This window comes from Billgrantia kenyensis (assembly GCF_013697085.1).
Taxonomy (GTDB): domain Bacteria; phylum Pseudomonadota; class Gammaproteobacteria; order Pseudomonadales; family Halomonadaceae; genus Halomonas; species Halomonas kenyensis.
Genome location: NZ_JACEFT010000012.1, coordinates 1 through 57,671, shown reverse-complemented (window position 1 = coordinate 57,671; position 57,671 = coordinate 1). Strand labels below are relative to the sequence as shown.

Genomic DNA, 57,671 nt, shown 5'->3' with positions numbered 1-57,671 from the left:
CCCTGAGCTGGCCTTCAACGCCGCCTGGGACTTCACCTTGGGTTACCTGGTGATGGGCGCCCTTTTCCTCTACTTTGCCTGGCAGCAGGAGAAGCTGGCTGCCCCCCATTCGGCTGCATCGCGCGCTCCCGCCAGGCAGCGCAGCCGCCCGGAGCCGACTGAAGCGCCGCGTCCCCCGGCTCGTCGAGCCGGGGCGGAGCACTGATGATGGCCAGCCCCGGGCGTGGAAAAAAAAGAAGACGGGGGAGCTGCCTTCCCCGTCTTCTCACATCACCAGGCATGAGCTTGCGCCCTCAAGCGGCTCATGCAGCACGACCCAGCCTTCTTACCCTTTCGCGTGCCAGGGCCAGGCTTCTGCTGGGCTTACCAGCGATATGGCAGCCCCCCGTAGAACTGTGGCTATTGCAGCATGATTGTCCTGCTACCCAAGGGAGGCCAGGGCTTCCTTCAACGAGGCCTCTTGCCTGCGCTCATAGAGGGCCAGCTCGTCAGTGACCGCGACACCCAGCGCTTCTTCAAACTGTGCCTGGTTGGAATGGCTGGCGTACTCGTCTCTCACCCCATCACCCAGGTTGGACTGGAAAATCCCGGCTGCACTGACCGGCAGGAAGTCCTCGTAAGTTATCGGGCTGGCAACGAGGGCACCAGCTTCGATGAGCGCTTCCACACTCCCATCGGCAGCAGCGGATCGACGGCCAGGTACTGCCCGGTAATGATAGAAGGCCAGCCCTTCGCGTCGCAGCAGATCGTGACTGTCAGGAAAGTCGCGAAAAAACTGCGCCAGCTGGGCCTGGTGGGCGTCATTGTCCGCGGCGCCACCGCGCTTACGCGAGGCGTTGAGCAGGCTGTCATAAAGTGCTCTTCCTCGACGGGTCAGAGCCACGCCGCGCTGCTCGATCTCACCGAAGCGCGCCGTGTGACTTCCCTCCTCGTTACCCGCAAAGGTGATCGACTCTTCCAGTGCCTTGAAACTGGTCTGGCGTAACAGGATGGGGCAATCACGACGTGGTGGTCCCTCGACAATGGCCTTGGGGTCGATGCCCGCCCGGGGCATGCGCCGCTGGACTTCGTCAATGTCCAAAGTCCGCGGCGTGAGATGATTGATATGAGGGCCACGGAAGCAGACCACGTCAGCAATCAAGCGGTGCTCGTTGCTCAACGCCTGATAGGTCGCCAGGTCCACGGTTGCCTGCCGATGCCAACGGAAGGTCTCCAAGGCTTCATCGACAAAGTGCCTGGCCTGTTCTTCGTCCAGCCCGCCCTGAGCCTCGGCGGTCTCGATCAACTGCCGTGCGTCCGGCGTAAAGATGTCACGACCTGCCAGGACCTCTGCAGCTCGCTCGCGCAGCTCAGGCTGCTCGATCAACTCCAGGCGAAGCAATGAGGTGAAGACTCGGAACGGATTGCGTTTCAGGGCCTCATCGTCAACCGGTCGAAACGCCGTGGAATGCACCGGGACGCCCGCCACCGAGAGGTCGTAGTATCCCACTGGGTACATGCCCATCACGGCAAACAGCCGGCGCAGCATGGCCAACTCCTCAGGAGTACCTACGCGGATGGCGCCATGTCGCTCAACATCGAGCCGAGCCAACTCGCCGTTGGCCTCAAGCTCAGCTGCCAGTGCAGGGTCCGCATCAAGTACTTCACGATTCACCGTCTCGACCAGTTCAACCAGAGTGCCGTACTGTGGCACCTCCTGACGATACATCTCCGACATGGCGCGGGAAAACAGGTCGCGAATCTGATCCTGGGGGAGCCATGGGCTCATCATTTTCTTCTCCTATCAGGAATTAGGCCGTCAGGGTCTCGAGCGCCTGCTCAAGCAACGACAGGCCCTCTTCCAGCACTTCGGGTTCGATGGTAAGCGGCATCAGTAGCCGGAGGACGTTCTTGCGACGGCCGCTAGGCATCAGCAGCAAACCTCGCTCACGGGCCGACCTCAGCAGCTTTGCCAGGTGCAGCCCACCGCTGGCATAGTCAGTATCCTCAAGTACCAGGCCGCGCATGGCGCCAACGCCAGTCAGAGCACCAAGCATCGGAAAGCGTCCGCTGGCCTGCCATTTCTGATGTGCCGCCTCAATGCGACCCGCAAGGCGTTCCCCCCAGGCCGCAAGGCGCTCGTGGGTCATCTCTTGCATAACCACCTTCGCCGCAGCACAGGCGACAGCATTGCCTGAGTACGTACCACCTAGGCCGCCCTTGGGGAGGGAGTTCATGATCTCGGCGCGACCAGCCACCGCGGCCATCGGCAGACCGCCGGCCATACTCTTGCCCATCAACAGCAGATCAGGCTCGATGCCGAGGAAGCTGAAAGCGAAGGGGCGTCCGGTGCGACCGAAGCCGGATTGAATCTCGTCGATGATCAGCACTATTCCGTGGACGTTACAGATATCTCTCAGCCGCAGAGCAAAATCCCGATTCATCAGCCGGAAGCCCCCCTCTCCCTGTACGGGTTCGAGGATCACCGCTGCCACCTCGTCTGGCGGTAGCTCAACTTCAAATAGGCGTTCAAGCGCCACCAATGCTTCGTCGGTGTCTACGCCACCATCGCGGCTGGGAAAAGGCAGGTGGTATACAGGTCCCGGCAGGCTGCCCACCTGCTGTTTATAGGGGGCGACCTTGCCGTTGAGATTGAGCGCTGCCAGCGTCCTGCCATGAAAACCGTCGTCGAAGGCAATGACTGCCTGACGACGCGTATGACCACGAGCTACTTTCAGTGCATTCTCGGTGGCTTCAGCCCCACTATTGGTAAGCATAACGGTAAGCGGATAACTCACTGGCACGAAGGTCTGGAGCTTTTCCAGGACATCGAGATAGCCCCGGTGCGGTAGCGCGTTAAACGCGGAATGGGTCAATCTTTCAAGCTGCGCACTGGCTGCTTCCACGATGCCGGGATGGCAGTGCCCCAGATTGAGCACACCAATGCCGCCAACGAAATCAATGTAGCGACGCCCCTCTTCATCCCAGACCTCGGCGTTTCGTCCGCGCTCCAGGCATATGGGGTGGACTACGCCCATCGATTCGCTGACGTAGGGAAGATCCATAGCCTCGCCTCTCCTTGATTGAGGGTCCATGCAGACCCGACGGTGGGTCATGGGAGCATGTGGGCTTGCTTCCCCTCAAACGAAAAAAAGCGCGCTATGTATTCCATTATTTCAGCTGCGACTGAGTACCACGGGAAAGTAAAGAATTCACACCCTAAACCCATGACTTTTTGGAATAGGTAGGCAACTAATTTTCTTTTGCCTGATATAGCGGGACTTGCCGAGAATAGGCGGTCACGCTGGCAGCGCGGCCGCCCGGCTGCACGGACTGCCATGCCGACCTACAACAAGGAATGGAGTCGACATGAAACGCGCACTTCCCCTGTTTGCCCTGGGTGCAGCTATTCTGGTTGCCGGTTGCGGAAACGACGGCGGCAATACCCCCAATATCGCCATCGGCCCACCCGCCAGTACGACTCAAGGGGTCTCACAGCTGATTTTCGATGCCTACGGCATCGGCTCAGATAGCTACAACACTTATCAGGAAGGCTTTGGTGCCGCACTCGACGGGGTGCAGGATGGCAACATTGACGTCTCCATCGGCATTCTGGGTCTGCCCTCCGGCAGCATCGAGAACCTGCAGGCCGCCAGCGGCGACGTCCGTATGCTCAGCCTATCCGATGAGGCTATTGAGTATCTCGAGGCTAACAGCGACTACAGCCGATTCATCATTCCGAGCGACAGCTACGAATTCCTCAACGAGGACGTACAAACCATCACGGCATATGCAGTACTGGTGGGCAACACCAACACCATCAGCGAGGAGCTGGGCTACGAACTGGCCAGGCTCATGGTCGAGCACGCAGAGGAGAACACGCACTCCCAGTCTGCCTTCATGACCCTGGAAAACGCCCTGAACGGCGCCGACCACATGCCCATCCACCCGGGTGCCAAGCGCTACTACGAGGAGCAGGGCCTGACCGTCGACAACCCGGTAGCGGAACTGGGTGAGATCGAGGAAAAGCGCGAATTCATCCTTGGTACCGGCAGCCAGGGCGGCACCTACTATCCGTTGGGCGGCGAGATGGCGACCATCTGGAACCGCTACCTGGACAATGCCAACTTCACCAACATCGAGACCGGAGCCTCCATCGAAAACCTGGTGAGCATCCGCGACAACAACATGGACCTGGGCATGACGGTGCATGCACCCGCCCGAGATGCCGTGGAAGGCCGCGGCGAGTTTGATGGCGGCTCCGTCGGTAATGTCGCCTTCATCGGGCACATCTACCCGGAGGTCATCCAGATCGTTACCCGGGAAGCCTCTGGCATCGACTCGCTCGAAGACATCGGCCAGTGACCTGAACCACCCCGCCGCCGGGAGATCGCTCCGGCGGCGGGCTTTATAGAGGGACTTTTCGTGGTTAAAAAAAAACTCCTGACAGCGCCGAAGCGGTAGAAGTTTACGACCGCGAATCCTACACCCGCGACAACATTGGCAAGTGGGCGTGGCTAGTGACGCTGATGGGCGTCTCCCTCACCTGCTTTCACCTCTATACCGGCTACTTCGGCACGCTCCCTTCCCAGCAGCAAGGCGCCGTGCACCTGGGCCTGGCCTTGGGCATGATCTTCATCCTGTTCCCTGCGACTCGCGGCGGCAATCGGAAGGGAGTGCCTTGGTACGACGTCCTACTGGCCTTCGCGGCCACATTTACTGCGTACTACAAGATCCTGTTTTACGATGAGGTGCTTCGGGCGCGAATTACCGGTTACTCGACCCTGGACCTTACCGTGGCGGCTCTTGGCGTGCTCTTCGTGCTGGAGGCGACACGGCGCACAGTAGGCTTACCCATCGTTATCATGGCCAGCTGTGCCATTTTATATGCCCTGTTCGGCAACCACATCCCGAGCCAAATTCTGTCTCACCCAGGCTTCTCTTTCAGCCAGGTCTCGCCCTTCCTGTGGTTCCGCGAAAGTGGTGTTTTCGGCACCCCGCTGCAAATCTCGGCGCGATTCATCTTCCTGTTTCTGTTCTTTGGCGTTGTGCTGATGCACACCGGCGTAGGCCGCTTCTTCAATGACCTGGCATTTGCCCTTACCGGCCGCTTCACCGGTGGCGCCGGCAAGGCCGCGGTCATGGCCAGCTCCTTTCAGGGAATGATTTCAGGCAGTTCCATCGGGAACACCGTGGCCTCTGGCTCATTCACCATCCCCATGATGAAGAATGCTCGTTTCAAGCCAGAGGTAGCGGGCGCTGCCGAGGCCTCAGCCTCAACCGGCGGGCAGATCATGCCGCCTCTGATGGGAGCAGCTGCCTTCATCATGGTCGAGTACGTGGGAGTATCCTACCGCGAGATCATGTTTTCAGCGCTGATCCCGGCGCTACTCTACTTCGCCGGCATTTTCATTGGCGTGCACTTTGAAGCAAAACGCCACCGTATTCTCGGCCTTCCCAAGGAAGAACTGCCCAGCAAGACCAAGCTGATGCTGGAAAAAGGCTACATGTTGCTCCCGCTGCTGGTCATCGTGGGCACCATTACGGCCGGCTTCACCGCCCAACGGGCAGCCCTGATGGGCATCGCCTGCGCCCTGCTCGTCAGCCTGTTTCGCAAGGATACCCGCCCCTCGCTGAAAGGCCTGGTGACGATCTTCGAACAGGGTGCACGCGTGGCGCTGCCAGTAATAGCCGCGGTCGCTAGCGCCGGCATTATTGCCGGCGTGGTGGGCATGACCGGGCTGGGCTCGAAGTTCGCTGCTGGCATCATCAACCTGGCAGACGGGGTATTGATTCTAGCCTTACTCTTCACGATGGTGGCTTGCATCGTGCTCGGTATGGGTCTGCCCACCACGGCCAACTACGTGGTCACTGCCACTATCGCCGCCCCTGCCCTGATCAACGAATTCGGGCTGCCACCCATGGCGGTGCACCTGTTCGTATTCTACTTCGGGATAATCGCCGACATCACTCCACCAGTCTGCCTGGCGGCATTCGCCGGGGCCGGGATCGCCCGGGCCAATCCCATGAAGACAGGCTTTACCGCGGTCAAGCTGGCGATTGGTGCCTTTATCATCCCCTACGCCTTCATCTACAACCCGATGTTGGTCATGGTCGATGTCAATCCACTGGAGCTAATCATCGCCCTGCTGTTCTCACTACTAGGCATCATGGGAGTAAGCAGCGCACTGATCGGTCACTTCGTGCGAGATTCCCTGCCTTGGGAGCGTCTGGTAATGTTGGCGGCCGGCCTGGCCATGGTGGTGCCAGAGGTGACTACTAGTGGGGCAGGCCTGATGGGCATGGCCCTCATTGGTTGGCTGCAGCGCCGCCGGCCCAACCCGCCGGGACTCGCTCAGGCCACATGAGTCATGCAAGCCAACTGTCAGCGCGCCGGCAGAAAAGCGCCGGTGCGCGGTACGTTCAGAATGGAGTCGCGGCCCCATTGTTGTCTTCTCGCCACCTTCCTACCACCACAGCCATGCAATGCTTCGAGGCAGCAGCACGCCATCGCAGCTTCACGCGTGCCGCTGAAGAGCTGAGTCTGACACAGAGCGCCGTCAGCAAGCAGGTCGGTCAGCTGGAAGCCCACCTCCAGCACAAGCTGTTCCGTCGAGTACGACGTAGCCTGGTGCTGACGCCTGAAGGCGCCATCTATCTCAGCGACGTACGCAAGGTGCTGACCCAGATAGCCATGTCGACTCAAGCGATCATGACCTACAGCGGTAACAGCGAAGTGCTGAAAGTGGCTACTCTGCCAAGCTTCGGTGCAAGTTGGCTTGCCCATCGCCTGCCGTCCTTCATGCAGGCCCATCCAGACATCAGTCTGGAATTCACCAACCGTGTCGAAGACTTCAGCCTGGTAGAACAGGGCATAGACGTCGCGTTCTTCTACGGGCATGGAAGCTGGCCCGAGCTGGAATGCCACAAGCTGATGGACGAAGAGGTGGTAGCAGTTGCCGCTCCATCACTGCTGGCCCAGCATCCAGTGGGATGTGCCGGCGACATTGCCGAGCTGCCGCTTTTACACCTTTCAACCCGCCCCGACGCCTGGCACCTTTGGTTTGCAGCGCAAGGCCTGCAGACGGACCGCAGCTACCACGGTAGCCGTTTCGAGACCTTTTCAATGCTGCTCCACACTGCCATGGCCGGCGGGGGAGTTGCGGTGGTGCCTCGTTTTATAGCTCAACAGGCCCTGGATCGCGGTCAGGTAGTCCTCGCCTGGCCTTACGCGCTGAAAAGCGCCAGCGCCTACTACCTGGTCCATCCTGAACAACTCGGCGAACTGTCCAAGGTACGTCATTTCGTGCAACACATCTTACGCTCATAATGTACTGCCCCCTGGTTTCGGCTTACTCTACGCCGCTAATGACGGGTATGCTCGGATGCCATACAACCCAATAACTGTTGTGGCCGCTCTTCATTTTAAGTACCGGACTCAGCGGGTGATCATCGCTCCTGCCTGGCCCAGCGATACGAACCAATGCTGCCGAATCCATGGCCCTAAAAATGCTATCGTTTTGACAAGAATGGTCGACTACCTGAATGAAAAGGCAACTTGCCAGGATTACCCAACAAGATGCCTTAACTTTTTCGCCTCTTCTTCAATCGTTCTGTGGCTCAGCGACCCAATGCAGAGGCAGGGGCAGGATTCTCATCCGGCTGATGAGCCGAAACAGCAGCCTCAGCAGCAGCTCCCAAATCATCGCGTGTGGCAATGGGTTCTTGTTGTTCTTGCCATAACCGCTGTTCGGCCTCGCTGGCCTTGGGTGAAAAGAGGCCAAACTGGGCATATAAGACACCGATCAGGGGTGAAGTCCAACAGGCAAAGGCCAGCGGAATATACAACAGGTTTTCGACATTGCCCTCGGTAATACCCAGCCCAAGCACGCTGATAACGAAGGCCCCGCCGGCATTCCACGGCACCAGCGGCGACATCATTGTCCCACCCTCCTCAATGGCACGAGATAGGTTTAGCGTCGAATAGCCCATTCCTCGGTAAGTCGGCGCATACATGCGACCCGGCAAGGCAATTGAAAGGTAGGGATCGCCGGCGACCAGGTTGGTAGAGAGGGACGTAAGCATGGCTGAGTTCTGTACGCCTCTAAAGCTGCGCACCTTGGACATGATCGCCCGAATGATCGCCTCCAGGCAGCCGGTTTTCTCCAGCGCACCGCCAAAGCCCAGTGCAATCAAAACTAGCGAAACGGTCCACATCATCGACTGGATACCACCGCTGCTAAGTAGGCTGTCCATCGCCTCGACACCGGTCTCGATGGTGTACCCGTAGTTGGCATAGGTCACTACTTCATGCAAGCCGACTCCCTGTACCATCATGGCGGTCACCGCACCGGCAACAACACCAGCAAACAGCGAGGGAATTGGGGGCATGCGCTTGACTGCCAGTACGATGACAAGCAATGCCGGTAACAACAACCAGGGGGAGATTGTAAAATTTTCATCCAAGGATGAGGTGATCGCGTTGATTCGTGCGAATGATGCCGCCTGGTCGCCAATCAGCATAAAGCCCGCGACAAGGTAGATGACCAAAGCGATAAGCATCGCCGGAGTCGTAGTCGGCATCAAATTCTTGATGTGAGAAAAAACATCCGTACCTGTCACTGCCGGTGCCAAATTGGTCGTGTCGGAAAGCGGCGAGACCTTGTCACCAAAGAAGGCTCCCGAGACGACCGCGCCCGCAGTCCAGTACATTGGAATGTCAAAGCCTGCGCCGATGCCCATCAGCGCAAGGCCCACCGTGCCGACGGTACCCCAGGAGGTACCCAGCGACAGAGATACAACCGAGCACAGCAACATGGAGGCGGCAAGAAAGTAGGCTGGTGACAGCAAGGTCAAGCCGTAGTAGATAAGGCTTGGCACGGTGCCACTGGCAATCCACACGCCAATGATCATGCCAACACAGATCAGAACGGAAACCGAAGGCAGCGATACGTGTATGACACGAAAGATGCCTTCTTCGATGCGTTTCCAGCGATAGCCGAGCCTGAGTCCTACAAGTGAAGTAATGGCCAGGCCAAAAGCAAGGGGTATATGTGGTGTGAAATCACCAAAGTAGAAAATCTGCACCGCGATGGCAAAAAGCGTCAATACCACGGGCGTCAAGGCCAGCAGAAGGCTTGGCTTGGGATATGGCTTAGATACGGCCGGGTCGGTCATGATGTCGTCCTCAGCGTTGTTTTAAGTTATCGCTGTTATTGGCTAGTGAATTGTCGTATTGCTTCCACCCTGCCCCTTCAGATCAGTACCCTGAGGCATTGGCCGGTGTGATAGAGAGTGAACCCTCCTTCGTAGGATGAGCTCCACAAGGGTTTTGCCTGGATGGGTTTGGGGGTCCGGATCGGCAAGGGAAGCAAGGTGTCGTCGCCATGAGTCAAGTACCGAGCAAATCCTTTTCCCACAACTGTGCCGGTGGTGATGCCGCGTCCGTTGTAGCCGGTAGCAGCCAGGATGCCGGGCGCCGGTTCGAAAAGGCGCAGCGTGTGGTCGGGCGTGAAGGCAATCCGTCCGGTCCAGGTGCGCTCCCAGTCGATGCGGCCAAGCTGGGGAAAGTAATGCCCCTGGATGCGATCCGCCCAGCAGCGGACATAGGCCCTGGGTCGCCCATCGCCACGCCCAAGGGTTCCCAGGATCAAGCGACCATCTGCATCACGCCGAATACTGCTCAGCACCTTCCGCGTATCCCAGGCCCCTTGCCGTTCGGGCAAAATGTCACCAGCGAGCTCGTCCGATAGCGGGGCGGACGCAACCTGGAAGAAGTGGCCTGGGAAATAGTGTTGCCGGACTTGGTTCCAATCATCTTCGGTGTAAGCATTAGTGGCAAGCACCAGACGTGCCGCCGTCACTCTGCCCCTTGGGGTCGTGACCCTCCAGCTGTCCCCCACGCGAGCCACACCCAAGGCCGGACTGCGGGCATAGAGGAGCGCCCCGGCAGCTATTGCGGCCCGAGCCAGGCCTCGGGTATAAGCGACGGGATTGATGGTGCCAGCTCGGCGATCCAGTAGCGCACGCTGTATCCGCCGGGTGCCGATCTTACTCCAGCACACGTCATCTTCGATCAGCTCCACCGGCGCACCACGCTTCTGAAACTGTTCGGCCCGCCGCGCAAGCTCCCGTTCACCCTTGGTATTGTGAGCAAGGTGCAGCGTACCACTGCGGGTCGCCTGACATTGGATGCCGTGGAGCTCGATGAGTGCAAAGACCTCGGCAGGTGCGCCGCCGAGGATGGCATTGACCCGCTCCCCATCCTGCTCGCCCAAGGCATTACAGATATCATCAGGTGGGATCCACAACCCGGCATTCACCAGACCGACATTGCGACCCGAGCCGCCGCTGGGAATCTCACCCGCCTCCACCAACGTGACCGCTGTTCCCGCCTCGGCGAGATGAAGCGCTGTGCTCAGCCCAGTGATCCCCCCACCGATAACCGCTACCTCAGAAGTCTGGGGGCCTTCGAGAGCAGTCAGTTCCGGCAATGGCTCGGGTGACGTATCTTGCCAGAGGCACGCCTCTTTCATGCCACACCTCCATTTCTGCTGTCCAAGCAACAGGCGTCCTTGCCTACAACAATATCGCTATAAGTCAAACGTCAGCGAGGCCAGTTACCTCCGCTCTGGCGGAACTGACGCCTTATTGCGTGCTTGCGCGCTTAGTCGAACTGGATACCTTGTGCTAGTGGCAGTTCGCGCGAGTAATTCACGGTGTTGGTCTGACGCCGCATGTAACTCTTCCAGACGTCTGAGCCCGACTCACGGCCGCCACCAGTCTCCTTTTCGCCGCCGAAGGCACCACCGATTTCTGCACCACTCGGGCCGATATTGACATTGGCGATACCACAATCGCTGCCGATATCTGAGACAAAGGTTTCAGCTTCGCGTACATCGGTGGTAAAGATGCAAGAAGAGAGCCCTTGCGGTACGTCATTCTGCAGGGCCAAGGCTTCCTCGAAGTCGCGATAAGTCAAGACGTAGAGGATAGGCGCGAATGTCTCGCTCTTGACCAGCTCGTTTTGTTTCTCGACCTCGACAATGGCGGGCGCCACGTAGTAGCCATTGGGATAATCGTCGGCCAACTGACGTTCGCCACCGTAGATCTTGGCCCCCTGCTCACGTGCTTTGCCAAGTACCGACTGCATCTGGTCGAAAGCTTGAGCATCTATCAGCGGGCCAACCAAACTACCCGACATCGGATCACCGATGCTGATGTTGGCGTATGCTTTCTTAACCCTCTCAAGCACCTCGTCGCGTACGGATTCATGCACGATGAGCCGGCGCAGCGTGGTGCAGCGTTGCCCGGCGGTACCCACGGCTGAGAACAGGATCGCGCGCACCGCCATGTCCAAATCGGCACTGGGGGTAAGAATCATGGCATTGTTGCCACCCAGCTCAAGGATACTGCGCCCGAAGCGAGCGGCGACACGGGGGGCTACCTCACGACCCATGCGCGTACTGCCGGTAGCGCTGATCAGCGGGACACGCGGGTCATCGGTGAGCACTTCACCGGCCTCGCGCTCGCCGATGATGACTTGACTGAGATATTGAGGCGCATCATCGCCAAACTCCTCCATGGCACGCTCAAGCAACGCCTGACAGGCCAGTGCGCAGAGCGGTGTCTTCTCTGAGGGTTTCCACAACAGGCTGTTGCCACATACCAGTGCCAGGGCGGCGTTCCATGCCCATGGTGCCACCGGGAAGTTGAAAGCGGTGATCAGGCCGATCGGGCCAAGTGGATGCCAGCTCTCACGCATGTGGTGCCCGGGCCGCTCGGAGGCAATCGTCAACCCATAGAGTTGGCGGGACTGGCCGACGGCGAGATCGCAGATATCGATCATCTCCTGGACTTCACCCAGGCCTTCCTGATAGATCTTACCGCACTCCAGGGTCACCAGTTTGCCGAGATCTTCCTTGTGACGACGTAGTTGCTCGCCGAACAGGCGTACTAGTTCTCCGCGGCGCGGTGCCGGAACCTGGCGCCAGGCTTCGAAAGCCACTTGAGCACGATGAATGCGCGACTTGACCTCTTCACCACCCTCCAGGCGAACTCGACCGATCTCGCTGCCATCGGTGGGCGAGACTACGGAGTAGTCTCCATCTCGGTAAAGAGATTCCGCCACACCCATTCGCTGCATGATGGTATCGATCATTCTCCCTCCTACTGCTGAAATTCCTGAGTTGGAAACACAAGCAGTATTGCCGGTGCACTTGACCCGCCTCAAACGACGTTTTATACAAAGATCATTCCTTTTTTTCTTGGTTAAGTCGAAATGAGTCGCCGTCACCTACCTAGCCTGACCGCTATGCAATGCTTCGAAGCTTCAGCACGGCATCTCAGCTTCACGCGTGCGGCCAATGAACTGAACCTGACTCAGAGCGCCGTCAGCAAGCAGGTGGCCCAGCTCGAATCGGTGCTAGAGCACCCACTGTTCCGGCGGGTGCGCAAACGTCTCCAGGTCACTCCGGAGGGGTCGCTGTACTTGACGGAGGTGCGCAAGATCCTCGCCCAAGTGGAAATGTCCACTCGCTACATGCAGTCCTATGGGGGGCAGAGCGAAGTACTCAATGTCACCACCCTGCCTACCTTCGGCGCCCGCTGGCTAATCCCTCGCCTCAAGGGCTTTCGCTTCCGTCACCCGGATATCTATCTGAACATCAGCAACCGTGTGGAACCCTTCGACCTTGATGAGCAACATGTTGACGTGGCCTTTTTTTTCGGTCACGGCGCCTGGCCGAAGGCCGATTGCATCAAACTTCTCGGAGAAGAAGTCGTAGCGGTCTGTTCGCCATCGGTGTTGCCGGTCGGCGGTATCAATGACCCCTTGGCACTGACTCAGCTCGTTCTGCTGCAGAGTGCCACTAGGCCGGAGGCTTGGCACGACTGGTTTGCGGCCCAAGGCCTCTATACAGAGCACAGCTATCACGGCCCGCGCTTCGACACCTACTCGATGACACTCCGTGCCGCCAGGGCAGGCTGTGGTGTGGCACTGGTGCCGCGCTTCCTGGCCGAGGAGGAGCTGGCGGCAGGTCAACTGGTGACTCCCTGGTCTTTTTCTCTCACTAGTCGTGATGCCTACTATCTGGCTTTTCCCGAGTACAAGGCCGAACTAGCCAAGGTAAAAGGGTTCGTCCAATGGATACTCGAGCATCTCGAGCACCCCCTCCTTGAAAACGTGGCCGAACCTAATGGCGTTGGCCATTCTCGCTATTGACGAGTTCATGATCATGAGGCATGGATGGAAGGAGTTGTAGAGCTCACTATGCCGAAAACTCGAATTTTCTAATGTCACCTATGCCTCAGCAGCATAAGCGACAAATAGCAGGACGCTACGAGATCTCCGACAACGGCTGGGCCTTCATCGAGGACATCATCTCGCCTCCGCAGCGGACAGGGCGCCCAAACCGCGATGATCGACAGGTGTCGAACGGCATCTTCTGGGTCAAGTGCTCGCGTTGGGTTGGCGTCTGCGTAGTGGAAAGGTAAGGATGATCAGTGACCCAGGGGGAGTTGGATCAAACGGCCCCCAGTGCAAAATCAACTGCTGGGACCGGCTGGGGGACTGCTATTTTTCAGACAAAGAAAAAGCCGCTGATATCAGCGGCTTTTTCGATATCCTGTGGCGGAGGGGGAGGGATTCGAACCCTCGAAGCCTTTCGACTTACACACTTTCCAGGCGTGCTCCTTCGACCACTCGGACACCCCTCCACATTGTGGTCCTCACGCCCTTTGGCTGCGCCTTGTGCGTTAGAACGGCGCAAAGTCTAACGGCTTAAGTGCGCGTTTGCAAGCCGGTTTTTCGCCCCGAGCCGGTTCACTCAGCCGGCAGGACGGCGTAGTCGCCCCGGGCTTCCAGGCAAAGAGCGTCGTCGCACCAGAGCCGCTGCGCCAGGGAAATTCTTCCACGCCCCCGGGTCTCGAGGCGTTCCGCAAGGCCTTTGGGTCCCTGCGGCTGATCCGGCGCACAGGCGATACGGTAGTCACCGGTAACGGGTGCCAGGAAGCGCTGGCTGGCCTCGGCCACGACAACGTCGCGGGCATAGCCGCGCTGGCGCAGCCATAGGGTGGTCCAGCACCAGCCCAGCAGGGTGGTCTGGGCGGTGAGCGCGCCGCCGAAACCGGTGCCCTTGTCGTTGAGATTGGGGGCGAGTGCGAGCTCCCACACCAGGCTCTCACCTTCCCAGCGCATCTCGCGAATGCCGAGCTGCTCGACCATGGGGATGGCCTCGGCCAGCCAGTCGAGAAACGCCTGCGGTTCGTCGCGCCGGCCGGGTTCGGGCAGCGGCAGCCGTGGGTGGGGTATGCCGATCTCACGCATGAGTCAGGTCCAGCGCTCGACGAAGTCGCCGATATTGTGCTCGGCAATGGGCTTGTGGCGCCCGCCGAGCTGGCCAAGATAAAGGAAGGCGATCAACTCATCCTCCTCTTCAAGGCCGAGCCCCTTGCGCACGGTGGGATCGAACGCATACTTGCCGCTGCGCCACATGGCGCCGAGCCCCTGCGCATGGGCCGCGAGCAGGATGCCGTGGGCGGCGCAGCCGGCGGAGATCACCTGCTCGAGCTTGGGCACCTTGGGCACGTCGGGAGTGACCTTGGCGATCACCGCAATGACCATCGGCGCGCGCAGCGGTTTCTTGCGCACGGCGTCCAGGGCGGAATCTTCGATGGCCGGATCCTCGCGATACTCTGCCTCGGCAAAGAGCTCACCCAGCCGCACAAGGCCCTCACCGGTGAATTCGATGAAGCGCCACGGCCGAAGCTCCTTGTGGTCAGGCGCCCTGAGCGCGGCACGATAGATCGCTTCCATCTGCTCGGGGCCGGGAGCCGGCCCCATCAGCTTGCCCATCGAACTGCGCTGGTGCAGCAGGGTCATCGCATCCATGTTGCTCTCCTCTCGAGTCTTTCTCGGCACTCTACCCAAGGCGCTACTGGCGCGCCAGGCTAAGGCAATTGCAGCTGGGCATGACGAGGGGCGCCGGGGATAGGTCGAAGAGGAGGTCTTTTGCCATGGATGGCAAAAGTAGCGCCCAGGGACGGGTTCACAGCGCCTCCTCGCAGACCTGTCGACGGATCAGCCCCGAGTGAAATCACTAACTGCAATAGCCCTGCGCGCCAGGCCTACTGCCTCGCCAGACGCAGGGGCTCGGGCGGGCGCTCGCCGGGGGTGGCGCGCCACGGGCTGATGTCGAGCCCGCCGCGGCGCACGTAGCGCGCCAGCACCAGCAGTCGCTCCGGTTTCGCCTTGGCCATCAGGTCGGTGAAGATATGCTCCACGCAGTGCTCGTGGAAATCCTGATGCTGACGATAGCCGATCAGGTAGCGCAACAGGCTCTCGCGGTCGAGCCGGGAGCCGCGATAGCGAATCAGTACGCTGCCCCAGTCAGGCTGGCCGGTGACCGGACAGTTGGACTTGAGCAGGTGCGAGTAGAGCGTCTCCTCGACGATCTCCTCTCCCACCTTCAAGTGCTCGGCGCTGGGAGAGTAGTCGTCGATCTCGATGTCGAGTTCGTCCAGACACTCACCGGGCAACCGACACACCGCCAGCGCCGCGTCGTCGACATCGAACAGCTCGACCGAGACAGTCGCCCCGGCGGCCTGGGCCAGGTCACGCTCGAGGGTTTCGATCACCCGCTCGCGGCTGTCGAAGCGGGTCTGGTTGAAGCCATTGAGGTAGAGCTTCCACGATTTCGACTCGATAAGGCGGGGCGAATCGGCCGGCAGGCGAAAGCGCGCCACGGCCACCAGCGGCTTGCCGCGGGCGTTGAGCCAGCTCACCTCGAAGGCATGCCATTCGTCCTCGCCGACGAAGGGCAGCTTGCCCTCTTCGATGCCCAGCGGCGCGCGATTGGCCGCGCGGGGAATGGGATAGAGCAACCCGGCATCGTAGTGCTCGGGATAGGCGGACTCTCGCCCAAGCGGGGCATGTTCGAGGGTGTCGGGACGTTGACTCATGATCTGATACCTTTACCCCTCTCCAGCATCCACAGCGCGATGCTGAAGAGCACGATGATGAAAGCGAAGATGGCCGTCAGCGCCCAGCCTACCGGAATGTCGGAGATACCGAGAAAACCGTGGCGGAAGACGTTGACCATGTAGAGGATCGGGTTGAGCAGTGACACGTTCTGCCAGAACGCAGGCAGCAGTGAGATCGAGTAGAACACCCCACCCAGGTAGGTCAGCGGCGTGAGCACGAAGGTCGGCACGATGGAAACGTCGTCGAACTTGTCGGCCAGCAGCGCATTGATGAAGCCACCAATGGAGAACAACGCCGCCGTCAGCACCACTACGCCGATAGTCAGCAGCGGGTGAGCCACGCTGATCCGGGTGAAGAACAGCGAGACGACGGTGACGATCACTCCCACGCCCAGCCCCCGAGCCATACCGCCGAGTACGAAGCCGGTGAGGATGACCCAGTTGGGCATGGGCGAGACCATCATCTCCTCCACGCTGCGCTGGAACTTGTTGGAGAAGAACGACGAGGCCACGTTGGAGTAGCTGTTGGTGATCACCGCCATCATGATCAGCCCCGGGACGATGAAATCCATGTAGCTGAAGCCGTCCATCTCGCCGATGCGCGGACCGATCAGGCTGCCGAAGATGATGAAGTACATGGCCATGGTGATCGAAGGCGGCAGCAGCGTCTGCGGCCAGATCCGCGTGAAACGCTTGACCTCCTTGACTACCAGGGTCCAGAGGGCGATGGCGATCTGAGCGGTACTCACTTGCTCACCCCCATACTATCGAGTTCACGCTGTACGCCATTGCCCTGCTCTACCATCGACACGAACATCTCTTCCAGCCGGTTGGCGCGGTTGCGCATGGAGACCACCTCGATGCCCTGTTCGCCCAGAGCGGCGAAAACGTCGTTCAGCCGCTGGCCGCGATGTACTACCACGGCAAGCTGGGCACCCTCCACCTTGTGCACCTCGAAACCCTCGACGTGCGGCGCCTGTTCCACAGGGCGGGCCAGGTCGAGCAGGAAGGTTTCGGTGTCGAGCTCGGCGAGCAGCTCACGCACGCTGGTATTACGCACGATCTCGCCATGGTTGATGATCGCCACGTTGCGGCAGAGACTCTCCGCTTCCTCGAGATAGTGGGTGGTAAGGATGATGGTGGTGCCCTCTTCGCGGTTGATGCGGCGCATGTAGTCCCACATGCTGCGGCGCAGTTCGATGTCGACCCCGGCGGTGGGCTCGTCGAGAATCAGCAGCTTGGGGCGATGCATTAGGGCGCGGGCGATCATCAGGCGGCGCTTCATGCCGCCGGAGAGCATGCGGGCGCTGCCGCTGCGCTTGTCCCACAGCCCGAGGTCCTTGAGCAACTGCTCGGCACGGGGCAGCGCCTCGTGACGCGGCATGCCGTAGTACCCTGCCTGGGCCAGCACGATGTCCAGCACCTTCTCGAACTGGTTGAAGTTGAACTCCTGGGGCACCACGCCCAGGTGGTACTTGGCCCTGGCAAAGTCGCGATCTATATCAATGCCGAAGATCGACACCTGCCCGGCGGTTTTCTGCACCAGCGAACACACCACGCCCAGGGTGGTCGACTTTCCGGCTCCGTTGGGGCCCAGCAGGGCGAAGAAATCTCCCTGCTCTACGTCGAGATCGATACCCTTCAGGGCATGAAAGCCGTTGCCGTAGACCTTGGTCAGGCCACGGATCGACAGCGCCGGTTCGGCCATGGGACATCCTTGCGTTGGGATGAATGACGAGTCCAAGAGATTAGGGCGCGAAGGATTTTTTCAAGTCGCCGCCTGGAAAACGCCGAAACCCTCGCCCGAGGCAAGGTCATCAAATTAAGTAGGGGGGGCCGAGCCTTGGCATATATGAGGAAGGTAAGAATATTGGAGCGGGAAAGGAGATTCGACGGTCCGGCGCCCCGGCTTCCGGCCCGAGCCTTGGCATCTTGATAGGTGTAGAAGAAATTGGAGCGGGAAAGGAGATTCGAACTCCCGACCCTCGCCTTGGCAAGGCGATGCTCTACCACTGAGCTATTCCCGCTTGAAGACAAACAGAATCAAGGTGGCGTCCCATAGGGGGTTCGAACCCCTGTTCCCGCCGTGAAAGGGCGGTGTCCTAGGCCACTAGACGAATGGGACGCAAAAGCCAGACCGTGCTGGAGCGGGAAAGGAGATTCGAACTCCCGACCCTCGCCTTGGCAAGGCGATGCTCTACCACTGAGCTATTCCCGCATGCACGAACGTCTATGCTATCGATAAAGCAACTGCTACCGCAACCGGAAGATGGCGTCCCATAGGGGGTTCGAACCCCTGTTCCCGCCGTGAAAGGGCGGTGTCCTGGACCACTAGACGAATGGGACGCATTGGAGCACCTGCTCATCCTGCCGAAGCAAGATTTGGAGCGGGAAAGGAGATTCGAACTCCCGACCCTCGCCTTGGCAAGGCGATGCTCTACCACTGAGCTATTCCCGCACTTTGCTCTTACTTCGGTCCTGCACTCCGGCACCTGTTGAAGCCAGCGTAAAACGAGTGGCGTCCCATAGGGGGTTCGAACCCCTGTTCCCGCCGTGAAAGGGCGGTGTCCTGGACCACTAGACGAATGGGACGCAGCCGTCTCGCTCTCGCCTCAACGAGGTGGCGCGAATGTTACTCAAGCCCCTCGGGGCTGTCAACTGTCGGCCTCGGGCTGGCCGAAAAGGGGGAAAAAGGCCAAGCTTTCAGTGTCAGATGAAGTCGACGTCGCCCAGCAGGAGAGAAGCCATGCGCAAGAAGATCGTGAAGAGCGATGCCGAGTGGCAAGCCCAGCTTACCCCTGAACAGTATCGCGTGACTCGCCAGCAGGGCACCGAGCGCCCTTTCAGCGGCGACCATGAGGTGACCGACGAGCACGGCATCTATCACTGCGTCTGCTGCAACGCGCCGCTGTTCGAGAACGAGCACAAGTTCGAAGCCGGCTGCGGTTGGCCCAGCTTCGACCGCCCCCTGGCCCAGGCCGCGGTGGAGGAGCGGTTCGACGAGTCCCACGGCATGCGTCGAACCGAAGTCGTCTGCGCACGCTGCGATGCCCACCTTGGCCATGTCTTTCCCGACGGCCCGACCCAAACCACGGGAATGCGCTACTGCATCAACTCGGTGGCGATCAACTTCCACGCTGGGGAATAGGCAGCCCCTGCCCTGTCGGGGCCGCCCTTCTGCTATGATGGGCGGCCTCGTACGGTTTGCAGGAGTGGTACATGCTCGGCTGGTTCCCGGGACACATGAACAAGGCGCGACGCCAGATTCAGGAGGCGTTGCCGCAGATTGACGTGGCGATAGAGGTGCTCGACGCGCGGCTCCCCTACTCCAGCGCCAACCCCATGCTGGCCGACCTGACCCGCCACAAGCCGGTGCTGAAGATCCTGTCGCGGGCCGACCTGGCAGACCCGGAGCGTACTCGCGAATGGGTCGCTCACTTCGATTCGCTGCCGGATACCCGGGCATTGGCCGTGACCACCACCAACGTTCGCGAGCTCAAGCGTATACCCAAGCTGTGCCATGAGCTGGCTGGCCAGGTACGCGCCGACCGCGACGTGCGGGTGATGGTCATGGGCATACCTAACGTCGGCAAGTCGACCTTGATCAACGGCCTGGCGGGCAAGGCCATCGCCAAGACCGGCAACGAGCCGGCAGTGACCAAGCGCCAGCAGAAGGTGCGCATCGCCGGGCGAGTGGCGCTGATCGACACTCCGGGCGTGCTGTGGCCGAAGATCGAGGACCAGGCCAGCGCCTATCGCCTGGCAGCCAGCGGGGCCATCCGTGATACCGCCATCGACTATGTCGACGTGGCCATCGTCACTGCCGCCGAACTGGCCCGCCGCTACCCCGAGGCGCTGAAGGCCCGCTACAAGCTGACCGACCTGCCGCCCTATGCAGCCAACCCGCAGGCGGAGCAGGTCGAGGCCGACGGTCCTCGGCGGATCGACCTGCTGGCCATCGCCGGCTTCGACGGTCATGCGATACTCACCGAGATCGCCCGCCGGCGCGGTGGCCTGCGCCCGGGCGGCGAAGTCGATCTGCACCGCGGTGCCGAGGTACTGCTGCACGAGCTGCGCGATGGCAAGCTGGGCCGCCTGACCCTGGAAACGCCTGCCGACATCCCCGCCCAGATCGACCAGAGCGAGGCTCCCCCCGAAGCGGCGACCAACGATAGCGGTGACGCCAATAACCCCGCATAATCACTGAGTTCCGGCAACGCGCGACTGGCCGGAGCCACCGGACAACACTGGATACTCGGACACCTCATGGACACGCCCTCTCCGCTCAGGAAATCGCAAAAGCTCGACAACGTCTGCTACGACATCCGCGGCCCCGTGCTCGAGCACGCCAAGCGACTGGAGGACGAAGGCCAGCGCATCCTCAAGCTGAACATCGGCAACCCGGCCCCGTTCGGCTTCGAGGCGCCGGAGGAGATTCTCCAGGACGTGATGCGCAACCTGCCCACCGCCCAGGGCTACTGTGACTCCAAGGGGCTCTATTCGGCGCGCAAGGCGATCATGCAGGAGTGTCAGCGCAAGGAAATTCCCGGCGTCGGCATCGAGGACATCTTCATCGGCAACGGCGTCTCAGAGCTGATCGTGATGGCGCTTCAGGCGCTGCTCAACGACGGCGATGAAGTGCTGATCCCGGCCCCCGACTATCCGCTGTGGACCGCCGCCGCCAACCTGTCAGGCGGCCATGCGGTGCACTACCGCTGCGACGAGCAGGCCGACTGGGCCCCGGACATCGCCGATGTGCGTGCCAAGGTGACAAGCCATACTCGCGCCATCGTGATCATCAACCCGAACAACCCCACCGGCGCGGTCTATCCACCCGAAGTGGTGCGCGAGCTGCTGGCCATCGCCCGGGAGCACGATCTGGTGGTGTTCTCCGACGAGATCTACGACAAGATCCTCTACGACGATGCCGAGCACGTCTCCACCGGCGCGCTGGCCGACGAGGATCAGTTGGTGGTGACCATGAACGGACTGTCCAAGAGCTACCGCTGTGCCGGCTTTCGTTCCGGCTGGATGACGCTCTCCGGCAGTGTGGCGATGCAGCGCTCCCAGGACTACATCCAGGGCATCAACATGCTCGCCTCGATGCGCCTGTGCGCCAACGTGCCGGCACAGCACGCCATCCAGACGGCGCTGGGCGGTTACCAGTCGATCAATGACCTGATCCTGCCCGGCGGCAGGCTGCTGGCCCAGCGCGACATCACCTTCGAGAAGTTGAATGCCATCCCCGGGGTCTCCTGCACCAAGGCCAAGGGGGCACTCTATGCCTTCCCGCGGCTCGATCCCAAGGTCTATCCCATCCAGGACGACCAGAAGCTGGTACTCGACCTGCTGCTGCAGGAGAAGATCCTGCTGGTCCAGGGCACGGCTTTCAACTGGCCCGAGCCGGATCACGTGCGTATCGTCACCCTGCCATGGGCCGACCAGCTCGGCGATGCCCTGGACCGCTTCGCCCGCTTCCTGTCGCGCTATCGCCAATAGCCGCATGCAGAGGCCGCGATTTTCGGCACGGACTTGAAACCTCCATTAACCAGCCGTATCTAATCAACAGATTTTCTGGGTCGCCCACGTGCGGCCCTCACTTCCTCGATGAGACCGGAGATTCCGTACGATGATGAGAATTCTGCTCTTTCTGGGCACCAACCTGGCGGTGATTATCGTCGCCAGCATTACCCTGCGCCTGCTAGGGGTGGAGGGCTATCTGCGCGGCCAGGGCTTCAACTTCAATGCCCTGCTGATCTTCTGCTTCATCGTCGGCATGGCCGGCTCGATAATCTCGCTGTTCATGTCCAAGTGGATGGCCAAGCGCGGCACCGGCACGGTGATCATCGAGCAGCCGAGCAACGCCACCGAGAAATGGCTGCTCGATACCGTCGAGGAGCTCTCTCGCGAGGCCGGCATCGAGACGCCGGAAGTGGGTATCTTCCCGGCACAGCAGTCCAACGCCTTCGCTACCGGCTGGAACAGGAATGATGCCCTGGTGGCAGTCTCCGCCGGACTACTCAACCGTATGCGCCCGGAAGAGGTACGTGCGGTGCTGGCCCACGAGATCGGCCACGTGGCCAACGGCGACATGGTCACCCTGGCGTTGATCCAAGGCGTAGTGAACACCTTCGTGATGTTCTTCGCCCGCGCCGTGGCCCACCTGGTCGACAACTTCCTGCGCGCCCGCAGCGGCGGGGAGGGCGGCCTGGGCTTCATGGGCTACTTCGCGGTGGTGATCGTCGCCGAGATCGTCTTCGGCATCATCGCCTCGGCCATCGTCGCCTGGTTCTCGCGCTACCGCGAGTACCGCGCCGATGCCGCAGGCGCCCAACTTGCCGGCTCCGGGGCCATGATCAACGCCCTCGCCCGCCTCAAGGCGGAAACCGAGCTCCCCGACCAGATGCCCGACACCCTGCGTGCCATGGCCATCACCAAGGGCCAGACGCAGTCACTGATGGAGCGGCTGTTCGCCAGCCACCCGCCGCTGGACGATCGGATTCGTGCGCTCAAGGAAGCGGCCTACCGCTGAAGCGGTCGACTGCAAAAGCCTGGGCCCGTCACGCGACGGGCCCATTTTTCTGTTTCATGATTTTGATTTGTCGGGATCTTCGCCCGGCTCATAGCGTCGCCAGGCGTTACCTCCTGCGCGCTTGGCCTGGTACATCGCCAGATCTGCCCGCCGCAGCAGCTCATCCACGCTGATCCCCTCCTCTCCGTCGATCGTAGCCACTCCGACCGATCCGGCAATGGATGCCTCGCGCCCCTGACAATCGAAGGGCCGAGCCAGGCTTTCGATAATCCGCCCGAGCACACGCTCCAGGTCGTCCAACGACCGGGGGCCAGGCAGAATCAGGGCAAACTCGTCGCCGCCCAGGCGAGCCGCAGTGTCGCTGGCGCGCAGGCACTCGCGCATGCGCCGCCCCACTTCACGCAGTACCAGGTCGCCGGCATCGTGACCCAGCGTATCGTTGACCTGCTTGAAGCCGTCGAGGTCGACAAAGCAGACAGCCAGGGCCTCTCCGCGCCGACGTATCTGCAGCAGCTGTTGCTCCAGGCGCTCACGAAACAGCACACGGTTGGGCAGCCCTGTCAGGGCGTCGTAGTGGGCTCGCCGCCACACCTCCTCCTGCATGCGCTTGCGTTCGGTGATGTCGCGGAACGTGATGACGGAACCGGTGACCCCTTCGCTGGTGCGGATGGGGTGTGCCTGGTACTCCACTGCCAGGGGGCTGTCGTCGGCACGCCAGAACACCGTGTCGGACTCTCCGCCCTCCTCGCCCAGGCGGTAGGCACGCGTGATCGGGCATTCCCTGATGTCGCGCGGTTCACCCTGATGGTCGCTGTGCACGATGAGGTCGCGCAGATGCTTGCCCACCAGGCTGGCTTCCCGGTAGCCAAGCAGGCGAGCCGCCACCGGGTTGCAAAGGGTGCAGACCCCCTCCCTGTTCGTCGCCAGGATACCTTCCGCCGATGAGTCGATCAGCAACCTGAGCCGAGCCTCGGCCTGCTGTCGCTCGGCCACCTCGTTCCTGAGCTCTCCGGTGCGCACCTCGACCAACCTGTCCTGCTGGGCATTGATCTCCTGAAGCGAGCGGATCTGGTGGCGTAGTCGCGAAAGCACACCGATCGTGACCACGGTGAGCAATAGCCAGGCGAGGCCGTGGGAGGCTATCAGGCTGGCCTTCTGCTGGCGTTCGTAGGCGAACATGGGCGCTGCCGGCAAGGTCACGCTCAGGCCGCCGCGGATATCTCCCACTTCATAGCCCTGGTGCTGATGGCACTGCATGCAGGCCTGCTCCACGTGAAGGGCACGCATGTAGCGCAGCTCGGGGGTGGTACCGCGCACCAGCTCGACCCGCTCGACCGATCGGTCGTTCCATGGCAATCCCGCCTTGCTCCCGGTCTCGGCATGCTGGTTTTCCCGCTCCAGGAATTCCAGCATGGCGGTTTCCCAGAGGTTCGCCTGGTTTCCGGGATTGATCGGGTCGAGGCTGGTCAGGTGAACGCGAAGCCCGGCTTTTTCCCGCACGATATCGATCAGGCCGCGGGTCATGAACGCCGGGTTGACCATGGTCAGCGCTCGCCCATCGGCAAGGTCGAGCTCGCGCTCGGGATGCACCAGGTAGGGATTGGGCTGCATCGCCTCGTCCTGCCAGACATAGACCCCGCCGTGGGCCGCATTCCATAGCCGCATCGCCTCCATCATGGCGCCGACCTGGCGCGCCTGCTTGCTGGCCACTTCGAGGCTGTGGGATTCGGCTCCCTTCCAGTTCCACCATAGCGACCCGCCGACCACCAGCGTCCACAGCAGGATGGGCAACAGCCAATAGGCGGGCGCCAGCGCCATGTGGCTGATCAGACGACCGGTTCGCCCCCAGGGATCAGGGCGCATAGAGGTGGTTTCAAAGGAGCGCGAGCTGTCTGGCACGAGAATCTCGAAGCATGATTGGAGCGTCGACCAGAAGTATCGCAAAGGCTCATTAAGTAAAATACGCTGAACTGTCGGAAGCCTGGGCTAAGGGGACTTGAGTTGATTTAGATCAACGGGCCTTGCCAACCGCAGCCAGCTAGCTGCTTGTCCTGGCCCCCGCGGCCTGCAGCCACGGGCCCACTTCCCGAGCCCCCGCCCCCAGCTCGACCGTCAGCGTCGACAGCTCCCGGCGCAGCGGATAGTGGGCACGGCAGGTATCGAAGCCCTGGGCCATGCCGAGACGGCGGCTTTCACGCAGCAGGCTGTCGTGGTCACGACGCACATCGTAAACCGTGCGTAGACACAGCCTCAGCGCCTCATCGGGATCGAGCCCGTTCTCCAGGACCATTCGAGGCACCGGCGGCGGCGGCAGCAGGTCGTCCAGCCCGAGCCGCGCGGGCAACCCCAGGGACCGGCACAGGGCGGCATAGACCTGATGGGTGCCGCGCAGTTTACCGTCCAGGCTGTACCCGGCAATGTGGGGCGTGGCAATCTCGGCCAGGTCACGCAGCGCCGGGTCAATTGCCGGCTCTCGCTCCCAGACATCGAGCACTGCGGTGATATCACCCGGTCCTGCCAGACGCTGACGCAGGGCCGCGCCGTCCACGCAGTCGCCACGACCGGCATTGAGCAGCACCGTACCTGGCGCCAATTCGGCAATACGCCGGGCATCGAGCAGATGATGCGTGGGGTAGGCACCCTTTTTTACCAGCGGGGTGTGCAGGCACAGGATGTCGCAGGTCTCGATCAGGGTATCGAGGGACTCGTAGCCTGCGCTGCCCTCGGCCTGGGCTCTGGGCGGATCGCACGCCAGGCACTCGACACCCATGGCGGACAGTCTCGCTCTCAGGCGTCCGCCTACGTTGCCCGCACCCACGATGCCGACGCGGCGACTGACCAGTTGCCAGTCCTGCCGCTCGGCCAGGGTCAGCAGGCTGGTCAGCACATAGTCGACGACGGCCTCGGCGTTGCAACCAGGTGCACTGGCAAATGCGATGCCGTGGCGTGCCAATGCCGCCGGGTCGACATGGTCGATGCCAATGGTGCAGGTGCCCACGAAACGCAGCGGCGAGCCCTCCGCCATGGCGGTATCGAGCGTCGCGGCATCGAGCCGAGTGATGGATCGGATCACCAGCGCATCGATATCGCGCAGGGCAGCGGCGTCAATCTCGCGGCCCGGTAGCCTCACCAGCTCCCCCAGCGGGCCGAAGCACGCCTCGGCACCGGGCACATTGGCATCGACCAGTATTTTCACCCTCATCTCTCCATATCTGCTGCCCGGCAATGGTTGTTCAACCTGCCCGATGTCTTACAATACCGCGACTCGATCCTTCGTGCCGTTGTTGACGGCGCCAGACATGCGGGAGCCTTCGTGATCGTTCGCTGGGAAAGTGACCATGACTACGTACTGGTGCATATTCATCAGGATATGTTCGGCGACTGGATCTTCAGCCGCGCCTGGGGCCAGATTGGCACCCAGTTCGGTGGACTGAAGCATCTGCTGGCCGATGATCGCGACCAGGCCATGATGTGGCTCTCCGACGAGGCGACCATCCTGTCGTCACGCGGCCTGCACAAGGTACTCGAGGTCGAGGCCGAAAGTGCGGAAGGGCAAGCCGCCGTGCGCCAGCTCTCGCTGCTCGACAATGCGTGAGCGCTTCCCGGGCCTCGTCTAGCCCAGGTAGCGGCGTCCGCCGGGCCGTGCAGGCGCTATGCGGCTGACTTGCTCCTCCTGGTCCTCGGTGCTCTCACCGCTCTGCAGGCGCTGCCAGGCGGCGCTATCAAGCCACCCGCGCGCTTCCAGCCAGGCCGCCAGGCGCGGCGGCTCGAACCCCATGTCGAGCTCCTCGCCGGCTGCGTCCGTCAGCACCGGAATACGCACCCCGTAGCGGGCCATCAGCTCTTCACTCTCGCTGATCTCCACCTTCTCGAGCCGGTAGGCGCCTCGGTGCAGCTGCGCCAGCAAGGCCTCGAGCTGTTCACACAGGTGACAGCCCAGGGTGGTATAGAGCGTCAAGTGGTTCATTCGGCCTCCCGGTGGCGAATCAGGAACACATGATGGATGTCCGGCCGACGCTGGAAATCGGGATCGAAGGTACGCGACGAGATGTCATCCACGTCGAAGCGCTGCGCCAGCTCATCGTCAAGCCGGAAACGGCGCTGGTTGTTGGAAAATACCAGCGTTCCCCCCGGCGCCAGCCGGGCCATGGCCAGCGTGATCAGCTGTCCGTGGTCGCGCTGAACGTCCAGGGTGCCCTCCATCTTCTTGGAATTGGAGAAGGTGGGAGGATCGAGGAAGATGAGATCGAACTCGGCCTTGGCGGTTTCCAGCCAGCGCAGGCAGTCGTCGCGGACCACCCGGTGCCGGGCCGGATCGAGCCCGTTCAAGGCAAAGTTGTCGCGGGCCCACTCCAGGTAGGTATTGGAGAGGTCCACGCTGACGCTGTCGCTGGCGCCACCCGCTTGCTCGCTGCCCAGCGCTGCCTGAACCGTAGCCGCGGCGGTGTAGCAGAACAGGTTGAGAAAGCGCTTGCCGGCGGCCATTTCCCCCAGCATGCGTCGCACCGGACGGTGGTCGAGGAACAGGCCGGTATCGAGATAGTCGCGCAGGTTGACCCATAGTCGCGCGCGCCCCTCGCTGACCTGAAAGCGCTCCCCGCTGCTGGCCTGCTTGCGGTACTGCTCCTTGCCACTCTGCTTCTCGCGGCGCTTGACTACCACCTGGGCTGGCTCGACGTCGAGCACCTCGGGAATCACCTGCAGCGCATCATAGAGCCGCTTCTGGGCCTGGGCAGGGTTTACCGAACGCGGCGGCGCGTACTCCTGCACGTGGACCCGGCCGTCGTAGACGTCCACCGCCAGGGCGTACTCCGGCATGTCGGCATCGTAAAGCCGATAGCAGCTCTCGCCTGACTGCTTTAGCCACTTCTTCAGTCGCTTGCGGTTCTTCTCCAGACGATTGGCAAACATCTGGCCACCTTCACTGCGAGAAGCCTTGGCTGGGACTGCGGCTCGCTCAGCCCCAGCTCGCGCCTCGTCAGGCACGTCCATCAGCAGCAGCTTGGCTTCCAGCGGGCCATTCTTCAGCGAATACTGCTTGTCGGCCCGTAGCCCGATACGGTGACCGAGGTCAGGGTTGGCGGTGAATACGGCCATGCGCCAACCTGGAAAGGCGCGGCGCACCCCCTCGCCCAGCTCACGGTAGAGGGTGACGAGTTCCGGCAGCTCTCCCAGCCGTTCGCCGTATGGCGGGTTGGTGATGACCAGCCCGCGCGTCTCCACGCCAAGATCGTCCGGACGCTCCAGTGCGGCAAGGGAAGCGCCATGCAAGGAGATCAGCGCCGGGATACCGGCGCGCATGGCATTGGACTTCGCCGCAGCCAGCGCCGGCGGGCTCTGGTCGAAACCAAACAAACGGTTACGACAGCGCTTGCGGCCAATGCTGGCGCGGGCCTCGGCCTCGCGCTTGAGCTCGGCCCAGAGCGTCTCGTCGTGCTGCGCCCAGCCGTGAAAGCCGAAGCGTACCCGGCTGAGGTTGGGCGCCATATCAGCCGCCATCAAGGCAGCCTCGATCAGCAGCGTACCGGCCCCGCACAGCGGATCGACCAGCGCCTCGCCGTCGCGCAGCCGCTGGGGCCAGCCCGCCCGAATCAGCAGCGCCGCGGCCAGGTTCTCCTTCAGTGGAGCATGGCCCACGTCGCGCCGGTAGCCGCGCCGGTGCAGGCTCTCACCCGAGAGGTCGATACCTAGCGTCAGCCGGCCCCGGTGCAAGTGGGCATAGAGGCGCAGGTCGGGGCGCTGCAGGTCGACGTCGGGGCGCGGCCGCCCCTGCGCCTGCAGTGCATCGACCACCCCATCCTTGACCGTCTGGGCTCCGAAGCGGGTATGGCGTATCTGGTCGCTGCGCCCGTGGAAGTCCACCGCCAGCGTCGCCCCCGGCCGCAGGTGGCGCCCCCAGTCGACCCCGGCCACCGCGCGATGCAACGACTCGGGCTTCTCGTTGCCCTCCTCCCGCAGCAGACAGAGCACGATGCGGTTGGCCAGACGCGACCACAGGCAGGCACGATAGGCGGCTTCGAGGTCAGCGCGAAAGTGCACGCCGGCAACTGTCGTCTTGTGCGGCTCGGCGCCCAGGCTGCGCAATTCGTCGGCGAGCAGTTCCTCAAGTCCCTTGGGACAGGTGGCCAGGAAGAGGTGTGTTACCTGTTGCGAAGACTCACTCATGCGATGTTCCCGCCCCCTTCGGCCGGGCATATTCCAATCATTACAATTTGGTCTCTGTCTTATGACAAAACATAGGTCGACAATCGCCCCCATAATGGGCTAAGACTAGACATGGTAGCTACCAGAAAAGACGCATGCGTACACTAAGCGGGCCTCGACTGAACCCGCATGACCTCGCTCTGCCGTCGTTAAGGGACTGATTAACGGCTAGGCGATCGGTGGAACGCCGGAGCGTGCATGTCGCGCGCTCCAAATTGGTACCTTTACAAGAGGTCATCCGATGAAAAGACAGAAACGTGATCGCTACCAACGCGCCTATCTCCATGGCTACAAGGCCGGTATTTCCGGGCGCTCCCGCGACGACTGTCCCAGTCAGGATGTCAACATACGTGAATATTGGATGAGTGGTTGGCGTGAAGGCCGAGGTGACCAGTGGGCCGGCATGACCGGCGTCTCCGGCATTCACAAGAACCCGATGGTGCTGTAACCCTTTCCCACCAACCTGTCGTCCCTTCGCCAACATCGGAGTGGCGAAGCCAAGCTAAGCCCGTGCCTTGCACGGGCTTTCTTAGTTTGCCCCCGCGAAACCTGCACGTGAGCAAGCCACATCAGCGCTGCCCGGCGGCCTTGAGCGCCCGGGCACACTCCCCCACCAGGGCCGGGCCGCGATAGATGAACCCCGAGTAGAGCTGCACCAGGTCGGCGCCGGCCTCCAGCTTGGCCGTGGCCGCCTCGCCGCTGTCAATGCCGCCCACGCCGATGATCGGCAGCTTGGGCAGATGCCGACGCAACTCGCGAATGACCCGGTTGGAAGCCTCGAACACCGGCCGCCCCGACAGGCCACCCTGCTCGTCGGCATGGGGAAGGCCAGCCACCGCCTCACGCGAAATCGTCGTGTTGGTCGCGATTACGGCATCGATGCCGCACCGGGCAATGCTGCCCGCCACCAGGCCTACCTCGTCATCGCTCATGTCAGGGGCGATCTTGACCGCCAGCGGCACCCGCCGGCCAGCCGCCTGATCCAGGCGACTGCCCGCATCGCGCAGCGAGCCTAACAGGGCGTCGAGCTGCTCGCCAAACTGCAGGCTACGCAGCCCCGGCGTATTGGGCGAGGAGATGTTGACCGTCACGTAGTGCGCATGAGCGTGCACCTTCTCCAGGCAGACCAGGTAGTCATCCACCGCGCGCTCCACCGGCGTGGTGAGGTTCTTGCCGATGTTGATACCGATCACCCCGTCGTAGCGCGATGCCTTGACCCGCGCCACCAGGTGGTCCACCCCGGCATTGTTGAAGCCCATGCGATTGATGATCGCGCCACCCTCGGGCAGACGAAACAGACGCGGCTTGGGGTTGCCATCCTGGGGCTTGGGCGTGACGGTGCCGACCTCGACGAAGCCGAAGCCGAGCGCGCCCAGCGCATCGAGATGATCGGCATTCTTGTCCAGCCCCGCAGCCAGCCCCACCCGATTGGGGAAGCGCAGGCCCATCAACTCCACCGGGTCGTCGACACGCGCACCTGCCAGCAGCCCCGTCAGCCGCAGTCGATGCGCCAGGTCCAGTGCGCCAAGCGCGCGGCCGTGGGCGGTTTCGGCATCGAGGCGAAACAGGATCGAGCGAGCAAGCGCGTACATGGCATCTCCAGGCAAGGGGGAAGAGGAGCAAGTGGCGAGGCGGGCGAGATTATAGCAGCGCTGCGTGCTCAAGACGACGCACCCCGCCAGGGTAGGCGGGGTGCGCATGTGAGAGCAGCAGGCAATCAGGCTTCGCCGTTGCTCTCCGCCAGGTCGACCAGCTCGCGTACTGCCACGGCAAAGAGCGGGAAACTTGCCTGGCTGCCGCCGCGCACCTCGGCAATCAAGCGGCACCAGCGCTCATGCAGCGAGGAGTGCGCGGCCAGCCAGGTATCGACCCGCTCGACGGATTCACGCCCATCCTCGGTCTTGAGCACGCTGACGGTCAGCGCCAGCTGCTGGCGATCGATGTCGTCGCGGAAGGTCTCGCGGGCCTGCGCCTGCCAGCTGTCGCGCACGTGCAGTTGACTGACCTGCTGGAGCATCCAGGGCAGTTCCAGGCGATCGCCGATCTCGAAGAAGACCTCAGCCACGCGCTGCGGCTTCTCGTCGGCCTGGCGAGCCGCCTGGATGATGCCCAGCGCACCGTAGAGGCTGCCCGAAGCGGCCACCGTGGCAGCCAGCTCCTCGGGAACGCCGGCATCGAGCAGCTCACTGCGCTTGTGCTCCCAGCGCTCGCGCTCCTCTCCGCGCAGCAGCTCGCCGATACTCTCCTGCAGCTGGGCGACGCGGGGCGCGAAATACTCGATGGCATCACGAGTGGAGAGGCCCAGCCGCTGGCGCAGGAACCAGCGGGTAGTACGCCGGATCAGCCGGATCAGGTCCATCATCATGGCGTACTGCACCTGGCTGGGGACCTGGTTGTCCAGTGCTTCGATGCGCTCCCACAGGCTCGAGAGCTGGAAGCTCTCGCGGGCAATGATGTAGGCGCGGGCGATGTCGGCCGGGCTGGCTCCGGTGGAGTCGATCAACAAGCGGACGAAGACGATGCCCATGTGATCGACCAAGTCGTTGGCCACCTGGGTGGTGACGATCTCGCGCTTGAGACGATGATCGTACATCTCATTGCGGAAACGCTCGACCAGCACTCGCGGGAAGATCCGCTCCACGTACTGCTGGATATAAGGATCGTCGGGCACGTCGGAGGCCAGCACGTCTCCCTTCAACACGCTCTTGGAGTAGGAGATGAGCACCGACAGCTCCGGGTGGGTCATTCCCTGGTCGCTGCCCGCCCGCTCCAGGAGCTCCTCGTCGGCAGGCAGGAACTCGAGTTCACGGTCAAGCTGTCCGGCGGCCTCCAGCTCGCTGATAAAGCGCCGGTACGGGTCGATGCCTCGGCGTGAGAAGAGCGACGAGATATCCAGCGCCTGGGTCTGGCGGTAGTTGTCGAGAATGACCAGGTCAGCCACCTCCTCGGTCATCTCGGCCAGCAGCTGGTTGCGCTGCTTTTCGGTCATGTCGCCGCGCTTGACCACTTCATCGATGAGGATCTTGATGTTGACTTCATGGTCGGAGCAGTTGACCCCGCCGGCATTGTCGATGAAGTCGGTATTGACCAGCACGCCCTTGGCAGCGGCCTCCATTCGGCCACGCTGGGTCAGGCCCAGGTTGCCGCCCTCGCCGACCACCCGGCAGTTGAGCTCTCCGCCATTGATACGCAGCGCATCGTTGGCCTTGTCGCCGACCATGGCATCGGTCTCGGCACTGCCCTTGACGTAGGTGCCGATCCCACCGTTCCACAGCAGGTCGATCTTCGCCTTGAGCATGGCGCGAATGAGCTCGTTGGGCGACAGACGGTCCTCCTCGATACCGAAAGCTTCTTTCATCTGCGGTGAGATCGAGATCGACTTGGCGCTGCGCTTGAACACCCCGCCACCTTCCGAGATCAGCGACGCATCGAAATCCTCCCAGCTCGAGCGCGGCAGCTGGAACAGGCGCTGGCGTTCGGCAAAGGTGGCTGCCGCATCGGGCGCCGGATCGACAAAGATATGCAGGTGATTGAAGGCCCCCACCAGGCGAATCTTGTCGGAGAGCAGCATGCCGTTGCCGAACACGTCGCCCCCCATGTCGCCGATGCCGACCACGCTGAACTCCTCCTCCTGGGTGTTGAGGCCCAGGTTACGGAAGTGGCGCTTCACCGATTCCCAGGCGCCACGGGCGGTGATGCCCATCTTCTTGTGGTCGTAGCCGTTGGCCCCGCCGGAGGCGAAGGCGTCGCCCAGCCAGTGGCCGTACTCCGCGGAGATCTCGTTGGCAATGTCGGAGAAGGTGGCGGTGCCCTTGTCGGCAGCCACCACTAGGTAGGCGTCGTCGTCATCGTGGCGCACCACCTCTCTGGGCGGTACCACCTCGCCGCCGACCAGGTTGTCGGTGACGTCGAGCAGCGCCCGGATGAAGGTCTTGTAGCAGGCGATGCCCTCCTGCTGAAGCGCATCTCGGTCTCCGCCCTCGGGCAAGCGCTTGCAGACGAAGCCGCCCTTGGCGCCGACCGGCACGATGACCGCATTCTTGACCTGCTGCGCCTTGACCAGCCCCAGCACCTCGGTGCGGAAATCCTCCTGACGGTCCGACCAGCGCAGCCCACCGCGAGCGACCTTGCCGCCGCGCAGGTGGACACCCTCGACCCGCGGCGAGCAGACGAAGATCTCGAAGGCCGGACGCGGCTTGGGCATCCCGGTGATACGCTTGGGGTCGAGCTTGTAGGCAATGTAGTCCTTGAAGTTGCCGTCGGCACCGCGCTGGTAGTAGTTGGTGCGCAGCGTGGCCTGGATCATCTCCATGAAGCGGCGCAGCAGCTGATCGTCGTTGAGACTTGCAACGCCGTCGAGGTGCCGGTGGATGCGGTCGAGGCAGGCTCCCGTCTCCTCCTCGTCGGGACGGTGCGCCGGGTCGAAGCGCAGCCGGAACAGGGTCACCAGCTCGCGGGTGATCTCCGGGTAACTGGTCAGGGCGGAAGCGATATAGTCCTGCGACATGCCGAAGCGGATCTGCTTCAGGTAGCGGGCATAGGCACGCAGCATGGCGACTTCTCGCCAGTCCAGGTTGGCGGCGATGACCAGGCGATTGAAGCCGTCATTTTCCGCCTCTCCTACCCAGATGCGCTTGAACGCCTCGATAAAGGGCTCACGCATCTTCTGCAGGCTCACCTCGGTGCTGGTGTGATGCTCGAGGTCGAAGTCATGCAGCCAGTAGCGCACTTCGGGGGTGATGATTTCGTAGGGCCGCTCGCCGATGACACGCAGTCCCAGGTTCTCCATCACCGGCAGCACATCGGAGAGCGGGATGGTGCGATCACGCTGGAACAGTTTCAGGTTGACCCCGCTGCCCTCCTCTTCGACCAGCCGGTAGAGCGTCAGCGCCAGCGGCTCGCCGGCATCGAGGTCGGCCAGGTGCTGCAGGTCGAACACTGCGGTACGCGAGCCGAAGTCGTCGCGGTAGCTGGCCGGGAAAGCATCGCGGAAGCGATCCATCAGCAGGTTGGCCCGCTCCTCGCCGAAGCCCTCGACCAGCGCCTCGTGCAGCTCGTCGCGCCAGCTGCGCGCCAGCTCGGCCACCTTGGCCTCGAGTCGCTTGAGATTGATCTCACGGGGAGGGGCATCGCCGCGAAAGCGCAGGATGAACTGGATGCGAGCGAGGATCGACTCCGAGAGGTAGGTATTGAAGTCGCCGAAGGTGGCGTCGAGCTCCTCGCACAGCATGTTCTGGATGCGCACCCGCAGGTCGGTGGAGAAGACATCCCGCGGCACGAACACCAGGCACGAGTGGAAGCGCCCGGAGTGGTCCGTACGAATGAACAAGCGCACTCGGCGCCGCTCGCGTATGTCGAGGATGCCGAGTGAGGTGCGGGCCAGCTCCTCGGTATCGATCTGGAACAGGTCGTCGCGTGGATAGACCTCGAGGATCTGCAGCAGCTGCTTGCCGTTGTGCCCCTTGGGATTGAAGCCGGCAATGTCCATTACCGCCTTGAGCTTGCGCCGCAGCAGCGGAATGTTGCGCGGCGACTCGTTGTAGACGCTGGCGGTGAACAGGCCAAGGAAGCGGTGCTCGCCGATCACCCGCCCCTGCTCATCGTAGCGGTCGATGGAAATATAGTCCGGGTACGTCGGCCGGTGGACACGGGCGTGATGCGAGCTCTTGGCGAAGGAGAGCAGCTGGGGCACCAGCACGAAGCGATTGTTCTCGATGCCGAGCTCGGTGCGAATGCGCTCCTGATAGCGCGGCAGATCGAGGCGGAACACGCCCAGCTTGCTCGCCTCGTCGCGCACCAGCCGGTCGCCTTCGGCGCCGGTCTCGATGGTGTAGGCGTCGTAGCCGAGGAAGGTGAAGTTGTCGCGCCTGACCCACTCGAGAAAGGCAATCGCTTCCTCATGGTCGCCGGCGTCGACCTGTTCGGGGCGACTCGCCTTGAGTTCGGCGAGCGCCTCGGTCACGCGCTCGCACATGGGCTCGTAGTCATTCACCGCGATGCGCACGTCGCCCAGCACCTCATGCAGCGACTGCTCGATCTCGGCCAGCACCTCGGGGCTGGAGTGGCGGTCGATCTCGATGGCGATGAGCGACTCGCGGCTCTCCGGCGCATTCTCCTCGCGCGGCGAGGTGACCTGCTGCAGGGTATGGGAGCGGTTGCGCTCCACTGCCAGCACGGCGTTGTGGATCGCGTGCACGGTCAGGCCGCGGCGGTTCAACTCGATGCGTACCGAATCGACCAGGAAGGGCATGTCCTCGTGCAACACGGCGACGAAAGTGTGGGAGGACTGCCAGCCGTGCTCTTCGAAGTCGGGGTTGAAGACACGCACCTTGGGCGAGGCGTGATCGAAGTGCTGAATGAAATGCCACACTGAGAGGGTGGCGCCGTACAGGTCGTCCAGCCGCCTGCCAACCAGGTCCTCCATCGGTACCGTGGCATAGAAATGGCGGGCGAAGGCCTCCACCTCATCTGCCCGCACCTTGTCGAGTCGGCTGTCCAGGCGTTCGCGCAGCTGCTTGAGAATCTCCTGCCGGCCCACTTCGATCGTCTCGTATTGCATCCCTCACCTCGGCTGCCTGGGGCCGTGTCTTGGCCCTGGGAAAGAATATCGGCGTGGCTCAAGACCACGTGACGGGAAGCTTACTGCAGCCCTGCGCCGTACCCTATCGACTTGCCAGCCTTCTCATGGAGCATGTCGCTTGTGCATCGAGATTGGACGTTTCGCCACTTGACAACACAGCACACTTTCAGATCGAAGAATTGAAGTCCCCTCAGGCGTGCCTTCTCTCCAGCAGCACCCCGCATTCACAGTGATGGGTCCAGGGAAACTGATCGAACAGGGCGAAACGGGCGATCCGATGAGTACGGCACAGCGTCTCCAGGTTGCGCTCCAACGTATCCGGGTTGCATGAAATATAGACGACTCGAGAATATTCGCTCAGCTGACGGCAGCTTGCCTCGTCGAGGCCGGCACGGGGCGGATCCACCAGCACGGTGGAGAAGTCGTATTGCTCCAGGGCCATCTCCTCGACGCGCCGGCCCCCCTTCTCGCCCTTGAGTGCCGTGGCAAACTCTTCCGCTGACATGCGCGCCACCACGGCGTTGTCGATACCGTTGGCGGCCAGGTTCTCGCGGGCGCTGGCGACGGAAGTGCGCGAAATCTCCGTTGCCAGCACGCGCCGGAAGTTCTCTGCCAGGGCCACGGTAAAGTTGCCATTGCCGCAGTAGAGCTCGACCAGATCGCTATCCTGGCTCCCTCGGGTCACGTCCCGCGCCCAGGTGAGCATGGTGCGACTGATCTCGGCGTTGGGTTGGGTGAAGCTGTTCTCCACCTGCTGATAGTGGAACGTCCGCCCCTCCACCTCCAGCCGCTCCCAGACGTGATCGCACTCGAGCACCAGGCGCTGCTTGCGCAAACGACCGATGATGCGGATATCGAGTCGCTGCTGCAGCCGACGTGCCTCCTCCTCCCAAGCTTCGTCCAGCGGCCGATGGTAGATCAGGGTGACCAGTGCCTCGCCGGAAAGCGTGGTCAGGAACTCGACCTGAAACAGGCGGCGGCGCAGCACGTCGCTCTCCAGCAGCGCCTCTCGCAGGCGCGGCATCAGTTGGTTGATCCGCTGGCTTGCCACAGGATACTCGTCCAGTCGAATCACACGCTTGTGCTTGGGGTCGTCGGGATCGACTTCGAACATGGCGTAATAGAGGTCATCGCCCTCATGCCACAGGCGAAACTCACAGCGCTGCCGATAATGGCTCGGGGGAGAGGCGAACACTTCCAGCGCCGGAGGAGAGAAGCGCTCGAACTGGCCAGTGATGCGCTCGCGCTTGGCTGCTAGCTGCTGGTCATAGCGGGCAGGATCGACAACGGGAATGGACACGGCATCTCCTGAGGGAGGAAGGGGTAAGAAGAGCGCCTCAGCCGACAGCCAGCAGGCGCGGCTCGGCAAAGTCATAGGCAGCCATGGCACGAGACAGGCGGACGTCAGGCGACGTTGCAAAGCTCTGGTCTTGCCCCAGCCGCGGTGCAGGGTCACGGGCCAACTGGGCAGTACGCCGCGCGATCGCCTCACTCGAATCCACCAACTGCACCGGCCGCGGCGAGGCAGCAGCGATGCGTTCGCGCAATAGCGGGAAGTGAGTACAGCCGAGCACCACGGTATCCAGATCCGCCGCCTCCCACAGTGGCGCTGTCACGGCTTCGATGACCGCAGCGTCCGGTTTCTCGCCGGCCAGAAGGCGCTCGGCCTCCCTGACCAGCGCATCGGCGGCGACGCGTGTCACCCGGCAGTCGGCGGCGAACGTCTCGATCAGCCGGTCGGTGTAGGGACGAGCCACGGTGGCACTGGTCGCCAGCAGGCCGATATGGCGGCTGCGGCTGAGGCCTGCGGCTGGCTTGATCGCCGGAACGGTACCTACCACCGGTACCGAGAGCTGAGCACGCAGTGCTTCCAGTGCCAGGGTACTGGCGGTATTGCATGCCACCACCAGCACACAGCAGCCGCTGGCGGCCACGGCTGCCTTGCAGACTGCGAGGATACGCGCCACCAGCCAGTCATCGGGGCGCGTACCGTAGGGCAGCATGGCATTGTCGCAGGCATATACCAAAGCGGCACCGGGCAAGCGGTGCCGCAAGGGCGGCACGACCGACAGGCCGCCAACGCCGGAATCGAAGATCAGTATCGGGCCGGGCATGACGAAAGGAAGCTCATGGACTCACTCGGCTGCTACGACAAACCGCTCATTCTAGCAGCATGCCGAGCGAGCTGAAGCCTTCTTTCGCCGCCTGGGGTCAGACTGCCGGCTCTGCGGTCTCGCGCAGCTCGGCGTAGAGTTCCGGATACGCCTCCTGAAGTCGCTCCAGCTTTGCCGCTGCCCCCTCGGGCAAGGCCTGGGCCAGTAGCTCCAGGTCCTGATCATTGAAATGCTCCCTGATCAGCGGGAAAAGCAGCTCGCGCTCATCGCGCAGGTAGATGCGATGCGCTTCGAGATAGGCCTTCAGATCCTCGGCAAAGCGGTCCATGGGCACCACGGCATCCATCAGGATCATGTCGATGTCCCCGGATAGCCGCATCAGGCGCTCGCGAAGGGCCTGGTAATCGCGGGACAATCGTTCGGTCAGCTCCCTGGTCTCGGGAGCGAGTGCTTGAAGCCGCTCTGAGCAGACCCGCTCCAGCGGGACGGTAAACTCCTCCATGTACTCGAGGATATAGTCGACGACTTCACGGACCAGCTGGAAATTGGGCCGATCTCCGGCTGCAAGCGTCTTTTGCTTGAGCTGAAGGACGTGCAACATGCGCGCCATGTTGGCATGATCCTGCCTCAGTTGGGTCAGCATGGGCATGTCGAGGCCTCCTCTGCGATGAGCGGGTATAGTGGTTGGAGTCGCGGGACGGGAGCAGGTTCAGTCTTGCCGCTACCAAGGTAAGGCAAGCCAGGGGGATGCTGTATCCACCCTAGACCTATTTTCACGATTGCGCACACCGCCCAAGGTCGTATTGTAAGCAGCAGGGAGTGAGTCCATGGATCTTTTCGGCTCGGCCACCGACGATTCCGCACCGCTGGCCTTTCGCATGCGCCCACGACGCCTGGATGACTACGTGGGACAGCAGGCGCTGGTAGGGCCGGGCAAGCCGCTCCGCCGCATGGCCGAGACCGGCGTGGTGCGCTCGATGATCCTGTGGGGTCCGCCCGGCACCGGCAAGACGACCCTGGCCGAAATCCTCGCCGAACACTCCGGTGCCAACCTGGAGCGACTTTCCGCGGTCATGGCGGGGGTCAAGGAGATTCGTGCCGCAGTGGAACGGGCCCGAGTCGTGCAAGCCCAGGGCCGCCCCACCCTGCTGTTTCTCGACGAAATCCACCGCCTCAACAAGAGCCAGCAGGATGCCCTGCTGCCCCATGTGGAGTCGGGCCTGCTGACGCTGATCGGCGCCACGACGGAAAACCCCTCCTTCGAGGTCAACTCGGCGCTGCTCTCCCGAGCCCGGGTGCACGTGCTGACTGCGCTGGACGAAGCGGAGCTGATCGAGGTGATGAGGCGTGCCCTGACCGATACGGAACGCGGGCTGGGCAAGCGAGGCATCATCGCCGATGAAGACGTGCTGGGTATCCTTGCCCGCGCCGCCGCTGGCGATGCTCGCCGCGCCTTGGGCATGCTGGAAACCGCCTGTGACTTCAGCGTCGCAGAGGGTAGCGGCGAGCGCCTGCCCCGGCAGGCCCTGGAAGCAGTGATCGGCCACCAGGCCAGCGCCTTCGACAAGCAGGGCGACCACTACTACGACCTGCTATCGGCGATCCACAAGTCGGTGCGTTCGTCACGCCAGGATGCGGCACTGCTGTATATGGCCCGCTTCATCCAGGGCGGCGGCGATCCGCTCGACGTGATTCGCCGGCTGGCGGCCATTGCCTCGGAGGATGTGGGCAACGCCGACCCCCGTGCCCTGCCGCTGGTGATGGCCGCCTGGGACGCCTACCTGCGCCTGGGGGACTACGAAGGCCAGCGTGCCATCGCCCATGCCGCCATCCACCTCTCCGTCGCTCCCAAGAGCAACGCCATCGATCAGGCCTGGAATCGGGCCAAGGCCTTCGCCGCTGCCCAGCCCCGCCTCGAGGTACCAAGCTACCTGCGCAACGCCCCGACCAAGCTGATGGAGTCCCTCGGCCACGGTCACGGTTACCGCTATGCCCATAACGAGCCCGAGGGATATCCGGCGGGCAGCGCTCACGACTGCTGGCCCGACGACTTGCCGCGGGAGGGCTTCTATCAGCCCAGCGAGCATGGCCAGGAAAAGCGCTACGCCCAGTTGATGGCCTGGCGCGCCGAACTGGATGCCCGCGCCGACCGGGACGACGCCGGAGAGTAGCCGAGTAGAGACAACAACGCCGCCTCGAGGGCGGCGCTTTGGGGGGACGGTTCGCTGGGTCAGTGAGTATCGCGGATCACGTCGGTCCCTTCGGGGATGTCGAACTGGAAGCGGCTATCGTCGATGGTGTGGTTGGTGCGTACCTCGCTGAACTCGATGACGGTCTCCTGGCCGGTGCTGTCGATCATCTGCAGCGCAGCCAGTTGCTCGCCACGGAAGGTCATGTGGAGCTCCTCGAACAGGGTATCGGGCGACTTCGGCACCAGCCGGAAGGTTTCGCTGCCGCCCTGCTGTTGACGGGTGACCTCGTAGCTCTCGGTCAGCTCGCGGGCACTGCCTGACAGCAGCAGCGCCGGCGTGTGGGTCACACGATGGTCCAGGGCCTGCACCGTGACCTGCTCCAGGTCGGGATCGTGGAGATAGACCTCGCTGCCGTCGGAAATCACCTCCTGCTGATAGGGTGCCGCCACCTCCCAGCGGAACTTGCCGGGGCGCGAAAGCCACATCTGGCCGTTGGCCTCCTGCAGGCGCTCGCCGCTGCCATCGAGGATCTTCTGCGCGAAGCGCGCCTCGACGGTTTCCAGCGGCTCCAGCATGCTCGTCAGGCGATCGGCGCCTTCACTGGCCAGTGCGATTGCCGGGGCGGCAAGAGTCAGGGCAAGTGCAGCCAGGGTCTTCTTGATCATCTATTTCTCTCCTTGAGCAGGGTCCAGGGGGATCCTGTCACTCGGACCCGCTGCGAGCCGGCGGGTTGCATGGTCACCGGCGCTTTCATGATTGCTGCATGGTTGCTGAAGGTGGATCAGTTGCCCACCGGCGGCGGTGCCAGCACCTCGCGGCCCCCGTTGGAGCCCATCGAGGAGACCACACCGGCCGCCTCCATGGCCTCTACCAGGCGTGCCGCCCGGTTGTAGCCGATCTTGAAGCGGCGCTGCACCGCCGAGATGGAGGCCCGCCGGCTTTCGGTGACGAACTGCACTGCCTCGTCGTACAGCGCATCCTGCTCTGCATCGCCGCCCCCCTCGCCGGCATCGGCCTCGAGCCCGGTCAGGGCATCCGCCGAGACGCCGCCGGAGAGGATCTCATCGATATATTCCGGTTCACCGCGACGCTTCCAGTCCTCGACGACCCGATGCACCTCGTCGTCATCCACGAACGCGCCGTGCACCCGGGTCGGCAGGCCAGCGCCCGCCGGCAGGTAGAGCATGTCGCCGTGGCCCAGCAGGTTCTCGGCACCGCCCTGGTCGAGGATGGTGCGCGAATCGACCTTGGACGACACCTGGAAGGCCATGCGAGTCGGGATGTTGGCCTTGATCAGCCCCGTCACGACATCCACCGAGGGCCGCTGGGTGGCCAAGATCAGATGGATGCCGGCGGCACGCGCCTTCTGCGCCAAGCGCGCGATCAGCTCTTCGACTTTCTTGCCGACAATCATGAACATGTCGGCGAATTCGTCGATCACCACCACGATGTAGGGCAGCTTCTCCAGCACCGGGGGCGGCTCGTGCATCTCCCAAGGCTGCGGCTCCCACAGCGGATCGGCCACCTGAGCACCGGCTTGCTCGGCCTCATCCAGCTTACCGTTGAAGCCGGCGATGTTGCGCACGCCCATGGCGGCCATCAGCTTGTAGCGGCGCTCCATCTCCGCGACGCACCAGCGCAGGCCGTTGGCGGCCTCCTTCATGTCGGTGACCACCGGCGCCAGCAGGTGCGGAATGCCGTCGTAGACGGAAAGCTCCAGCATCTTGGGGTCGACCATGATCAGGCGCAGCTCCTCCGGCGTGGCCTTGAGCAGCATCGAGATGAGCATGGCGTTGACGCCCACCGACTTGCCCGAGCCGGTGGTGCCGGCCACCAGCAGGTGGGGCATTTTGCCCAGGTTGGCCACCACCGGGCCGCCGCCGATGTCCTGGCCCAGCGCCAGGGTCAGCGCCGAGGCCTCCTGCTGGTAACGGTCGGAGTCGATCACCTCGCGCAGGCGGATCATCGCCCGGTGCGGGTTGGGAATCTCGATGCCCACCGTGGGCCGCCCGGGAATCACCTCCACCACGCGCACGCTCTTGACCATCAGCGAGCGTGCCAGGTCCTTGGCCAGGTTGCTGATCTTCGAGACTTTCACGCCGGCGGCCGGCTTGATCTCGAAGCGGGTGATCACTGGGCCCGGCCAAGTGTGCACCACTTCGGCCTTGACGCCATACTCGCGCAGCCGTGTCTCGAGCAGCTCGGCCATGTCGGCCAGCTGCTGGTCGGTATAGTTCCGCTGATGCGGCTCGGCCGGTGTGAGCAAGCGCAAGCTGGGCAGCTCGCCGTCAGGCTCCGGCATGTCCTCGAGCACCGGTCGCTGGCTCTGCAGGTGCTCTACCGTCCACAGCGTCGGACCTTCCGGCTCCTCGGCTGCCGCACGCGCCTGTTCGGCGGTCGCGACCTGAGGCGCCTGGCCCTCGGCGGAAGCCGCCTGGTCACGTGCCGTCGACTCCCGCCAGCTACGCAGCCCCTCGGCCTGGTCGCCATAGGCGGCCGGACGCTCTTCCGGGTCTGCGGCCGAAAGCGGTGCCTCGGGCGCCGCCTGAGCTGGCTCATGATGCGGATCTCTGGGCTGAATCGCCCGCTCTTCTTCGGCGCGCTCGAACTCATCCTCGTAGCTGTCGCCGCCTATATCGTCCCAGTTGAGGCGAGGCTCCTGGATATCGGCCGGCTCCTGGGGCTGCAGTTCACCGAGTTCGGGCTCGCGCCGTGGCGATGTCTGGCCGGTCACGGTTGCTGCGTCTCCCTCCGGTGCCTGCGGCTCTGCCGGCTGAAGATCGGCGGCGGCCTTCGCCTCCTGAGGACCATCAGTCACCGAATCCGGCTCGCCATCCTCCCGCTCTGCTTCGAGGGCGTCCGTCGCCCGCAGCGGCATGCTGGCGGCGGCAACCGGCTCGTCATGGCGGCTGGCCTTGAGTGCAGCGGCCGCGGCAAATGGCTCAGCGGCGCGAGTCGCACCGGGCTGAGCCTGCGGCAGTGAGGAGGTCGGGGCCGATCCGGTTCCTGGTGAGGGGGACGTATCGCCCCGTTGCGCTGTGTAGGCAGCCTCGGGCCGCTTGGCCGACGGGGTGCGCTCGGGAATGTCCCACGGGATGTCGGTATCGCCGTCGTCGCCGAATGTGGGCTCGAGGCCGGGCTCACGCTGCTCACCGGTATCGGGAGCCGGCTGCGTGCCACGACGCTGCCAGAAGCGCCAGCGCGGCCTGGTGGTCTCGACCGACGTCGCCGCTGATTCGGCTTCGGGCGCCTGCGGCTCGGCAAGTTCGTCGTCGTCCCAGTGCGGTTCGCTCCGCTCGCGCATCAGGCCGAACGGCGTCGCTGCCCAGCGCCACAGCCGCAGGAAGCCATGGCCGGTCTCATCCATCACCGTAAACCAGGAAACACCGGAAAACAGCGGAAAGCCGCACAGCATGGCCGCCACCGCCAACAGCCCGGTACCCCCCGAATCAACCAGCGGCACCAGGGCGCCGACCAGCCCCTCGCCCAGGATGCCTCCCGAAGCATAAGGCAGCGCGCTGTCGGGACTGTAGAAGTGCAGCGCCCCCAGCGTGGTCGTGCCCAGCAGCAGCAATACCAGGCCACCCAGACGCACGGCCACGGCCGTGGCGTCCCACTCGATCTGCACCTTGCGAGATCGGATCAGCCACCAGCCGGCGAACCCCAGCATGCCGGGCCACCACAGGGCGCTGGCACCGAACAGCGAGTAGAGTACGTCGGCCAGCCAGGCACCGAAGGGACCCATCCAGTTGGCGACATCGGTTTCCGGGCCACGCTGCGACCAGCCGGGATCCGAGGGCTGATAGCTGAACAAGGCCAGCAGCAGGAATACACACGCTGCCAGCAACACTATGATCGCCCCTTCCCGTGCCACGCCATGCAGATGGATAGCCAGGCGCCTGTTCGGTTGTTGGGGGCTCTCCTCCGTCGCTCGCCGCGGCACGCCCTTCTCCTTTGCACTCAAAATTCCCAACCCCCTCGCACCGCAAACAGCGGTGCCTTCCTGACACGCATGAAGCAGAATGAACTCAGCCGCCATCATACCGGGACTGCTGGCCCGGGCACAGTGGGCACGACAGTCGCTTGAGCCGGATCGACTCCGACGGCAGACTAGACTCATTCCAGTAAACCAAGAGCGCCATCCGAATGCTGCCCTGGCTCCCCGAGCACCCGGTGCATTTTCCTCCCGTCTCCCAGGCCCTGAGCCACCCGGAGGGCTTGTTGGCTGCCGGGGGCGAACTTACCCCTGCATGGTTACTGGCCGCTTATCGGCGCGGTATATTTCCCTGGTACAGCGATGACCAGCCCATCCTGTGGTGGTGCCCCGATCCGCGAATGGTGCTGTTCCTGGAAGAGCTACGGGTCACCCGCAGCCTGGCCAAGCGCGTGCGCAACGGCGGTTTCTCCATCACCTTCAACCAGGCGTTCGAGACCGTGGTCAGTGCCTGTGCCGAACCGCGCCAGGGCCAGCCAGGCACCTGGATTACCGAGGAGATGCATGACGCCTACGTGACGCTTCATCGCCTCGGCTACGCCCGCTCGGTGGAGGTATGGCAGCACAGGGAACTGGTCGGAGGGCTTTACGGGGTGGCGATGGGGCCCGTGTTCTTCGGCGAATCGATGTTCTCGCTCACGAAGGATGCCTCCAAGGTCGCCCTGGTCCACCTGGTGCACGTCATGCGCGCCGGCGGTGGTCGCCTGATAGACTGCCAGATGCACACGCAGCACCTGGCCAATTTGGGAGCGCGGGATATCGCCCGGGAAGATTTCATCAACTATCTTGAATCATGCCTGGCAACCCCAGGGCTCGGGGAAAAACCCTACCCACTGCCCTGCTGGGCACCACCCGATCAGCCCTCGCGCGTCGACCCCTTGACCGCTTTCAACTAGGAGGCGAATGAAGTGAGCAGCAATGCGCCTCGTCAACCAATACGGGATCTGCGCTTTTTCCTGACGGTGCCTCACGCCTGCAGCTACCTGCAAGGGCGAGAAGCCACCACCCTGTTCCTGGACCCCCAGGAATCCCACGGCCAGGGAATCTACGACTCACTTGCCCTGCTGGGATTCAGGCGCAGCGGACGCCACCTATACCGACCCCACTGCGAAGGCTGCAGTGCCTGCGTTTCGGTACGCATCCCGGTCGATGCCTTTGCTCCCGGGCGCAGCCAGCGGCGGCTGGCCAAGCGCAATGCCGACCTGCGCCTGTTCGAGCGACCGGCGCTCTTCGACGGTGAACACTATGTCCTCTACGAGCGCTATATTCGCCTGCGCCACTGGGATGGGGACATGTACCCCCCGAGCCGAGAACAGTACCGTACCTTCCTGACCCTCGAGGAACCCTATTCCCGGCTCCTCGAATTCCGCCTTGGCGAACGTCTGCTTGCCGTTTCGGCCTTCGACCGGCTTGAGCACGGGCTCTCTGCGATCTATACGTTCTTTGACCCGGACCCGGCCTTTGACCGGCGCTCGCTGGGCACTTTCGCCGTACTGAGCCTGGTTGAGGCGGCCCATCGCGAGGGTTTGCCCCACGTCTACCTGGGCTACTGGATTCGTGAGTGCCGCAAGATGTCCTACAAGGAGGCCTACCGCCCCCTGGAAGTACTCGAGGGACGCCACTGGCGGCGCCTTATGCCAACTGGTTCTTCGCCCTGATACGCTCAGCTTTGCCTTGAAGCCCGGCTTGCGGCACAATATCGCGCTATCCTAGAGGCCGAGCGTACGTTTCGGTGCGCACGGCTCCTGCAATACGGCAAGCATGGTGCGCAGACCCATCGGCCGGATTCATGAAGACCAACGTCATCAGCGAGGAACCGCCTATATGGCACGTGAAGACCATATCGAAATGGAAGGCGTCGTCGTCGATACCCTTCCCAACACCACCTTTCGCGTCGAACTGGAGAACGGCCACGTCGTGACAGCCCACATTTCGGGCAAGATGCGCAAGAACTACATCCGCATCCTCACCGGCGACAAGGTCAAGGTCGAGTTGACTCCCTATGACCTGACCAAGGGCCGCATCGTCTACCGCTCGCGCTGAACGTCTGGTCGCATCGGCGGCACCACCAAGCGGCCCCTCTCCCAGACACGACAACGCCCCGTCCGAAGACAGGGCGCTGTGCGAAGGTCGAGGCAGTCAGGTAACGTCAGGGGGCGTCGGCCAGCTCCGACTCCGTGGAAAGATGCAGCTCGCCATCCTCCACCGTGACGTGCACCACCCCGCCGTGTTCGGATAGCTCTCCGAACAGGATCAGCTCTGCCAAGGGCTTTTTGAGCTTATCCTGAATCAACCTCGCCATGGGCCTTGCGCCCATGCTGGGGTCGTAGCCCTGCTCGGCCAGCCAGTCGCGCGCGGCCATGTCCACATCCAGCTGTACCCGCTTCTCGTCGAGCTGCGCCTGCAGCTCCACAAGGAACTTGTCCACCACGCTGCGTACCACCGAAGTGGGCAGGGAGTGGAACTGGATGATGCCGTCCAGGCGGTTGCGGAACTCCGGCGAGAAGGTCTTGCGAATCACTTCCATGGCATCGGAAGAATGGTCCTGGGTCTGGAAGCCGATCGAGCGACGAGCCTGCTGCTCGGCCCCGGCATTCGAGGTCATGACCAGGATCACATGGCGGAAGTCCGCCTCGCGCCCGTTGTTGTCGGTCAGGCGGCCATGGTCCATCACCTGCAACAGCAGGTTGAAGACTTCCGGATGCGCCTTTTCGATCTCATCGAGCAGCAGCACGCAGTGTGGCTGCTTGGTGATCGCCTCGGTCAGCAGACCACCCTGGTCGTAGCCGACATAGCCCGGAGGGGCACCGATCAGCCGCGACACGGTGTGACGCTCCATGTACTCCGACATGTCGAAGCGCACCAGCTCGATGCCCATGATCCGCGCCAGCTGTCGGGCCACTTCGGTCTTGCCCACCCCGGTAGGGCCGGCGAAGAGGAAGCTGCCCACCGGCTTGTCAGGCGCCTTGAGCCCGGCCCGCGACAGTTTGATCGCCGCGGAGAGACCGTCGATCGCCTCGTCCTGACCGAACACCAGCATCTTGAGGTCTCGATCGAGATTCTCGAGCAGCTTGCGGTCGGAGCTGGAGACGCTCTTCGGCGGAATCCGCGCGATGGAGGCGACTACCGCCTCGACCTGATCGACGTCGATGGTATCGACCCGCACTTCCGGTGGCAGCAGGCGCTGGTGGGCACCGGCCTCGTCGATCACGTCGATGGCCTTGTCGGGCAGGTGGCGGTCGTTGATGTAGCGATCCGCCAGGCGTGCCGCGCTCTCGAGTGCAGCATCGGTGTACTTGAGGTGGTGGTGCTCCTCGAAGCGCGAACGCAGCCCCCTGAGGATGCGTATGGTGTCATCCACCGACGGCGCCATGACATCGACCTTCTGGAAACGACGCGCCAGCGCCCGGTCCTTCTCGAAGATGCCGCGGAACTCCTGGAAGGTGGTGGAACCGATACAACGCAGATCCCCCGAGGAAAGCAGCGGCTTGAGCAGGTTGGAGGCATCCATCACCCCACCGGAGGCCGCCCCGGCGCCGATCACCGTATGGATCTCGTCGATGAACAGGATCGCGTTGGGTTGCTTCTTGAGCTCGGCCAGCAGGCTCTTCAGGCGCTTCTCGAAGTCACCGCGATACTTGGTGCCGGCCAGCAGCGCGCCCATGTCGAGAGCGTAGACCACGGCGTCGCCGATCACCTCGGGGACATCTTCCTCGACGATGCGCTTGGCCAGGCCTTCGGCAATGGCGGTCTTGCCCACGCCGGCCTCTCCCACCAACAGCGGGTTGTTCTTGCGCCGCCGTGCGAGAATCTGGATCACCCGCTCGAGTTCGTGCTCACGCCCGATGAGCGGATCGATCTTGCCCATCCGCGCCTGCTCGTTGAGGTTGGTGGCATAGCCAGTCAAGGGGTTGGTGCTGGTCTCGCCGGCCCCCTCCTCGGCTTCCTCGGCCTCGTTGGGAGCGGAGGACGGGCTCTGGCCGTGGCCGGCCACCTTGGATATCCCGTGGGCGATGTAGTTGACCGCATCGACCCGGGCCACATTCTGCTGTTTGAGGAAGTAGACCGCCTGACTTTCCTGCTCGGAGAAGATGGCAACCAGCACGTTCGCGCCGGTTACCTCGCTCTTCCCGGAAGACTGAACGTGGAAAACGGCGCGCTGCAATACGCGCTGGAAGCCCAGCGTCGGCTGGGTCTCGCGGTCACTCTGGTCCTCAGGGATCAGAGGCGTGGTGGAATTGATGAAATCCTGCAGGTCGGACCGCAACTTGTCGAGGTTGGCCCCACAGGCTCGCAGCACGTCCGCCGCTGATGCGTTGTCGAGCAATGCCAGCAGCAGGTGCTCCACGGTCATGAACTCGTGGCGCTTGGAGCGTGCCACGGTGAATGCCGTGTTCAGGGTCAGTTCAAGTTCTTTGCTCAGCATGGCAGTCCCCTTCTCGCCGCTTAGGGCTTGCATCGGATCTTTCGTGGTCCGGCACCTTCAACATCGGGCACAAACGCTGCCGTTGCAAGTCTCTTCACTCAACGACTGCCATTCCCACCCCGTCTCGAGCAGACCGGGAGTCAGTCCGCCGCCTCGATATCACTGAGCAGCGGGTGCTGACATTCTCTTGCATATTGATTGACCTGATGGCTTTTGGTTTCCGCGATATCGCGGGTAAAGATGCCGCAGGTTGCCTTGCCACGGGTGTGCACCGTGAGCATGACCTGCACGGCAGTCTCGCTATCCATGTGGAAAAAACTCTGCAGCACCTCCACCACGAATTCCATCGGAGTGTAGTCGTCGTTGTGCAGTACCACCTTGTACATCGGCGGGCGCGCCACCTCCGGGTCGGACGCCTGGGTCGCCAGATCGCCCTCTTCCTCGGGACGTGTAGGTCGCGTCATGCCCGCCATGGCGCCGACCGCCTCCCTCGCGCTCAGGTCTTCATTCTTGAACATATGAGCTACACACCATCTCGACAAGCCGGCCTTCAGGCGTCTCAGGTTAGACGGGAACTGGCCGGCAGGGTTCAGGTTGATACGTAAAAGGCCCCCGTCCGCCTGGCGGAAGGGGGCCCCGATGGGTTCGGCGTCGCTTACATGTTGTCGGCGACGGCCTGACCGAACTCAGAGCACTTCAGGAGTTTGGCATCGTCCATCAGGCGATGGAAGTCATAGGTGACCTCGCCCTTGGAGATGGCCTTCTCCATGCCCTGCAGCACCAGGTCGGCAGCCTCGACCCAGCCCATGTGGCGCAGCATCATCTCGGCGGAGAGAATCAGTGAGCCCGGGTTGACCTTGTCCTGGCCGGCATACTTCGGCGCGGTACCGTGGGTAGCCTCGAACATGGCCACGGCGTCAGCCAGGTTGGCGCCCGGTGCGATACCGATGCCGCCCACTTCCGCCGCCAGCGCGTCGGAGAGGTAATCGCCGTTGAGGTTCAGGGTGGCGATGACGTCGTACTCGGCCGGACGCAGCAGAATCTGCTGCAGCATGGCATCGGCGATGACGTCCTTGACCACGATGGTCTTGCCGGACTTGGGGTTCTTGAACTGCATCCACGGGCCGCCGTCGAGCAGCTCGGCACCGAACTCCTCCTTGGCAAGCTCGTAACCCCAGTCCTTGAAGGAGCCCTCGGTGAACTTCATGATGTTGCCCTTGTGCACCAGGGTCACCGACTCACGGTCGTTGTCCACGGCGTACTGCAGGGCCTGACGTACCAGGCGCTTGGTACCCTCGACGGAAACCGGCTTGACGCCGATGCCGCAGTTTTCGGGGAAGCGGATGTTGGTGACACCCATTTCCTCGCGCAGGAACTTGATCACCTTGTCGGCTTCGGCGGTACCCGCCTTCCACTCGATGCCGGCGTAGATATCTTCGGAGTTCTCGCGGAAGATCACCATGTCGACGTCGGCGGGCTTCTTGACCGGACTCGGCACGCCCTCGAACCAGCGCACCGGGCGCAGGCAGGTGTACAGGTCGAGCTTCTGGCGCAGGGCCACGTTCAGCGAGCGAATGCCACCGCCCACAGGCGTGGTCAGCGGCCCCTTGATGGAGACCACGTAGTCCTTGACGGCTTCGAGAGTCTCTTCGGGAAGCCAGGTGTCCGGATCGTAGACCTGAGTGGCCTTCTCACCGGCGTAGACCTCCATCCACTCGATCTTGCGCTCGCCGCTGTAGGCTTTCTGCACGGCCGCATCGATGGCAATCATCATCGCCGGCGTCACGTCCACGCCAATACCGTCACCCTCGATGTACGGGATGATCGGATTGTTCGGCACGTTCAGGGTGTTGTCGGCGTTGACGGTGATCTTCTCGCCGCCTTCAGGGACGACAATTTTCTGGAACCCCATTGAGAACTCCCCTGTCTGGTGTGTTCAGTGGAGCGCGGAGTATAGCATTGTCGACCCTACCGGCCCATATGACCTTAGGCCCCCCGTGCGCCGGCCGGCGCACGGGGGTTGCCCATCAGCCCTTGGCGACCATCGCCAAGGCCTCGTTCAAGGTCTTGCTCGGACGCATGACCGCGCGAGCCAGCTCAGCGTCGGCATGGTAATAGCCCTTGATGTCCACTGGCTGGCCCTGCACGCCATTGAGCTCCTCGAGGATGGTCGCCTCCTTCTCCTTCAAGGTCTCGGCCAGGCGCCCGAACAGCGCCTTGAGCTTGGTGTCCTGGTCCTGGGCAGCCAGTGCCTGAGCCCAGTACAGTGCCAGGTAGAAGTGGCTACCCCGGTTGTCCAGCTCACCCACCTTGCGCGATGGCGACTTGTTGTGCTCGAGGAACTCACCGATGGCCTTGTCCAGCGCATCCGCCAGCAGCGTGGCCCGCTCGTTGCCGAACCGCTTGGCAAGGTGCTCGAGGGAGGCGGTAAGCGCCAGGAACTCACCGAGGCTGTCCCAGCGCAGATGGTTCTCTTCGAGCAGCTGCTGCACGTGCTTGGGCGCCGAGCCGCCAGCGCCGGTCTCGAACATGCCGCCACCGGCCATCAGCGGCACGATGGAGAGCATCTTGGCACTGGTGCCGAGTTCCATGATCGGGAACAGATCGGTGAGGTAGTCACGCAGGATGTTGCCGGTCACCGAGATGGTGTCGAGGCCACGGATCACGCGCTCCAGGGTGTAGCGCATGGCGCGGACCTGGGACATGATCTGGATGTCGAGACCGCTGGTGTCATGATCCTGGAGGTAGGTCTTCACCTTCTTGATCAGCTCGTTCTCGTGCGGGCGGTAGGGGTCGAGCCAGAACACCGCCGGCATACCGGAATCGCGGCAGCGCTCCACGGCCAGCTTGACCCAGTCGCGGATCGGCTCGTCCTTGACCTGGCACATGCGCCAGATATCGCCCTGCTCCACGCTCTGCGAGAGCAGCACCTCGCCGGTTTCCAGATCGGTGATGTTGGCGACGCCGTCCGCCGGCACCTCGAAGGTCTTGTCGTGGGAGCCGTACTCCTCCGCCTTCTGAGCCATCAGGCCGACGTTGGGCACGGTGCCCATGGTGGCCGGATCGAAGGCGCCGTGCCATTTACAGAAGTTGATCATCTCCTGGTAGATGCGCGCGAAGGTAGACTCCGGGATCACCGCCTTGACGTCCTTCATGCGGCCATCGGCACCGTACATCTGGCCGCCGGAGCGGATCATGGCCGGCATGGAGGCGTCGACGATCACATCGCTGGGCGAGTGGAAGTTGGTGATGCCGCGGGCCGAGTCCACCATGGCCAGCTCCGGACGCTGGTCGTGGCAGGCGTGCAGGTCGCGGATGACCTCCTCACGCTGGGATTCCGGCAGGGTGTCGAGCTTGTCGTACAGATTCACCATGCCATTGTTGACGTCGACCCCAAGCTCCTCGAACAGCTCACCGTGCTTCTCGAAGGCCTCCTTGTAGAAGATCTTGACGCAGTGGCCGAACACGATCGGGTGCGATACCTTCATCATCGTGGCCTTGACGTGCAGGGAGAACATCACGCCGGTCTTGCGTGCGTCCTCGATTTCCCGCTCGTAGAATTCGCACAGCGCCTTCTTGCTCATGAACATGCTGTCGATGATCTCGCCTTCGAGCAGCGCGACCTTGGGCTTGAGCACCAGCGACTCGCCGCTGTTGGTGATCAGCTCCATCTTCACGTTACGGGCGCGGTCCAGCGTCATCGACTTCTCGCCGTGGTAGAAGTCGCCACCGTGCATGTGCGATACGTGGGTGCGCGAGGCCTGGCTCCACTCGCCCATGGAGTGCGGATACTTGCGGGCGTACTCCTTGACCGCCTTGGGTGCACGGCGGTCGGAGTTACCCTCACGCAGCACCGGGTTGACGGCACTACCCTTGACCTTGTCGTAGCGCGCCTTGATCTCTTTCTCTTCGTCGTTCTTCGGCTCGTCCGGGTATTCCGGCAGTTTGTAGCCCTGTCCCTGCAGCTCCTTGATCGCTGCCCTGAGCTGCGGCATGGAGGCACTGATGTTGGGCAGCTTGATGATGTTGGCTTCCGGCGTCTTGGCCAGGGCGCCCAGTTCGGCAAGGTGGTCCTCGACGCGCTGCTCGGCGGTCAGGTAATCGGGGAACTGGGAGAGTATCCGAGCCGCCAGGGAGATGTCCCGGGTTTCCACCTCGATACCCGCGGCGTCGGTGTAAGCGTCGATAATCGGCAACAGCGAATGGGTCGCCAGCGCAGGCGCTTCGTCGGTGAACGTATAGATAATCTTCGGCGTTTTTGACATGGTGGCTTTGATCTCTCTGGTCGCTGCGGTGGCAATAACTGGAACGGTTGCGCGCACTCACGATGCCTGAAACGGGGTCCCTGGGTGCTCCACCTACGGTTCTCATCTGGCGGGGGATGCGCTTGGCATCGTCCCGGTGGCGGAGTCACGACAGGCCCGTAACGACGAGGGCGCTCCCGGCGAGCGTGCGCATTATATCAGCCCGTCCGTCTCGGCGTATGGTCAATAAGACTGACACGCCCCCTCTCCCACCCCGCCCCACTTGCCGGTAAGCTTGTCCCCATGAGCGCCATCTATCTGTTGCACAAGCCCTACCGCATGCTCTCGCAGTTCACTGATCGCTGCAGCGAGGGTGAAGCTCCGCGGGCGACCCTGGCGGACGTCATCGACGTGCCGGGCGTCTACGCGGCCGGACGTCTCGACTATGATTCTGAAGGCCTGCTCCTGCTCACCGACGATGGCAGTCTGATCCATCGCATCAGCGACCCGCGCCACAAGCAGCCCAAGACCTACCGAGTGCAGGTCGAAGGAGAGCCCGATGAAGCGGCGCTGGCCGCACTGCGCAAAGGTGTGGCACTGAAGGACGGCAGGACCCGACCAGCCAAGGTTCGACGCCTTGCCGATGCCGGGCTACCCCCGCGCAGACCGCCGCTGGACCCGAAGCGACACCCGCTGACGACCTGGCTGGAGCTGACCATCAGCGAAGGTCGAAACCGCCAGGTCCGGCGCATGACGGCTCACGTCGGGCACCCCACCCTGCGCCTGGTTCGCGTCGCCATCGGCCCCTGGCGCCTGGACGGGCTGATGCCAGGGCAGTGGCGCAAGGAGACGCTACACGCCCCGCGTAGCACGACCCGGCGACCGACGCGTCACAAAGGTAGAGGAGAACAACGATGAGCCGCTGGCACCCGCACGTCACCGTGGCTACCGTGGTAGAGCGCGCCGGCCGATTTCTGATGGTTGAAGAATCGCCGAGAGGCAGCCAGACCACCTTGTTCAACCAACCTGCCGGTCACCTCGAACCCGGAGAGCGACTCAGGGAAGCAGCCCTGCGCGAGCTGCGCGAGGAGACCGCCTGGCAGGTCGGCATCACCGACTACCTCGGCCTCTACGTCTATCAGGCGCCCAACGGCGACACCTTCCACAGCCATGGCTTCTTCGGCATGGCCCTGGCCCACCTGGGCAACCCGCTCGACCCTGCCATCGTCGGGGTGCACTGGCTGACCCTTGATGAGGTCGAGGATCTCGAGCGCCAGGGACGCATGCGCAGCCCCTTGGTGCTGCGCCGCATTCGAGACGCGATGGCGGGGCAATTCTACCCCATGGATGTCGTTCATGAGCGCTGAGGCGTGACACGGCAATACCCGTGCGGTCCACCTCCCGTCAGGTGATCGATATCGGGATGCCCGTGACGAGCCGAACATTACGCCGAGGGGGCGAACGGCTTCGTGCGCGCTTTTACCCAGTCGATCACCTGACTGATCATCCGACTGTCACCGAGAATGCGGTTGTGACCGCCTGAATCCAGCCAGATGGCCTGGGCCGAGGAGGCACGCTGGTTGGCCCGGGCATCCGCCACCGGCACGATCGCATCGTCCTCGGCATGTACCAGCAGGGTCGGGAGCATCAGGCTCGCCAAGGCCTTGTCGACCCGATAGCGATCCAGGGGCTCGCCCAGGCTTGCGTTGATGCGCGTGACCATGACCTCTTGGGCACGGCGGCTCAGGCCTTGCTGGCTGGCTTGGGCCAGGGCGTAATCCTTGGCGGTGCGGGGTGAGGCAATCAGCGCGACGCTGCCTGGCTGCAGGCCATGGTCCTCCATGGCCAGGACACTCATGGCCCCCCCCACTGAATGAGCAATGACGACTTGGGGCTTACCGCCCAGCCGAGCGGTCTCGGCAATCGCCTGCGCCAGCAAGGGCAGCGGCGCCTTGTTTCCCTCGGCCTCGCCGTGGGCAGGCAGGTCGAGTGCCGCGACCGCATAGCCGGCCTCCAGCAACGGTTCGACGAAGCCCCCCATGGCGAAGTGATCCCGCTCCCAACCGTGCACCAGCAGCGCCAGCGGTCCCGTACCCGCTGTCCAGACAGGAACCCGATGCCCCTGGACTTCAACATGCCGGCACTCGAACCCGGAAAACGCGGTGGACCAGTGCCGCCTGCTGTTGTTCGGACGGGGACACAGGAACGCCCGCGCACCAATCTTGCCGAAGTAAGTCGGCATCACAGCGGAGAGGGTACCCACAACCCCCTGTTGCAGGCGTGCTGACAAGAGTGTGCTCATTGCTCTGCCCCTTTGCTTGCGCAGTCGTATATTCCGTTTACTGGGCTTCCGGCTCAAAGACGAACCATCTCGAACTCTTCCTTGGCCACGCCGCATTCCGGACATACCCAATCATCAGGTATATCCTCCCAGGCGGTCCCGGGAGGAATCCCGGCATCGGGGTCCCCGGCTTTCTCATCGTAGATCCAACCGCAGATCAGGCACATCCACAGGCTGGACTGAACCGTTGTGACCGACATGTTCAGACAACCTCCGCCGCAATGTTCCGGGTAGGCCCACTCGTGGGATCAAGGGCCGCGAGAAAGTCCGTCACGAGGGCAATTGCCCCCATATCGGAGAGAATGCGCACATGCCCCACGCCTTCAACGGCCTGAAACGTTACCTCAGGCAGGTGCCGGGCTATATGTTGCGCTTCGCATACGGGCACTACGTCATCCGCTTCGTCGTGCAGCACCAGGAATGGCACGCTCAGCTTCTGCCCCAGTTGCGGTATGTCCCAGTGCTCGACCGGTACACCGTTGCGCCTCCAGAGTTCGGCATGCATGGCATGACGGACTGCAGGATCCATGGGTAATACCTGCCGTGACCAGCGCTGAATGACGGCTGGCAAAGTGGCTGGCGCGCCCAGCAGGCATACCCCTCGTACCCGGTGCTCCCGACCGAGCTCGGCAAGAGCTCCGGTACTGGCGATACCACCGAGGGAATGGGCAACGATCCCCACCACATCCTCCAGGGTGGTTATCGCTGCCTTTACCGCATCCTTGAACTCGGTCATCGTGGTGACACTGCCGGGTGATACACCATGCGCAGGAGCGTCAAAGGCGGCCACCTTGAACCCTTGCTTCTGAAGCGCACCAGCAAAGCTATACATGCTACTGCTGTTAGCCCCCCAGCCATGCACCAGCAGGATCGTGCCCTTTCCCTTTCCCCACAGGTAGCCATGCTGAACACTCGTAGTTCCACCAATGGCAAAGCGCTTCGCCCCCAGCGGCAGCACATCCTTGGGCCGCTTCTTGATCATCCCTCGGGTATAGCCAAAAGCATCGGTGGCCTTGCGCCCCGCTGCCTTGTTCGAAAAGAGAGCAAGGCCACCGATATACAGCCTGAGCAGGCTGGGTTTTGCCGGAGTGTAAGGAGCCTCCTTCGCAGGATCCACAACGGGAACCGTAACTTTGTCGGAAATATCTCGGGGTGTTTCATCCAGCGGTTCATAATAACCCTTCACCGGATCATAGAGGTGGCAATAACGCGCCACTCTCCAGACATCCTTGATGCTGAGAGGCTTTTCGCGGACCATGCCCGGGTAAGCGGACTTGAGGGCGGCCTGAGCCTCCATGAGGTTGTAGTGAGGAATAATGGGAGCAACATGGTGAGCCGTGTGCACGGTAATGTAGTTGGTCAGAAATAGCAGCCACCGGGGATACATGTAGTCAGTCGTCAGCAGCAAGCCACTACCATTGAACGTCCAGTGTTCCTTGGTCAGAAAAGGGGTTTCATCACTGATATGATGCATCATGGTAGTCAGGCTGAACCAGGCATGAATGGCCAACCATGGCATCAGGAAGTAAAGAAAGAAGCCACTGATGCCGGTAAAATATATCAGTGCAGGCAGGCCAATGGCAGCCACGACCGCTACAAAAAGAATAGATCGACGCACCTCGTTGCGTGCCTCCATCTTGGCAAACATGCTGGGCCTGAACCCAGAGTGGCGCTGATAATTCACCGTCCCCAACCAAAATAGCCAACTCCGGGTGCTGCCATAGACAAATTTTTCCCAGCGTGACATCCGCTGATATTGAAGTCGCGTAACCGGACGCCAGTCTGTATCCAGCTCCAAACTGTTGGTATGGGAGTGATGCAGATTATGCATGTGGCGCCAGCCATGGAAAGGATAGAGCAGCGGGATGAGTGAAAGATGCCCAATGATAGCGTTCAGCTTTCGGTCACGAGAAAAAGAGTGATGGCCACAGTCATGGGCGACGCAAAATAGTCCCCACCCACCAAGACCGGCCAACAGCCAAAGTGGCAGGTAGAATAACCAGTGCGGCGCATGGGCTATTGCCACCAGGGCGCCAATATATACGGCATAGCCGGTAAAGAAACTCAACATTCCACGCATGAGCCGTGGTTTATATAGATTCTTGGGAATGGCATCAGCCAGACGCACCCCTTCCAGTTTCTGGCTGTCGTCAAGCAGGCGCTGGAACTTGGGGGAGATCTGTTCCGGCATATTGAAAGTGGCCATGGCAGTTCTCCTGAGACTAGGCTTCGCTGGTAACAAGTTCACTGGCGAGATAGCGGGTCAGCTCATCAATGCTGCGGTGCTCGAACAGGAGCGCCGGAGAGAGACGCTGTTCAAGGAATTTTTCCAGGTCTCCGGCTACTTGAACTGCGACTATCGAATCCAGCCCGTAAGAATCGAAGCTACGGTCCGTTTCAACATCCGCCGGGTCAATCTTCAATTGCTTGGCCATGCGCTGGACCAACCAAAGTTTGATGCTGGCCTCCGTGATTTCCACGGGTTCTTGCTTCTTCTCGGCAAAGCTCAAGCGATTCACCAAACTCTTCATGAATGTCGACATACTGGCTCCCTCCTTATTGTGATTAGGCTGAGGCTTCATCAGAAACCAAAGGCTCAGCTAGAGATTCTCTTCATTCGTACCTTGTCGATCATGGCTGCACTGGGAGAGCGCAGGTCCCAGACAATCCCAAGTCTGCCCAACAAGGTGAGCACCCAGCCGGAAAGATCCGGTTCGTACCACTTCACTCCGTGGCGGTACCACGAAGGAAATGCGTGGTGGTTATTCTGCAACCCCTCGCCAAAGGTGAGGGCAGCCACAAACCAGTTGTTGGTGCTATGGTCTCCCGTCTCGAACGGACGACTGCCGTAACGATGGCATACCGAACCCACGGCCCAGGCAAACTGGTTCGCGACGAAAATCCTCGCCAGCCCCCCACATATCCCTCCGGACCATGCACCCTGCCAGCTTTGGGTAAGGACACCACCGATAGTCGCAGGCAAGACAATGCCCGCTATCACCCAGAACGGCGGTCTCAAGTCCCAAGCGCAACACTATTGAAGGGTGTCCGGTCCAGCGACTGATTTCTTGAGCACCTCGGAAT

Annotated in this window: 47 protein-coding genes and 7 tRNA genes (1 of these 54 running past the window's edge); 17 read left to right on the top strand and 37 right to left on the bottom strand. The window is 62.5% G+C overall.

What is annotated here, in order from left to right:
* Positions 1-205 carry the final stretch of an NCS2 family permease gene (locus H1D44_RS11310; RefSeq protein WP_238984510.1) on the top strand. Its footprint begins 1,379 nt before the window's first position, so only the last 205 of its 1,584 coding nucleotides appear in the window; its start codon lies beyond the left edge, outside the window; its stop codon occupies positions 203-205.
* A gap of 216 nt (positions 206-421) precedes the next feature.
* On the opposite strand, the gene hglS is transcribed toward H1D44_RS11310, so the two are convergent.
* A complete protein-coding gene (gene hglS, locus H1D44_RS11305; protein WP_181514958.1) occupies positions 422-1,771 on the bottom strand; it encodes a 2-oxoadipate dioxygenase/decarboxylase HglS in 1,350 nt (449 codons plus the stop codon).
* Positions 1,772-1,790: 19 nt separating this feature from the next.
* The gene (locus tag H1D44_RS11300) at positions 1,791-3,044 is read right to left on the bottom strand and encodes a 2-aminoadipate transaminase (protein WP_181514957.1); all 1,254 of its coding nucleotides are present in this window, start codon (positions 3,042-3,044) and stop codon (positions 1,791-1,793) included.
* Positions 3,045-3,348: 304 nt separating this feature from the next.
* On the opposite strand from H1D44_RS11300, the gene H1D44_RS11295 reads away from it, so the two are divergent.
* The 3 genes from H1D44_RS11295 (at position 3,349) to H1D44_RS11285 (ending at position 7,309) form a co-directional block, all read left to right on the top strand.
* The gene (locus H1D44_RS11295; protein WP_181514956.1) at positions 3,349-4,344 is read left to right on the top strand and encodes a TAXI family TRAP transporter solute-binding subunit; all 996 of its coding nucleotides are present in this window, start codon (positions 3,349-3,351) and stop codon (positions 4,342-4,344) included.
* A gap of 155 nt (positions 4,345-4,499) precedes the next feature.
* Entirely contained in the window at positions 4,500-6,347 is a 1,848-nt protein-coding gene (locus H1D44_RS11290; RefSeq protein ID WP_338073480.1) for a TRAP transporter permease, read from the top strand.
* An 80-nt stretch (positions 6,348-6,427) separates the two neighbouring features.
* Positions 6,428-7,309 carry a LysR substrate-binding domain-containing protein gene (locus H1D44_RS11285; protein ID WP_181515016.1) on the top strand — a complete coding sequence of 294 codons (882 nt, stop codon included), beginning with the start codon at positions 6,428-6,430 and terminating at the stop codon, positions 7,307-7,309.
* 290 nt (positions 7,310-7,599) lie between these two features.
* On the opposite strand, the gene nhaC is transcribed toward H1D44_RS11285, so the two are convergent.
* The 3 genes from nhaC to amaB all read right to left on the bottom strand — a co-directional run bounded on the left by nhaC (position 7,600) and on the right by amaB (position 12,139).
* Positions 7,600-9,156: a Na+/H+ antiporter NhaC gene (nhaC, locus tag H1D44_RS11280; protein ID WP_181514955.1), complete on the bottom strand. Its 1,557-nt coding sequence runs from the start codon at positions 9,154-9,156 to the stop codon at positions 7,600-7,602.
* A 77-nt stretch (positions 9,157-9,233) separates the two neighbouring features.
* Complete coding sequence (gene amaA / locus H1D44_RS11275) at positions 9,234-10,514, bottom strand: L-pipecolate oxidase (protein WP_181514954.1); 1,281 nt, start codon at positions 10,512-10,514, stop codon at positions 9,234-9,236.
* Between the two features lie 131 nt (positions 10,515-10,645).
* On the bottom strand, positions 10,646-12,139 hold the full coding sequence (amaB, locus tag H1D44_RS11270; protein ID WP_181514953.1) for an L-piperidine-6-carboxylate dehydrogenase: 1,494 nt from the start codon (positions 12,137-12,139) through the stop codon (positions 10,646-10,648).
* Positions 12,140-12,259: 120 nt separating this feature from the next.
* Here amaB and gcvA point away from each other — a divergent pair, with 120 nt between their 5' ends.
* On the top strand, positions 12,260-13,201 hold the full coding sequence (gcvA, locus tag H1D44_RS11265) for a transcriptional regulator GcvA (protein WP_181514952.1): 942 nt from the start codon (positions 12,260-12,262) through the stop codon (positions 13,199-13,201).
* A gap of 406 nt (positions 13,202-13,607) precedes the next feature.
* Here the strand turns inward: gcvA and H1D44_RS11260 are convergent.
* From H1D44_RS11260 to H1D44_RS11205, 12 genes are all read right to left on the bottom strand, one after another.
* Positions 13,608-13,695: transfer RNA gene (locus H1D44_RS11260), tRNA-Ser, on the bottom strand.
* Positions 13,696-13,801: 106 nt separating this feature from the next.
* Complete coding sequence (locus tag H1D44_RS11255; RefSeq protein ID WP_181514951.1) at positions 13,802-14,305, bottom strand: YiiD C-terminal domain-containing protein; 504 nt, start codon at positions 14,303-14,305, stop codon at positions 13,802-13,804.
* A gap of 3 nt (positions 14,306-14,308) precedes the next feature.
* Positions 14,309-14,869: a nitroreductase family protein gene (locus tag H1D44_RS11250; RefSeq protein WP_181514950.1), complete on the bottom strand. Its 561-nt coding sequence runs from the start codon at positions 14,867-14,869 to the stop codon at positions 14,309-14,311.
* 236 nt (positions 14,870-15,105) lie between these two features.
* Positions 15,106-15,939: an NADPH-dependent 7-cyano-7-deazaguanine reductase QueF gene (gene queF, locus H1D44_RS11245; RefSeq protein WP_181514949.1), complete on the bottom strand. Its 834-nt coding sequence runs from the start codon at positions 15,937-15,939 to the stop codon at positions 15,106-15,108.
* Positions 15,936-16,709, bottom strand: coding sequence for an ABC transporter permease (locus H1D44_RS11240; RefSeq protein WP_181514948.1), 774 nt, complete (start codon positions 16,707-16,709; stop codon positions 15,936-15,938). The genes queF and H1D44_RS11240 overlap by 4 nt, the downstream gene beginning before the upstream one ends.
* Positions 16,706-17,668 carry an ABC transporter ATP-binding protein gene (locus H1D44_RS11235; protein WP_181514947.1) on the bottom strand — a complete coding sequence of 321 codons (963 nt, stop codon included), beginning with the start codon at positions 17,666-17,668 and terminating at the stop codon, positions 16,706-16,708. Before H1D44_RS11235 ends, H1D44_RS11240 begins: the two co-directional genes overlap by 4 nt.
* Before the next feature lie 244 nt (positions 17,669-17,912).
* A tRNA-Gly gene (locus H1D44_RS11230) sits at positions 17,913-17,987 on the bottom strand.
* A gap of 22 nt (positions 17,988-18,009) precedes the next feature.
* Positions 18,010-18,085, bottom strand: a tRNA-Glu gene (locus tag H1D44_RS11225).
* A gap of 18 nt (positions 18,086-18,103) precedes the next feature.
* Positions 18,104-18,178 (bottom strand) — tRNA-Gly (locus tag H1D44_RS11220).
* Between the two features lie 52 nt (positions 18,179-18,230).
* Positions 18,231-18,306 (bottom strand) — tRNA-Glu (locus H1D44_RS11215).
* A gap of 37 nt (positions 18,307-18,343) precedes the next feature.
* Positions 18,344-18,418 (bottom strand) — tRNA-Gly (locus H1D44_RS11210).
* Between the two features lie 58 nt (positions 18,419-18,476).
* Positions 18,477-18,552: transfer RNA gene (locus H1D44_RS11205), tRNA-Glu, on the bottom strand.
* 154 nt (positions 18,553-18,706) lie between these two features.
* Between H1D44_RS11205 and msrB the strand changes: the two genes are divergently transcribed.
* The 4 genes from msrB (at position 18,707) to htpX (ending at position 22,492) form a co-directional block, all read left to right on the top strand.
* The gene (gene msrB / locus H1D44_RS11200) at positions 18,707-19,108 is read left to right on the top strand and encodes a peptide-methionine (R)-S-oxide reductase MsrB (RefSeq protein ID WP_181514946.1); all 402 of its coding nucleotides are present in this window, start codon (positions 18,707-18,709) and stop codon (positions 19,106-19,108) included.
* Between the two features lie 71 nt (positions 19,109-19,179).
* Positions 19,180-20,160, top strand: coding sequence for a ribosome biogenesis GTPase YlqF (ylqF, locus tag H1D44_RS11195; RefSeq protein ID WP_181514945.1), 981 nt, complete (start codon positions 19,180-19,182; stop codon positions 20,158-20,160).
* Positions 20,161-20,226: 66 nt separating this feature from the next.
* Positions 20,227-21,459 (top strand): pyridoxal phosphate-dependent aminotransferase, encoded by a 1,233-nt coding sequence (locus H1D44_RS11190; protein ID WP_181514944.1) that lies wholly within the window; start codon positions 20,227-20,229, stop codon positions 21,457-21,459.
* A 130-nt stretch (positions 21,460-21,589) separates the two neighbouring features.
* The gene (gene htpX, locus H1D44_RS11185; protein ID WP_181514943.1) at positions 21,590-22,492 is read left to right on the top strand and encodes a protease HtpX; all 903 of its coding nucleotides are present in this window, start codon (positions 21,590-21,592) and stop codon (positions 22,490-22,492) included.
* A 54-nt stretch (positions 22,493-22,546) separates the two neighbouring features.
* Here the strand turns inward: htpX and H1D44_RS11180 are convergent, their stop codons facing one another.
* Both H1D44_RS11180 and pdxB read right to left on the bottom strand, forming a co-directional pair.
* A complete protein-coding gene (locus H1D44_RS11180; protein ID WP_181514942.1) occupies positions 22,547-24,355 on the bottom strand; it encodes a diguanylate cyclase domain-containing protein in 1,809 nt (602 codons plus the stop codon).
* Positions 24,356-24,530: 175 nt separating this feature from the next.
* Positions 24,531-25,688 carry a 4-phosphoerythronate dehydrogenase PdxB gene (gene pdxB, locus H1D44_RS11175; RefSeq protein WP_181514941.1) on the bottom strand — a complete coding sequence of 386 codons (1,158 nt, stop codon included), beginning with the start codon at positions 25,686-25,688 and terminating at the stop codon, positions 24,531-24,533.
* 117 nt (positions 25,689-25,805) lie between these two features.
* Here pdxB and H1D44_RS11170 point away from each other — a divergent pair, with 117 nt between their 5' ends.
* Positions 25,806-26,087, top strand: a complete 282-nt coding sequence (locus H1D44_RS11170) for a hypothetical protein (protein ID WP_181514940.1) — start codon at positions 25,806-25,808, stop codon at positions 26,085-26,087.
* 18 nt (positions 26,088-26,105) lie between these two features.
* Here the strand turns inward: H1D44_RS11170 and H1D44_RS11165 are convergent, their stop codons facing one another.
* Both H1D44_RS11165 and rlmKL read right to left on the bottom strand, forming a co-directional pair.
* Positions 26,106-26,459, bottom strand: a complete 354-nt coding sequence (locus tag H1D44_RS11165) for a glutaredoxin family protein (RefSeq protein ID WP_181514939.1) — start codon at positions 26,457-26,459, stop codon at positions 26,106-26,108.
* Positions 26,456-28,657 carry a bifunctional 23S rRNA (guanine(2069)-N(7))-methyltransferase RlmK/23S rRNA (guanine(2445)-N(2))-methyltransferase RlmL gene (rlmKL, locus tag H1D44_RS11160; RefSeq protein WP_181514938.1) on the bottom strand — a complete coding sequence of 734 codons (2,202 nt, stop codon included), beginning with the start codon at positions 28,655-28,657 and terminating at the stop codon, positions 26,456-26,458. Before rlmKL ends, H1D44_RS11165 begins: the two co-directional genes overlap by 4 nt.
* A 280-nt stretch (positions 28,658-28,937) precedes the next feature.
* Between rlmKL and rmf the strand changes: the two genes are divergently transcribed.
* Complete coding sequence (gene rmf / locus H1D44_RS11155; RefSeq protein ID WP_010627829.1) at positions 28,938-29,144, top strand: ribosome modulation factor; 207 nt, start codon at positions 28,938-28,940, stop codon at positions 29,142-29,144.
* A gap of 121 nt (positions 29,145-29,265) precedes the next feature.
* On the opposite strand, the gene H1D44_RS11150 is transcribed toward rmf, so the two are convergent.
* The 5 genes from H1D44_RS11150 to H1D44_RS11130 form a co-directional block, all read right to left on the bottom strand.
* Complete coding sequence (locus H1D44_RS11150; RefSeq protein WP_181514937.1) at positions 29,266-30,288, bottom strand: quinone-dependent dihydroorotate dehydrogenase; 1,023 nt, start codon at positions 30,286-30,288, stop codon at positions 29,266-29,268.
* Positions 30,289-30,413: 125 nt separating this feature from the next.
* Positions 30,414-35,255 carry an NAD-glutamate dehydrogenase gene (locus H1D44_RS11145; protein WP_181514936.1) on the bottom strand — a complete coding sequence of 1,614 codons (4,842 nt, stop codon included), beginning with the start codon at positions 35,253-35,255 and terminating at the stop codon, positions 30,414-30,416.
* A 211-nt stretch (positions 35,256-35,466) separates the two neighbouring features.
* The gene (gene trmA / locus H1D44_RS11140; protein WP_181514935.1) at positions 35,467-36,576 is read right to left on the bottom strand and encodes a tRNA (uridine(54)-C5)-methyltransferase TrmA; all 1,110 of its coding nucleotides are present in this window, start codon (positions 36,574-36,576) and stop codon (positions 35,467-35,469) included.
* A 37-nt stretch (positions 36,577-36,613) separates the two neighbouring features.
* Entirely contained in the window at positions 36,614-37,390 is a 777-nt protein-coding gene (gene murI, locus H1D44_RS11135) for a glutamate racemase (RefSeq protein ID WP_181514934.1), read from the bottom strand.
* Positions 37,391-37,487: 97 nt separating this feature from the next.
* Positions 37,488-38,033: a hemerythrin domain-containing protein gene (locus H1D44_RS11130; protein WP_181515015.1), complete on the bottom strand. Its 546-nt coding sequence runs from the start codon at positions 38,031-38,033 to the stop codon at positions 37,488-37,490.
* A gap of 184 nt (positions 38,034-38,217) precedes the next feature.
* On the opposite strand from H1D44_RS11130, the gene H1D44_RS11125 reads away from it, so the two are divergent.
* Entirely contained in the window at positions 38,218-39,561 is a 1,344-nt protein-coding gene (locus tag H1D44_RS11125) for a replication-associated recombination protein A (protein WP_181514933.1), read from the top strand.
* A gap of 59 nt (positions 39,562-39,620) precedes the next feature.
* Here H1D44_RS11125 and lolA read toward each other — a convergent pair whose 3' ends face one another.
* Together lolA and H1D44_RS11115 are read right to left on the bottom strand one after the other, a co-directional pair.
* Positions 39,621-40,247 carry an outer membrane lipoprotein periplasmic chaperone LolA gene (gene lolA, locus H1D44_RS11120; RefSeq protein WP_181514932.1) on the bottom strand — a complete coding sequence of 209 codons (627 nt, stop codon included), beginning with the start codon at positions 40,245-40,247 and terminating at the stop codon, positions 39,621-39,623.
* Between the two features lie 116 nt (positions 40,248-40,363).
* Entirely contained in the window at positions 40,364-43,525 is a 3,162-nt protein-coding gene (locus tag H1D44_RS11115) for a DNA translocase FtsK (RefSeq protein WP_238984509.1), read from the bottom strand.
* A gap of 203 nt (positions 43,526-43,728) precedes the next feature.
* On the opposite strand from H1D44_RS11115, the gene aat reads away from it, so the two are divergent.
* From aat to infA, 3 genes are all read left to right on the top strand, one after another.
* Positions 43,729-44,472, top strand: coding sequence for a leucyl/phenylalanyl-tRNA--protein transferase (gene aat, locus H1D44_RS11110; RefSeq protein ID WP_181514931.1), 744 nt, complete (start codon positions 43,729-43,731; stop codon positions 44,470-44,472).
* A 12-nt stretch (positions 44,473-44,484) separates the two neighbouring features.
* Positions 44,485-45,234: an arginyltransferase gene (locus H1D44_RS11105; protein ID WP_181514930.1), complete on the top strand. Its 750-nt coding sequence runs from the start codon at positions 44,485-44,487 to the stop codon at positions 45,232-45,234.
* 166 nt (positions 45,235-45,400) lie between these two features.
* Positions 45,401-45,619 (top strand): translation initiation factor IF-1, encoded by a 219-nt coding sequence (gene infA / locus H1D44_RS11100; RefSeq protein ID WP_010627817.1) that lies wholly within the window; start codon positions 45,401-45,403, stop codon positions 45,617-45,619.
* A 106-nt stretch (positions 45,620-45,725) separates the two neighbouring features.
* Here the strand turns inward: infA and clpA are convergent, their stop codons facing one another.
* The 4 genes from clpA to H1D44_RS11080 form a co-directional block, all read right to left on the bottom strand.
* The gene (gene clpA / locus H1D44_RS11095; protein ID WP_181514929.1) at positions 45,726-48,002 is read right to left on the bottom strand and encodes an ATP-dependent Clp protease ATP-binding subunit ClpA; all 2,277 of its coding nucleotides are present in this window, start codon (positions 48,000-48,002) and stop codon (positions 45,726-45,728) included.
* 140 nt (positions 48,003-48,142) lie between these two features.
* On the bottom strand, positions 48,143-48,520 hold the full coding sequence (gene clpS, locus H1D44_RS11090) for an ATP-dependent Clp protease adapter ClpS (RefSeq protein WP_181514928.1): 378 nt from the start codon (positions 48,518-48,520) through the stop codon (positions 48,143-48,145).
* A gap of 137 nt (positions 48,521-48,657) precedes the next feature.
* A complete protein-coding gene (gene icd / locus H1D44_RS11085) occupies positions 48,658-49,914 on the bottom strand; it encodes an NADP-dependent isocitrate dehydrogenase (RefSeq protein WP_181514927.1) in 1,257 nt (418 codons plus the stop codon).
* Positions 49,915-50,029: 115 nt separating this feature from the next.
* The gene (locus H1D44_RS11080) at positions 50,030-52,267 is read right to left on the bottom strand and encodes an NADP-dependent isocitrate dehydrogenase (RefSeq protein ID WP_181514926.1); all 2,238 of its coding nucleotides are present in this window, start codon (positions 52,265-52,267) and stop codon (positions 50,030-50,032) included.
* Between the two features lie 282 nt (positions 52,268-52,549).
* On the opposite strand from H1D44_RS11080, the gene H1D44_RS11075 reads away from it, so the two are divergent.
* Complete coding sequence (locus tag H1D44_RS11075; RefSeq protein WP_181514925.1) at positions 52,550-53,164, top strand: pseudouridine synthase; 615 nt, start codon at positions 52,550-52,552, stop codon at positions 53,162-53,164.
* Positions 53,161-53,613, top strand: coding sequence for an NUDIX domain-containing protein (locus H1D44_RS11070; RefSeq protein ID WP_181514924.1), 453 nt, complete (start codon positions 53,161-53,163; stop codon positions 53,611-53,613). Before H1D44_RS11075 ends, H1D44_RS11070 begins: the two co-directional genes overlap by 4 nt.
* A gap of 77 nt (positions 53,614-53,690) precedes the next feature.
* On the opposite strand, the gene H1D44_RS11065 is transcribed toward H1D44_RS11070, so the two are convergent.
* Genes H1D44_RS11065 through H1D44_RS21320 form a run of 5 tightly spaced genes read right to left on the bottom strand, consistent with a single transcriptional unit; the run spans position 53,691 to position 57,588 of the window.
* Positions 53,691-54,548 (bottom strand): alpha/beta hydrolase, encoded by an 858-nt coding sequence (locus H1D44_RS11065; protein ID WP_181514923.1) that lies wholly within the window; start codon positions 54,546-54,548, stop codon positions 53,691-53,693.
* Positions 54,549-54,601: 53 nt separating this feature from the next.
* The gene (locus H1D44_RS11060) at positions 54,602-54,787 is read right to left on the bottom strand and encodes a rubredoxin (protein ID WP_181514922.1); all 186 of its coding nucleotides are present in this window, start codon (positions 54,785-54,787) and stop codon (positions 54,602-54,604) included.
* A gap of 2 nt (positions 54,788-54,789) precedes the next feature.
* On the bottom strand, positions 54,790-56,793 hold the full coding sequence (locus tag H1D44_RS11055; protein ID WP_181514921.1) for an alpha/beta fold hydrolase: 2,004 nt from the start codon (positions 56,791-56,793) through the stop codon (positions 54,790-54,792).
* Positions 56,794-56,809: 16 nt separating this feature from the next.
* A complete protein-coding gene (locus H1D44_RS11050; RefSeq protein ID WP_181514920.1) occupies positions 56,810-57,130 on the bottom strand; it encodes an acyl carrier protein in 321 nt (106 codons plus the stop codon).
* 53 nt (positions 57,131-57,183) lie between these two features.
* Positions 57,184-57,588: a fatty acid desaturase gene (locus H1D44_RS21320; RefSeq protein ID WP_422671664.1), complete on the bottom strand. Its 405-nt coding sequence runs from the start codon at positions 57,586-57,588 to the stop codon at positions 57,184-57,186.
* Positions 57,589-57,671 lie beyond the last annotated feature (83 nt).

Coding starts and splice junctions, on each gene's coding strand:
- hglS (WP_181514958.1), bottom strand. CDS start 1,771: ATGATGAGCCCATGGCTCCCCCAGGATCAGATTCGCGACCTGTTTTCC.
- H1D44_RS11300 (WP_181514957.1), bottom strand. CDS start 3,044: ATGGATCTTCCCTACGTCAGCGAATCGATGGGCGTAGTCCACCCCATA.
- H1D44_RS11295 (WP_181514956.1), top strand. CDS start 3,349: ATGAAACGCGCACTTCCCCTGTTTGCCCTGGGTGCAGCTATTCTGGTT.
- nhaC (WP_181514955.1), bottom strand. CDS start 9,156: ATGACCGACCCGGCCGTATCTAAGCCATATCCCAAGCCAAGCCTTCTG.
- amaA (WP_181514954.1), bottom strand. CDS start 10,514: ATGAAAGAGGCGTGCCTCTGGCAAGATACGTCACCCGAGCCATTGCCG.
- amaB (WP_181514953.1), bottom strand. CDS start 12,139: ATGATCGATACCATCATGCAGCGAATGGGTGTGGCGGAATCTCTTTAC.
- gcvA (WP_181514952.1), top strand. CDS start 12,260: ATGAGTCGCCGTCACCTACCTAGCCTGACCGCTATGCAATGCTTCGAA.
- H1D44_RS11255 (WP_181514951.1), bottom strand. CDS start 14,305: ATGCGTGAGATCGGCATACCCCACCCACGGCTGCCGCTGCCCGAACCC.
- H1D44_RS11250 (WP_181514950.1), bottom strand. CDS start 14,869: ATGGATGCGATGACCCTGCTGCACCAGCGCAGTTCGATGGGCAAGCTG.
- queF (WP_181514949.1), bottom strand. CDS start 15,939: ATGAGTCAACGTCCCGACACCCTCGAACATGCCCCGCTTGGGCGAGAG.
- H1D44_RS11235 (WP_181514947.1), bottom strand. CDS start 17,668: ATGGCCGAACCGGCGCTGTCGATCCGTGGCCTGACCAAGGTCTACGGC.
- msrB (WP_181514946.1), top strand. CDS start 18,707: ATGCGCAAGAAGATCGTGAAGAGCGATGCCGAGTGGCAAGCCCAGCTT.
- ylqF (WP_181514945.1), top strand. CDS start 19,180: ATGCTCGGCTGGTTCCCGGGACACATGAACAAGGCGCGACGCCAGATT.
- H1D44_RS11190 (WP_181514944.1), top strand. CDS start 20,227: ATGGACACGCCCTCTCCGCTCAGGAAATCGCAAAAGCTCGACAACGTC.
- htpX (WP_181514943.1), top strand. CDS start 21,590: ATGATGAGAATTCTGCTCTTTCTGGGCACCAACCTGGCGGTGATTATC.
- H1D44_RS11180 (WP_181514942.1), bottom strand. CDS start 24,355: ATGCGCCCTGATCCCTGGGGGCGAACCGGTCGTCTGATCAGCCACATG.
- H1D44_RS11165 (WP_181514939.1), bottom strand. CDS start 26,459: ATGAACCACTTGACGCTCTATACCACCCTGGGCTGTCACCTGTGTGAA.
- rlmKL (WP_181514938.1), bottom strand. CDS start 28,657: ATGAGTGAGTCTTCGCAACAGGTAACACACCTCTTCCTGGCCACCTGT.
- rmf (WP_010627829.1), top strand. CDS start 28,938: ATGAAAAGACAGAAACGTGATCGCTACCAACGCGCCTATCTCCATGGC.
- H1D44_RS11150 (WP_181514937.1), bottom strand. CDS start 30,288: ATGTACGCGCTTGCTCGCTCGATCCTGTTTCGCCTCGATGCCGAAACC.
- H1D44_RS11145 (WP_181514936.1), bottom strand. CDS start 35,255: ATGCAATACGAGACGATCGAAGTGGGCCGGCAGGAGATTCTCAAGCAG.
- murI (WP_181514934.1), bottom strand. CDS start 37,390: ATGCCCGGCCCGATACTGATCTTCGATTCCGGCGTTGGCGGCCTGTCG.
- H1D44_RS11130 (WP_181515015.1), bottom strand. CDS start 38,033: ATGCTGACCCAACTGAGGCAGGATCATGCCAACATGGCGCGCATGTTG.
- H1D44_RS11125 (WP_181514933.1), top strand. CDS start 38,218: ATGGATCTTTTCGGCTCGGCCACCGACGATTCCGCACCGCTGGCCTTT.
- lolA (WP_181514932.1), bottom strand. CDS start 40,247: ATGATCAAGAAGACCCTGGCTGCACTTGCCCTGACTCTTGCCGCCCCG.
- aat (WP_181514931.1), top strand. CDS start 43,729: ATGCTGCCCTGGCTCCCCGAGCACCCGGTGCATTTTCCTCCCGTCTCC.
- infA (WP_010627817.1), top strand. CDS start 45,401: ATGGCACGTGAAGACCATATCGAAATGGAAGGCGTCGTCGTCGATACC.
- clpA (WP_181514929.1), bottom strand. CDS start 48,002: ATGCTGAGCAAAGAACTTGAACTGACCCTGAACACGGCATTCACCGTG.
- clpS (WP_181514928.1), bottom strand. CDS start 48,520: ATGTTCAAGAATGAAGACCTGAGCGCGAGGGAGGCGGTCGGCGCCATG.
- icd (WP_181514927.1), bottom strand. CDS start 49,914: ATGGGGTTCCAGAAAATTGTCGTCCCTGAAGGCGGCGAGAAGATCACC.
- H1D44_RS11080 (WP_181514926.1), bottom strand. CDS start 52,267: ATGTCAAAAACGCCGAAGATTATCTATACGTTCACCGACGAAGCGCCT.
- H1D44_RS11075 (WP_181514925.1), top strand. CDS start 52,550: ATGAGCGCCATCTATCTGTTGCACAAGCCCTACCGCATGCTCTCGCAG.
- H1D44_RS11070 (WP_181514924.1), top strand. CDS start 53,161: ATGAGCCGCTGGCACCCGCACGTCACCGTGGCTACCGTGGTAGAGCGC.
- H1D44_RS11065 (WP_181514923.1), bottom strand. CDS start 54,548: ATGAGCACACTCTTGTCAGCACGCCTGCAACAGGGGGTTGTGGGTACC.
- H1D44_RS11060 (WP_181514922.1), bottom strand. CDS start 54,787: ATGTCGGTCACAACGGTTCAGTCCAGCCTGTGGATGTGCCTGATCTGC.
- H1D44_RS11055 (WP_181514921.1), bottom strand. CDS start 56,793: ATGGCCACTTTCAATATGCCGGAACAGATCTCCCCCAAGTTCCAGCGC.
- H1D44_RS11050 (WP_181514920.1), bottom strand. CDS start 57,130: ATGTCGACATTCATGAAGAGTTTGGTGAATCGCTTGAGCTTTGCCGAG.